Origin of the sequence: Pseudomonas sp. (genome assembly GCF_051660785.1) — a bacterium.
GTDB lineage: Bacteria > Pseudomonadota > Gammaproteobacteria > Pseudomonadales > Pseudomonadaceae > Aquipseudomonas.
On record NZ_JBOFQE010000059.1, the window covers coordinates 1 to 55,854 of the forward strand.

Annotated in this window: 55 protein-coding genes and 1 pseudogene (1 of these 56 only partly in view); 36 read left to right on the forward strand and 20 right to left on the reverse strand. The window is 59.8% G+C overall.

Annotated elements, in window-relative coordinates; genetic code table 11:
- Positions 1-104: 104 nt before the first annotated feature.
- The 3 genes from ACRC4F_RS15640 to ACRC4F_RS15650 all read left to right on the forward strand — a co-directional run bounded on the left by ACRC4F_RS15640 (position 105) and on the right by ACRC4F_RS15650 (position 2,986).
- Complete coding sequence (locus ACRC4F_RS15640) at positions 105-464, forward strand: DUF6124 family protein (protein ID WP_438660142.1); 360 nt, start codon at positions 105-107, stop codon at positions 462-464.
- A gap of 249 nt (positions 465-713) precedes the next feature.
- Entirely contained in the window at positions 714-1,043 is a 330-nt protein-coding gene (locus ACRC4F_RS15645) for a thioredoxin family protein (protein ID WP_438660143.1), read from the forward strand.
- A 1,022-nt stretch (positions 1,044-2,065) separates the two neighbouring features.
- Positions 2,066-2,986 (forward strand): LysR substrate-binding domain-containing protein, encoded by a 921-nt coding sequence (locus ACRC4F_RS15650; protein WP_438660144.1) that lies wholly within the window; start codon positions 2,066-2,068, stop codon positions 2,984-2,986.
- On the opposite strand, the gene ACRC4F_RS15655 is transcribed toward ACRC4F_RS15650, so the two are convergent.
- The 4 genes from ACRC4F_RS15655 to ACRC4F_RS15670 form a co-directional block, all read right to left on the reverse strand.
- Positions 2,907-3,500, reverse strand: coding sequence for a DinB family protein (locus ACRC4F_RS15655; protein ID WP_438660145.1), 594 nt, complete (start codon positions 3,498-3,500; stop codon positions 2,907-2,909). The genes ACRC4F_RS15650 and ACRC4F_RS15655 overlap by 80 nt on opposite strands.
- A gap of 264 nt (positions 3,501-3,764) precedes the next feature.
- Complete coding sequence (locus ACRC4F_RS15660; protein WP_438660146.1) at positions 3,765-4,880, reverse strand: NAD(P)/FAD-dependent oxidoreductase; 1,116 nt, start codon at positions 4,878-4,880, stop codon at positions 3,765-3,767.
- A gap of 16 nt (positions 4,881-4,896) precedes the next feature.
- Complete coding sequence (locus tag ACRC4F_RS15665; protein WP_438660147.1) at positions 4,897-6,210, reverse strand: MFS transporter; 1,314 nt, start codon at positions 6,208-6,210, stop codon at positions 4,897-4,899.
- 282 nt (positions 6,211-6,492) lie between these two features.
- Positions 6,493-7,281, reverse strand: a complete 789-nt coding sequence (locus ACRC4F_RS15670; RefSeq protein ID WP_438660148.1) for an SDR family oxidoreductase — start codon at positions 7,279-7,281, stop codon at positions 6,493-6,495.
- 381 nt (positions 7,282-7,662) lie between these two features.
- On the opposite strand from ACRC4F_RS15670, the gene ACRC4F_RS15675 reads away from it, so the two are divergent.
- From ACRC4F_RS15675 to ACRC4F_RS15685, 3 genes are all read left to right on the forward strand, one after another.
- Positions 7,663-8,829, forward strand: coding sequence for an iron-containing alcohol dehydrogenase (locus ACRC4F_RS15675; protein ID WP_438660149.1), 1,167 nt, complete (start codon positions 7,663-7,665; stop codon positions 8,827-8,829).
- A gap of 12 nt (positions 8,830-8,841) precedes the next feature.
- On the forward strand, positions 8,842-9,156 hold the full coding sequence (locus tag ACRC4F_RS15680) for an NIPSNAP family protein (protein ID WP_438660150.1): 315 nt from the start codon (positions 8,842-8,844) through the stop codon (positions 9,154-9,156).
- A gap of 204 nt (positions 9,157-9,360) precedes the next feature.
- Positions 9,361-10,344, forward strand: coding sequence for a cyclase family protein (locus ACRC4F_RS15685; RefSeq protein WP_438660151.1), 984 nt, complete (start codon positions 9,361-9,363; stop codon positions 10,342-10,344).
- Here ACRC4F_RS15685 and ACRC4F_RS15690 read toward each other — a convergent pair.
- Together ACRC4F_RS15690 and ACRC4F_RS15695 are read right to left on the reverse strand one after the other, a co-directional pair.
- A complete protein-coding gene (locus ACRC4F_RS15690) occupies positions 10,337-11,266 on the reverse strand; it encodes a LysR family transcriptional regulator (protein ID WP_438660152.1) in 930 nt (309 codons plus the stop codon). The genes ACRC4F_RS15685 and ACRC4F_RS15690 overlap by 8 nt on opposite strands.
- Positions 11,267-11,492: 226 nt before the next feature.
- Complete coding sequence (locus ACRC4F_RS15695) at positions 11,493-12,431, reverse strand: cyclase family protein (RefSeq protein ID WP_438660153.1); 939 nt, start codon at positions 12,429-12,431, stop codon at positions 11,493-11,495.
- A gap of 452 nt (positions 12,432-12,883) precedes the next feature.
- On the opposite strand from ACRC4F_RS15695, the gene ACRC4F_RS15700 reads away from it, so the two are divergent.
- Positions 12,884-13,888 (forward strand): GlxA family transcriptional regulator, encoded by a 1,005-nt coding sequence (locus ACRC4F_RS15700; protein ID WP_438660154.1) that lies wholly within the window; start codon positions 12,884-12,886, stop codon positions 13,886-13,888.
- A gap of 111 nt (positions 13,889-13,999) precedes the next feature.
- Here the strand turns inward: ACRC4F_RS15700 and ACRC4F_RS15705 are convergent, their stop codons facing one another.
- Entirely contained in the window at positions 14,000-14,923 is a 924-nt protein-coding gene (locus ACRC4F_RS15705) for a LysR family transcriptional regulator (protein WP_438660155.1), read from the reverse strand.
- A gap of 175 nt (positions 14,924-15,098) precedes the next feature.
- Between ACRC4F_RS15705 and ACRC4F_RS15710 the strand changes: the two genes are divergently transcribed.
- From ACRC4F_RS15710 to ACRC4F_RS15765, 12 genes are all read left to right on the forward strand, one after another.
- Entirely contained in the window at positions 15,099-16,238 is a 1,140-nt protein-coding gene (locus ACRC4F_RS15710; protein ID WP_438660156.1) for an iron-containing alcohol dehydrogenase, read from the forward strand.
- An 84-nt stretch (positions 16,239-16,322) separates the two neighbouring features.
- The gene (locus ACRC4F_RS15715) at positions 16,323-17,102 is read left to right on the forward strand and encodes an enoyl-CoA hydratase-related protein (protein ID WP_438660157.1); all 780 of its coding nucleotides are present in this window, start codon (positions 16,323-16,325) and stop codon (positions 17,100-17,102) included.
- A gap of 1 nt (position 17,103) precedes the next feature.
- Entirely contained in the window at positions 17,104-18,309 is a 1,206-nt protein-coding gene (locus ACRC4F_RS15720) for a CaiB/BaiF CoA transferase family protein (protein ID WP_438660158.1), read from the forward strand.
- Positions 18,310-18,478: 169 nt separating this feature from the next.
- Positions 18,479-19,522, forward strand: a complete 1,044-nt coding sequence (locus ACRC4F_RS15725) for a TRAP transporter substrate-binding protein (RefSeq protein ID WP_438660159.1) — start codon at positions 18,479-18,481, stop codon at positions 19,520-19,522.
- 15 nt (positions 19,523-19,537) lie between these two features.
- Positions 19,538-21,436, forward strand: coding sequence for a TRAP transporter large permease (locus ACRC4F_RS15730; protein WP_438660160.1), 1,899 nt, complete (start codon positions 19,538-19,540; stop codon positions 21,434-21,436).
- A 40-nt stretch (positions 21,437-21,476) separates the two neighbouring features.
- A complete protein-coding gene (locus ACRC4F_RS15735) occupies positions 21,477-21,935 on the forward strand; it encodes a thioesterase family protein (protein ID WP_438660161.1) in 459 nt (152 codons plus the stop codon).
- A gap of 15 nt (positions 21,936-21,950) precedes the next feature.
- Positions 21,951-22,910 (forward strand): amidohydrolase family protein, encoded by a 960-nt coding sequence (locus ACRC4F_RS15740; protein WP_438660162.1) that lies wholly within the window; start codon positions 21,951-21,953, stop codon positions 22,908-22,910.
- The gene (locus tag ACRC4F_RS15745) at positions 22,903-23,844 is read left to right on the forward strand and encodes an amidohydrolase family protein (RefSeq protein ID WP_438660163.1); all 942 of its coding nucleotides are present in this window, start codon (positions 22,903-22,905) and stop codon (positions 23,842-23,844) included. Before ACRC4F_RS15740 ends, ACRC4F_RS15745 begins: the two co-directional genes overlap by 8 nt.
- Positions 23,845-23,872: 28 nt before the next feature.
- Positions 23,873-25,450 (forward strand): aldehyde dehydrogenase (NADP(+)), encoded by a 1,578-nt coding sequence (locus ACRC4F_RS15750; RefSeq protein ID WP_438660164.1) that lies wholly within the window; start codon positions 23,873-23,875, stop codon positions 25,448-25,450.
- Positions 25,451-25,575: 125 nt separating this feature from the next.
- Positions 25,576-26,136 carry a PPC domain-containing DNA-binding protein gene (locus tag ACRC4F_RS15755; RefSeq protein WP_438660165.1) on the forward strand — a complete coding sequence of 187 codons (561 nt, stop codon included), beginning with the start codon at positions 25,576-25,578 and terminating at the stop codon, positions 26,134-26,136.
- A gap of 98 nt (positions 26,137-26,234) precedes the next feature.
- Complete coding sequence (locus ACRC4F_RS15760) at positions 26,235-27,542, forward strand: OprD family porin (RefSeq protein ID WP_438660166.1); 1,308 nt, start codon at positions 26,235-26,237, stop codon at positions 27,540-27,542.
- 286 nt (positions 27,543-27,828) lie between these two features.
- On the forward strand, positions 27,829-28,143 hold the full coding sequence (locus tag ACRC4F_RS15765) for a DUF2388 domain-containing protein (protein ID WP_438660167.1): 315 nt from the start codon (positions 27,829-27,831) through the stop codon (positions 28,141-28,143).
- A 60-nt stretch (positions 28,144-28,203) separates the two neighbouring features.
- Here ACRC4F_RS15765 and ACRC4F_RS15770 read toward each other — a convergent pair whose 3' ends face one another.
- The gene (locus ACRC4F_RS15770) at positions 28,204-29,124 is read right to left on the reverse strand and encodes a pyridoxal-phosphate dependent enzyme (protein WP_438660168.1); all 921 of its coding nucleotides are present in this window, start codon (positions 29,122-29,124) and stop codon (positions 28,204-28,206) included.
- A 101-nt stretch (positions 29,125-29,225) separates the two neighbouring features.
- Positions 29,226-30,017, reverse strand: a complete 792-nt coding sequence (locus tag ACRC4F_RS15775; RefSeq protein WP_438660169.1) for an SDR family NAD(P)-dependent oxidoreductase — start codon at positions 30,015-30,017, stop codon at positions 29,226-29,228.
- A 124-nt stretch (positions 30,018-30,141) separates the two neighbouring features.
- On the opposite strand from ACRC4F_RS15775, the gene ACRC4F_RS15780 reads away from it, so the two are divergent.
- Together ACRC4F_RS15780 and ACRC4F_RS15785 are read left to right on the forward strand one after the other, a co-directional pair.
- Entirely contained in the window at positions 30,142-31,089 is a 948-nt protein-coding gene (locus tag ACRC4F_RS15780; RefSeq protein WP_438660170.1) for a GlxA family transcriptional regulator, read from the forward strand.
- A 48-nt stretch (positions 31,090-31,137) separates the two neighbouring features.
- A pseudogene (locus ACRC4F_RS15785) lies at positions 31,138-31,326 on the forward strand (aspartate/glutamate racemase family protein); the annotation flags it as partial.
- Between the two features lie 171 nt (positions 31,327-31,497).
- Here the strand turns inward: ACRC4F_RS15785 and ACRC4F_RS15790 are convergent.
- Both ACRC4F_RS15790 and ACRC4F_RS15795 read right to left on the reverse strand, forming a co-directional pair.
- Positions 31,498-32,166, reverse strand: a complete 669-nt coding sequence (locus ACRC4F_RS15790; RefSeq protein ID WP_438660171.1) for an HAD-IA family hydrolase — start codon at positions 32,164-32,166, stop codon at positions 31,498-31,500.
- A 47-nt stretch (positions 32,167-32,213) separates the two neighbouring features.
- On the reverse strand, positions 32,214-32,621 hold the full coding sequence (locus ACRC4F_RS15795) for a response regulator (protein ID WP_438660172.1): 408 nt from the start codon (positions 32,619-32,621) through the stop codon (positions 32,214-32,216).
- Between the two features lie 198 nt (positions 32,622-32,819).
- Here ACRC4F_RS15795 and ACRC4F_RS15800 point away from each other — a divergent pair, with 198 nt between their 5' ends.
- Positions 32,820-33,761, forward strand: a complete 942-nt coding sequence (locus ACRC4F_RS15800) for a class I SAM-dependent methyltransferase (RefSeq protein WP_438660173.1) — start codon at positions 32,820-32,822, stop codon at positions 33,759-33,761.
- Positions 33,762-33,903: 142 nt separating this feature from the next.
- Here the strand turns inward: ACRC4F_RS15800 and ACRC4F_RS15805 are convergent, their stop codons facing one another.
- The gene (locus ACRC4F_RS15805) at positions 33,904-34,677 is read right to left on the reverse strand and encodes a helix-turn-helix transcriptional regulator (RefSeq protein WP_438660174.1); all 774 of its coding nucleotides are present in this window, start codon (positions 34,675-34,677) and stop codon (positions 33,904-33,906) included.
- A gap of 111 nt (positions 34,678-34,788) precedes the next feature.
- On the opposite strand from ACRC4F_RS15805, the gene ACRC4F_RS15810 reads away from it, so the two are divergent.
- The gene (locus ACRC4F_RS15810) at positions 34,789-35,892 is read left to right on the forward strand and encodes an extracellular solute-binding protein (RefSeq protein WP_438660175.1); all 1,104 of its coding nucleotides are present in this window, start codon (positions 34,789-34,791) and stop codon (positions 35,890-35,892) included.
- A gap of 193 nt (positions 35,893-36,085) precedes the next feature.
- Positions 36,086-37,213 (forward strand): DmpA family aminopeptidase, encoded by a 1,128-nt coding sequence (locus tag ACRC4F_RS15815; RefSeq protein ID WP_438660176.1) that lies wholly within the window; start codon positions 36,086-36,088, stop codon positions 37,211-37,213.
- Positions 37,214-37,263: 50 nt separating this feature from the next.
- Here the strand turns inward: ACRC4F_RS15815 and ACRC4F_RS15820 are convergent, their stop codons facing one another.
- Positions 37,264-37,716, reverse strand: a complete 453-nt coding sequence (locus ACRC4F_RS15820) for a cupin domain-containing protein (protein WP_438660177.1) — start codon at positions 37,714-37,716, stop codon at positions 37,264-37,266.
- Positions 37,717-37,861: 145 nt separating this feature from the next.
- The gene (locus ACRC4F_RS15825) at positions 37,862-38,311 is read right to left on the reverse strand and encodes a winged helix-turn-helix transcriptional regulator (RefSeq protein WP_438660178.1); all 450 of its coding nucleotides are present in this window, start codon (positions 38,309-38,311) and stop codon (positions 37,862-37,864) included.
- Positions 38,312-38,506: 195 nt separating this feature from the next.
- Here ACRC4F_RS15825 and ACRC4F_RS15830 point away from each other — a divergent pair, with 195 nt between their 5' ends.
- The 6 genes from ACRC4F_RS15830 (at position 38,507) to msrA (ending at position 42,562) form a co-directional block, all read left to right on the forward strand.
- Positions 38,507-39,289 (forward strand): SDR family oxidoreductase, encoded by a 783-nt coding sequence (locus ACRC4F_RS15830; protein WP_438660179.1) that lies wholly within the window; start codon positions 38,507-38,509, stop codon positions 39,287-39,289.
- 172 nt (positions 39,290-39,461) lie between these two features.
- On the forward strand, positions 39,462-39,881 hold the full coding sequence (locus tag ACRC4F_RS15835; protein ID WP_438660180.1) for an organic hydroperoxide resistance protein: 420 nt from the start codon (positions 39,462-39,464) through the stop codon (positions 39,879-39,881).
- Between the two features lie 547 nt (positions 39,882-40,428).
- A complete protein-coding gene (locus ACRC4F_RS15840; protein ID WP_438660181.1) occupies positions 40,429-40,881 on the forward strand; it encodes an Ohr family peroxiredoxin in 453 nt (150 codons plus the stop codon).
- 107 nt (positions 40,882-40,988) lie between these two features.
- Positions 40,989-41,441, forward strand: coding sequence for an Ohr family peroxiredoxin (locus ACRC4F_RS15845; protein ID WP_438660182.1), 453 nt, complete (start codon positions 40,989-40,991; stop codon positions 41,439-41,441).
- 144 nt (positions 41,442-41,585) lie between these two features.
- Positions 41,586-42,050: a MarR family winged helix-turn-helix transcriptional regulator gene (locus ACRC4F_RS15850; protein ID WP_438660183.1), complete on the forward strand. Its 465-nt coding sequence runs from the start codon at positions 41,586-41,588 to the stop codon at positions 42,048-42,050.
- Between the two features lie 5 nt (positions 42,051-42,055).
- Entirely contained in the window at positions 42,056-42,562 is a 507-nt protein-coding gene (gene msrA, locus ACRC4F_RS15855) for a peptide-methionine (S)-S-oxide reductase MsrA (RefSeq protein WP_438660184.1), read from the forward strand.
- A 46-nt stretch (positions 42,563-42,608) separates the two neighbouring features.
- On the opposite strand, the gene ACRC4F_RS15860 is transcribed toward msrA, so the two are convergent.
- Positions 42,609-43,697 carry a polyamine ABC transporter substrate-binding protein gene (locus ACRC4F_RS15860; RefSeq protein WP_438660185.1) on the reverse strand — a complete coding sequence of 363 codons (1,089 nt, stop codon included), beginning with the start codon at positions 43,695-43,697 and terminating at the stop codon, positions 42,609-42,611.
- 38 nt (positions 43,698-43,735) lie between these two features.
- Positions 43,736-45,037 (reverse strand): NAD(P)/FAD-dependent oxidoreductase, encoded by a 1,302-nt coding sequence (locus tag ACRC4F_RS15865; RefSeq protein WP_438660186.1) that lies wholly within the window; start codon positions 45,035-45,037, stop codon positions 43,736-43,738.
- A 148-nt stretch (positions 45,038-45,185) separates the two neighbouring features.
- Between ACRC4F_RS15865 and ACRC4F_RS15870 the strand changes: the two genes are divergently transcribed.
- Positions 45,186-46,082: a LysR family transcriptional regulator gene (locus ACRC4F_RS15870; protein WP_438660187.1), complete on the forward strand. Its 897-nt coding sequence runs from the start codon at positions 45,186-45,188 to the stop codon at positions 46,080-46,082.
- A gap of 193 nt (positions 46,083-46,275) precedes the next feature.
- Here the strand turns inward: ACRC4F_RS15870 and ptrR are convergent, their stop codons facing one another.
- On the reverse strand, positions 46,276-47,154 hold the full coding sequence (ptrR, locus tag ACRC4F_RS15875; protein WP_438660188.1) for a putrescine utilization regulator PtrR: 879 nt from the start codon (positions 47,152-47,154) through the stop codon (positions 46,276-46,278).
- 101 nt (positions 47,155-47,255) lie between these two features.
- On the opposite strand from ptrR, the gene ACRC4F_RS15880 reads away from it, so the two are divergent.
- A complete protein-coding gene (locus ACRC4F_RS15880) occupies positions 47,256-48,647 on the forward strand; it encodes an aldehyde dehydrogenase family protein (RefSeq protein ID WP_438660189.1) in 1,392 nt (463 codons plus the stop codon).
- Positions 48,648-48,771: 124 nt separating this feature from the next.
- On the opposite strand, the gene ACRC4F_RS15885 is transcribed toward ACRC4F_RS15880, so the two are convergent.
- On the reverse strand, positions 48,772-49,716 hold the full coding sequence (locus ACRC4F_RS15885; protein WP_438660190.1) for an aldo/keto reductase: 945 nt from the start codon (positions 49,714-49,716) through the stop codon (positions 48,772-48,774).
- Complete coding sequence (locus ACRC4F_RS15890; protein WP_438660191.1) at positions 49,703-50,989, reverse strand: NTP/NDP exchange transporter; 1,287 nt, start codon at positions 50,987-50,989, stop codon at positions 49,703-49,705. Before ACRC4F_RS15890 ends, ACRC4F_RS15885 begins: the two co-directional genes overlap by 14 nt.
- A gap of 99 nt (positions 50,990-51,088) precedes the next feature.
- Between ACRC4F_RS15890 and ACRC4F_RS15895 the strand changes: the two genes are divergently transcribed.
- Together ACRC4F_RS15895 and ACRC4F_RS15900 are read left to right on the forward strand one after the other, a co-directional pair.
- A complete protein-coding gene (locus tag ACRC4F_RS15895; protein WP_438660192.1) occupies positions 51,089-51,877 on the forward strand; it encodes an alpha/beta hydrolase in 789 nt (262 codons plus the stop codon).
- A 302-nt stretch (positions 51,878-52,179) separates the two neighbouring features.
- Entirely contained in the window at positions 52,180-53,079 is a 900-nt protein-coding gene (locus ACRC4F_RS15900) for a bestrophin family protein (RefSeq protein ID WP_438660193.1), read from the forward strand.
- 10 nt (positions 53,080-53,089) lie between these two features.
- Here ACRC4F_RS15900 and ACRC4F_RS15905 read toward each other — a convergent pair whose 3' ends face one another.
- A complete protein-coding gene (locus ACRC4F_RS15905) occupies positions 53,090-54,067 on the reverse strand; it encodes an NAD-dependent epimerase (protein ID WP_438660194.1) in 978 nt (325 codons plus the stop codon).
- Between the two features lie 611 nt (positions 54,068-54,678).
- Here ACRC4F_RS15905 and rfaH point away from each other — a divergent pair.
- Positions 54,679-55,215 (forward strand): transcription/translation regulatory transformer protein RfaH, encoded by a 537-nt coding sequence (rfaH, locus tag ACRC4F_RS15910; protein ID WP_438660195.1) that lies wholly within the window; start codon positions 54,679-54,681, stop codon positions 55,213-55,215.
- A gap of 36 nt (positions 55,216-55,251) precedes the next feature.
- Positions 55,252-55,854, forward strand: partial view of an outer membrane beta-barrel protein gene (locus ACRC4F_RS15915; RefSeq protein WP_438660196.1) — the 5' portion only. Its footprint extends 558 nt past the window's final position; the window shows 603 of its 1,161 coding nt (coding positions 1-603); the start codon lies at positions 55,252-55,254; the stop codon falls past the right edge of the window.

The following is a 55,854-nucleotide window of genomic DNA, read 5'->3' on the forward strand; positions in this document are numbered from 1 at the left end:
CGGATTCTTGCTTTTCCTTACCGGTCGACTAACTTGCGCACGGCTGCCACCCCCTCGTTTAGTCGCGAGATGGTTGCGGCCCCTATTACAAAAGGGAAGCATCTATGTTCAAAGTCACACCTAATCCACCAGACACCGATCCAGTCTCCCCATACGAACCCGATTCAAAAAAACTAAACGAAGCCGCCGAGCGGGCGCTCGACTTCCACTTCCCGTCGAACGCCGACATCAAGGCCACCCCTCGCACCCGCAGCACCCTGTTCTCCGTGGACCCCGAGGCCACAGCCGAAACCCTGGCGGTTTACCTGGTCGAGACGCTGGCCTCAGTCGATGTGATGGCCCATCAGTTGGTGGATCATCTGGAGGGTGAGTCGCGTTATGCGCTGCTGGGCATTTCCAACAGCATCATGATGGCGGAGATCACGGCGAACCGGGTGTTGGATAGAATTGATCTCAGCAAGTAGATGCGGATTGCAGGGACGAGGGGATAACTGAGGTAGGCCAGTGCAGCGGTGCCTTTTGGGGCCGCTGCGCGGCCAGTAGCAGCGAGTTCCACCAGCATATATATAAATCCCCCCTTTTTTCTACTGCCTCTTTTCTACTTAGAGTTATTCTGATTTACTCTAAAAACTGTTATTTATTACAGTAGTTGAATCCACATTTCCAGCCGACAATCTCATTTCAAATCTTCCACCATCTGTAGGATTTTAATGATGAGCAACCTGATACGCTCTTTTAACGATTACAATTTTGAGCATGAAGTCATGAGAACATCAGCAACGATTCTTGTACACTTCTCAGCCGAATGGGCCTCCCAAAGCAAAGCGTTAAACCATATTCTTGCTGACATTTCTACTATTTACTCCGGCCGGGCGATAATAGGCAACGTCGACACAAATGAACAACCAGACCTAGCTACAAGATTTCAAATCAGGAGCATTCCTTCAATACTACTATTTAAAGACGGAGCAATTGTGGAGCGAGTTGTCGGCACTTTAGAAAAAAATGCTATTGAAGAAATGTTGGACAAAGCAATACGGTGAATTGAGATGACATCCAACTGAACTATTGCTTTTTATCTCACCCTAGACAATCCTCTTGAACGAAAAACAACCATACCGTACACCCATCTACATTCAGCACCCATTGACATGGAATAAAAAATGGCTAATCGACCGGCACGTGTTGTTGGGATATTCGCGGTCAATCTCTTCGATCGTCAAAACTTTCCACATTTCCGACATCACGCCGGCCAACGCCCGTTCATTCGCCAAACGGCCATGACGTCATTGGAGGTAAATAAATGCGCCCCTTTTTTACTTCCATTCATCAATTCTGATAGGGCGGAGGAATTTCGACCCTTCCATCAGGAATTTGATCGTCTGGAACCACCCCTCTTACAATATACGTAAAGGGCTCTGACAAACTCTGTAAATCCCGTGTCCCATTACGTGCTAGTAAGCATGTAATAAAAGACCAAGCGCCCTTTTGCAAAGGCCCGACAGGAATTGTGAATCTTCCAGGCGAATTGGTAACAACTCTCCCGGCCTCGGCTCCACTGTTGGCATGCAGTGCTACCACAATCACACTATCAAGGTCTGAAGGTTTCGACTCACAGCCCCCGTTAATAAGCCCTATTTCGCCCGTATTATTGTAGGGCTCGATTGTATAAATCCTGGTCAAACTCACCATCACCATCTCCTTGAACTCAATCGAAGCAAACATTCTCAAAAGAGAAACCACCAACTAGAAGCGGTTGCTCCCAGTGCGCCACATGACAATAATACTCGTCGCTACGGGCCGGACAACTGTAAGAAACAACAGTTTCTTATAATTCTTCGTGATAACAACCCTTTAATGAACATTATTTGAGTGTTATTTAGGGGCAAGGAGGACGAATTAATTATTTGCTCGAACACGTTGGGCTCCTTGGCTGAGATCAATGCTGTCCATTCCTGAAATAGGTTTAACCCATTCAAGACTAGACGTCTGGCGCAAGCAAGTCCCCTCACCAAAGGTTTGATGCTTTACTAAAAAGACCCCAAAACCCTGCGAGCCCTCCAACATGAACCGCAACGACCTGCGCCGCGTGGACATGAACCTGCTGGTGATTTTCGAAACATTGATGTTCGAAAAAAACCTGACCCGGGCCGGGGAAAAACTGTTTCTCGGCCAACCCGCCGTCAGTGCCTCGCTGGCCAAGTTGCGCGATCTGTTCGACGACCCGTTGCTGGTGCGCAACGGTCGGGTGTTGGAGCCGACCCAACGGGCCTTGGTGATTCTCAAGGAATTGCAGCCGGCGATGGACACCATCTCCGGCGCGGTCAGCCGGGCCAAGGATTTCGACCCGGCCACCAGCCGTGATGTATTTCGCATCGGTCTGTCTGACGATGCCGAGTTCGGCCTGTTTCCGCCGCTACTCAAACAGATACGCGAAGAGGCGCAAAACGTCGTGGTGGTGGTGCGTCGGGTGAATTACTTGCTGATGTCGTCGATGCTCGGTTCCGGAGAGATTTCCGTCGGGATCAGCTACACCACGGAACTGCCGGCCAATGCCAAGCGCAAGAAGTTGCGGGATTTGAGTGTGAAGATCCTGCGCGGTGATGACCGTCCGGGCCCCCTGACCCTGGATGAATACTGCGCTCGCCCTCACGCGCTGGTGTCGTTTTCCGGGGATTTGACCGGGGCCATCGACAACGATCTGGCGCGCATCGGCCGCTCGCGGCGAGTGGTGCTGGCGGTGCCGCAGTTCTCCGGGCTGCGCGCCTTGCTGGCCGGCACCGATATGCTGGCGACGGTGCCGGATTACGCGGCGTGTGCGTTGATCGAGGGCAGCAGCCAGTTGCGTGCCGATGACCCGCCGTTTGACATTGTGCTGTCCGAACTGTCCATGGTCTGGAACGGGGTCAACGATAACGATCCGGCAGAACGTTGGTTGCGCTCGCGAATTGCCCAACACATGTCGGCTGAACTGCCGGTGCTCTGAGTCCGTTGAACTCCGGATCGGTCTCGCGCAGGAAGATCGGCATGTCGGTCATCGGTGGCATGGCCGGAATGTCGAAATACATCTGGATCACCCAGCCGCGGTGATAGCTGGCGTGATTGACCACGTGCAGCAGCATCGCGCCGGCGCTCATGGTGCCGCTTTCGCCCGAGACAAACGTGAACTCGACAGGTTTATCCAGCGACGTCTCGCTCTGCCGGGCGCTCCACCGGCAATACCAGTGATCGATCTCCTTTTGCGCCATGCGCAAATCAGCCAGGTCAGGATGCAGCAGATCGTGTGAGGTTTTGAAGCCGTGCCCTCGGCCTTCGAGGTGAGCCTGCCAGATGCAGTCCACGACGTAGATGTGGTTCAGGGTGCCGATCATGTTCTTGAACACCGATACCCGCTCTTTGTTGACCTCTCCCGGCGGCAATGCGGCCAGGCTGTCAAAGAGGCGCTGATCGGCCCATTGCTTGTAATCGGCAAGCATCCGGGCAGTGCGTACGTTGATCATCAGAGTTCTCCCATTACGATGGGCGCACTGGGAAGCATAGACCGCTCGGCGGGCGACAGCGCAACGGCTGATAACCGGCACTTCACCGCAACGCGGTTGGTGTAGCAGCTGAGTTGTGGCGAGGGGATTTATCCCCGTTCGGCTGCGAAGCAGTCGTAAAACCTGCGCACGCGGTTTATCTGATAGGCCTCAGTGCCTGAATTCACGACTGCTTCGCAGCCGAACGGGGATAAATCCCCTCGCCACAGGGCTGCTCGACAGCTGCTACAGGGGATGCGGGGTCAGATGGTTCAGCACTCGATCGGCGAGTGCCAGGCAGCTGGTGAGGCCTGGTGATTCGATGCCGAACAGGTTAACCAGCCCCGGCACGCCGTGCTCGGTCGGGCCGCTGATAATGAAGTCGGCGGCCAGTTCGGTCGGGCCGCTGATTTTCGGGCGGATGCCGCTGTAGGCGGGTTGCAGGCTGTCATCGGGCAATGCCGGCCAGTAGCGGCGGATCGCTTGATAGAACCCGTCGGCCCGGCGCGGGTCGACGCGGTAATCGATATGGTCGACCCATTCGACGTCCGGCCCGAACCGCGCCTGGCCGCCGAGATCGAGGGTCATGTGCACGCCCAGTCCGGCGTTCTCCGGCGCGGGATACACCAGATGCCGGAATGGCGCCCGGCCGCTGAAACTGAAATAGCTGCCCTTGCAAAAGCGTGCCTCGGGAACATGCTGCGACGGCAAGCCTGCGATCCGGCTCGCCACCTCAGGCGCGGACAATCCGGCGCAATTGATCAACTCGCGACAACTCAAGGTCATCGGCTGTGCGCCGCCCATGTGCAATTCGAAACCTTGCTCGGTGCAACGGGCGGACACCAACGGCGTATGGAAGGCAATCGAAGTCCCCGAGGCCTCAGCGTCTGCCTGCAGCGCCAGCATCAGCGCATGGGAATCGACGATCCCGGTGGACGGCGACCAGAGCGCGGCGACGCAGGACAGCGCCGGCTCAAGCGACTGCGCCTGCCCGGCGTCCAGCCATTGCAAGTCATCGACACCATTGCGCCGGCCCTGCTCCAGCAACGTCTGCAAGGCCGCGCACTGGCTTTCATCCGTGGCCACGATCAGTTTGCCCAGGCGCTGGTAATCAACGCTGCGCTCATCGCAAAAGGCGTACAGGCGTTGCTTGCCCTCCACGCACAATTGCGCCTTCAGGCTGCCGCTCGGGTAATAGATGCCGGCGTGGATCACCTCTGAATTGCGCGAACTGATGCCCACGCCAATGCCCTCGCCGGCTTCGATCAGGATCACTTCGCGCCCGGTTTGGGCCAGCGCCCTGGCCACCGCCAGACCGATCACGCCGGCACCGACCACCACGCATTCGATATCGACGTTCACCTGCCCTCCGCTCATTTCAAGCCAGCCCCCGCTCCCGATAATCGATCAGGCTGGAGAATATCGCCAGCAGCATGGCCATGACCACGAAGAAGATCAGCACCAGGAAATACGAGCCGGTGAACTGCACGATCAACCCGATCAGGATTGGCACGATCACCCCGGCCATGTTGCCGCAGAAGTTCATGGTGCCGGCCAGCACGCCGGTTTTCGAGGTGCCGCCGAGGATGGAGGGAATGCACCAGTACATGCCGCACCAGCGAATGAAAAACATCGCGACGCAGAGCAGGCCGATCGCTTTGCCGGCCTCATTGGTATACGCCACCGCCAGCATGCACAGGGCCGCGATCAGTGCCGAGCCGCTGAACATGCTGCGCATGACCAGGTTGGGCGAGGCGCCGCTGGTTTTCCATTTGTCTCCCAGGTAACCGCCCACCAGTTCGCCGACGAAACCGCACATGAAGATCAGGAAGGTCGCGCCGCCCATGCTCGAAATGTTCAGGCCATGGGTCTGGTGCAGGTAGCTCGGCATCCAGGTCAGTAAGCCGTAGAACACGCTGAGAATGCAGCAGTAACCGGCGAACATCGCCAGCACCGAACGGTCCTTCAACAGTTCTTTGAGGGGGATGCTGGTCACCGCACCGGGCTGGCTGACTTTGATATTGCCCTCGGTGATGTGCGCCAGTTCCGCCGCGTTGACACCGGGGTGTTCGCTGGGATGGTTGCGGATGTATTTCCAGGCCAGCACGCCGGCGAGCATGGTGCCGATGCCGGCGATCACGAAGGCGATGCGCCAGGAGTCGAACCAGCCGATCAGCCCGGCAATGATGATTGCGCCGAAGGCACTGCCCAAAGGTGCACCGCCATCGACCAGCACCGCGCCGCGTCCGCGCTCATTTGGGGTCAGCCAAGCGCCGTTGAGCTTGGCCCCGGCGGGCATGATCGGCGACTCGGCGATGCCCAGGCCCATGCGTGTGATCAGCAGCGTGATCCAGTTGTGAGCGCCAGCGGCCAAGGCCTGGAAAGCGCCCCAGGCGACGGTCGCGATAACGATGACGCGACGGGTTTGAAAACGGTCCAGCAGCATGCCGCCGGGAATCTGCATCAAGGCGTAGGACCAGAAAAACGCGCTGAGCATCAAGCCTTCCAGCGCCGGCGGGATCTGGAACTCACTGGAAATCAGCGGCAAGGCCACCGACAGCGAAGCGCGGTCGATGTAGTTGATGGCGGTCAGCAGCAACATGATGAGGAAGATCCGCCAGCGCACGCTGGTGGGACGCTCGGTGGCAGACGCGGCGGCGAGCCGCAGGGTTTCGGCACTCGGATTGTTCATGAGGGGCGCGCTCTTATTGTTGTGGATACGAGCCGCCTAATGCCTGTCAGTCAATGTTCTGAGTACCGCAATTCCCTGTGGGAGCCAGCCTGCTGGCGATGTCCGCAGACCATCCAACATTTATGTGACTGACCCACCGCTATCGCCAGCAGGCTGGCTCCCACAGTTTTTTGCGTTTTGACTGACCGGCATGAGGCAAGCGGCCCCACTCTAATCACCCTCCCGAGTGCTGAATAATGAGGGGATCTGATTGGGGGATCACCAACGGTCATCCCCCTTTGATCAGAACGTACCGGGGTAGCTGCCGCCGTCGAGCAACAGGTTCTGCCCGGTAAGAAAACCGGATTGGGCGCTGCAAATGAATGCGCAATAAGCGCCGAATTCATCGGGCTGGCCAAAGCGTTGGGCCGGTACATTTTTACGCCGTTGCTCGGCGATGCTCTCAACGCTGGTGCCGTTGGCTTCAGCGGCGGCGTTCAGGGTCTTGTGCAAACGCTCGGTCTCGAACGGGCCCGGCAGCAGGTTGTTGATCGTCACGTTGTTCCCGGCCAGCCGCGACTGGCGTGCAAGCCCGGCGATGAAACCGGTCAGGCCGCTGCGTGCGCCATTGGACAGGCCCAGCACATCGATCGGCGCCTTCACCGCACCAGACGTGATGTTGACGATGCGCCCGAAGCCCCGATCGGCCATGCCATCGACGCAGGCCTTGATCAGCTCAATGGGCGTGAGCATGTTGGCATCCAGCGCCTTCAACCAGTCTTCGCGCTGCCAGTCGCGGAAGTCGCCGGGTGGCGGGCCGCCGGCGTTGTTGATCAGGATGTCCACCTGCGGACACGCCGCCAGAACCTGCTCGCGCACCGCCGGCGTGCTGATGTCCCCGGCCACCGTGCGCACTTCGATACCCGGCGCCAGGCGGCGCAATTCTGTAGCGGCGGCCTGCAAGGTTTCATCGCCACGGGCGTTGATCACCAGGTTGACGCCCTCCTTCGCCAAGGCCCGCGCACACGCCAGCCCCAAGCCTTTGCTGGCGGCGCAGACGATGGCCCAGCGACCGGAAATAGCCAAATCCATGATGGTGCTCCTGTTGGTTGTGAGTTGAGGAAGACATGCGTTTTGGGTGAGGACGTGGTGTTTCTGGATTTTGTACCAGGCTTCAGAACCCGCCCTCACCCTAACCCTCTCCCGGAGGGAGAGGGGACTGACAAGGTGCTTGTTCAGGATGCGGCGACCTGAAAAACCGTGTCGTACACAGATTTTGAAAGCACTGAAGATCGGCTCCCTTTCCCCCTCTCCCCCGTGGGGAGAGGGCTGGGGTGAGGGGCTGGATCTTGGAGCCAACACATCCCCGCCGACAAGTGATGACAAACAGTGATCCCCAGATCAGACCTTTTCATTATCGGCCATCTCCCACGCTTATTACTGTCTGCGGACCAATAAGAACCGGAGAACCCCATGAACCCGTTTCAGTTTTATTTCCCCACCACGTTGAAAAGCGGCAACGGCCTGGTGCGCCAGGCCGGTGCATTGCTCAAGCCCCATGTTCGAAAAAAACTGCTGGTGGTCACCGATGCAGGGCTGATGGCGTCGGGCGTGATGGAAGGTTTTTTCGCCTCGCTGGCCGAGAGCGACATTGGCTATGAAGTGTTTTCCGGCGTTGAACCCAACCCCACCACCGACGTGCTGGAACGCGCCGTGGCGTTCCTGAAAAACCACGACTGCGACTCGGTGATCGGCGTCGGTGGCGGCAGCAGCATCGACACCGCCAAGGGTGTGGCGGCCATGGCCACCAATCCCGGCAACATCCTCGACTATGAGGGCTACGACAAACTGCTGCACCCGCCCCTGCCGATTTTCGCGATCCCGACCACCTCCGGCACCGGCAGTGAATGCACCGCCTCGACGGTGTTCACCAACACCAAGACCCTGTTTAAAACCGTGATTATCAGCCCGGCACTGTTTCCGAAACTGGCGATCCTCGACGCAGAGCTGACGCTCAAACTGCCGCCGTCTATCACCGCCGCGACGGGCATGGACGCCTTGACCCACGCCATCGAATCCTACGTGTCGAAGCAGGCCAACCCGGTCAGTCAGGCCCTGGCGCTGCAAGCGATCAAGATGATCTGCACGCACCTGCCCAAGGCGTTTTTCAGCGGCTCGGACCTGCACGCACGTGAACAGATGCTGCTCGGTTCGTTCCTCGCCGGCGTCGCGTTCGCCCAATCGAAACTCGGCAATGTGCATGCGATCTCCCACACTTTTGGCGGCGTCTTCAACATTCCCCATGGCATTGCCAACGCCACGCTGCTGCCCTACGTCATCGAGTACAACCTGGCGGCCTGCCCTGAGCTGTTTCGCGAGATCGCCATTGCCATGGGCGAAGACGTCGACGGCCTGAGCCCAGCCCGCGCCGGGCGCAAAGTCGTGGAGCACGTGGTGGCGCTGAACAAGGCCATCGGCATCCCCGACAACATCAAAGACCTCGGCGTGGACCTTGATTACATGCCGCAAATGGTCAGCGACTCGATGCGCAGCGGCAACGTGCTGGTCAACCCACGCCTGACCACCGCCGCCGACATCGAACGCATCATCAGCAACGCCTGGCACGGCACTCACTCCTGAGAGACGACTCCCATGTTTTACGAAATGCGCACCTACACGATTCAAATCGGAAAAATGCAGACCTACCTCAAGCACTTCGAAGAAGCCGGGCTGCCGGTGATCTCGCGCTACACCACGCTGGTGGGCTGGTGGTACACCGAAATCGGCGAGCTCAATCAAGTGATCCACATCTGGGCCTACGAGAGCCTCGATGACCGGATCAACAAACGCGCTGCGTTATATCAGGATCCGGACTGGCTTGAAGGCTTCGTGCCGAAGGCATTCCCGATGCTGGAGAAGATGGAATCGAAACTGCTGATGCCGGCGCAGTTTTCACCGATCAAGTAATCCCTGAGCTATCACAAAACCCTGTGGGAGCGAGCTGTGGCGAGGGGATTTATCCCCGTTGGGTGGCTCAGCCGCCCCAAAAAACTGGGCCTGCTTCGCAGTCCAACGGGGCGGTGCGACGGTTCGCTAAATCCCCTCGCCACAGTTCACTCCCACAGGGGACCGTGGTGGACCGTTGATTCTGTTAAAAACAAGGACAACCTCATGTGCGACCACAATACCGATAACACCGCCGCCGACCGTTCTCCCGACATCAAGGCCTTGCTCGAAGGCCTGCCCACCAACTGGGGAAAATGGGGCCCGGACGATGAAGTCGGCGCCCTGAATTATCTGCAAAGCGCTGAAATCCTGCGCGGGATCGCCTCGGTCCGCCAAGGCAAGACCTTCACCCTGCAAGTGCAGATCGGCCATCCCAAGGGCGAACCGCTGTGGCCCGGCAGGCGTCCGTCGATGCGGGTCAACGTGCTCGACAAGGGCCACTTCCTCGCTGGCAAGGCCCACTTCGACGGTCACGTGGAATACGCCGACGACGTGATCTTCATGCACCTGCAAGGCTCGACCCAATACGATGCGCTGGGCCATGTCTGGCACGACAACAAACTGTGGAACGGCTACGACGCCATGAGCACCATCGGCAGCATGGACAAGGCCAGCATCCTGCCGATTGCCGAGCGCGGGATTGTCGGTCGCGCGGTGCTGATCGACATGGCCCGCCATCCCGGCAAGTCGGTGCTGGACAAGGGCGAGACCTTCAATCACCTGGACTTGCTGGCGGCTGCGAAGGCGCAAGGCATCGAGATCCAGAAGCGCGACATCCTGATCATCCGCACCGGCTGGATCGGCTCGTTCTACGAGCGCGAACCAGAAGAGTTCTACAAGGACTTCGCCGAACCGGGCCTGACCTTCAGCCGTGAGTTGGTGGAGTGGTTTCACCAGATGGAAATCCCCAACCTGGTCACCGACACCATGGCCAACGAAGTGGCGGTCGACCCGACCACGGGTGTGCTGATCCCGTTGCACAACGCCTTGATGCGCAACCTGGGCGTGACGTTCACCGAAGTGGCCCTGCTCGACGACCTGGCCAGCGATTGTGCCGAAGACGGCCAGTGGCAGTTCCTCTATACCGCCGCGCCGCTGAAGATCGTGGGCGGGACCGGCGCTCCGGTGAATCCGATCGTGATCAAGTAATCAGGTCCTGCTTCAGTTCATTGATCAGCAGGGTCGCCGCCGGGGACAGGTCGGCGCCGGCCCGGCTGATCACGCCGTAAGGCTCGATCAGCGCGCGCATGGAGACCGGCAGTTTCACCAGCAAATCGTGTTGCTCGCAGAACCCGGCGACTTCCACCGGGATCACCGCCAGCAACGTCGGGTCTTGCTGCACCAACAAAATGGTGGCGAAGGTCGATGAGGTTTCCAGCGGATACCGGGGAATCTCCAGCCCCGCTTCGTTCAGTTCGCGCTCCAGCGCCTGGCGCATCGGCATGTCCTTGGGGTAGACAACCCAGCGGTAATCGCTCAACTGCGACAGCTGCAACGACTCGACACGGGCCAGCGGATGGTCCTTGCTGGCGACCACCGCCAAGGGCTCTTCGCTGAGTTCGATGCAGTCGTAGGCGTCCGAGCGCTGGCCGACGCTGGTGCGACAGATTGCCAGGTCCAGCCGCCCCTGATCCAGCAACCCAAGCAGCGTGGCGCTGGTGTTTTCCACCAGTTCCACGGACAGCCCCGGCTGCTTGAGCCGTAACTCGGTCAAGGCACGGGTCAGCAACGGCACCGCGCCCATGATCACCCCCACCGACAGCCGCCCGCCCTGGCCTTGCAGGATGCTGAGCATTTCCTCGCGCAAGTGCGAGACATCGCTGTAGATAAGCCTTGCGTAACGGATCATGCAGCGGCCCATTTCATTGGCGACCAGGCCTTTGGGTTGGCGTTCGAACAACGGCATGCCGAGCAACGACTCGACTTCGTGCAAGGCTTTGGTGGCGCCGGATTGGGAAATCGAAATGTGTTCGGCGGCTTTGTGCAATGAGCCGCGGTCATCCAGGGCGATCAGTAACCGCAGTTGTTTAAGGCGCAGGCGTGCAGCGATGCTGCAGAGCGAAGGGATCATATCCTTGTGTTCTCGCTTCAAAGGAAAATCGATGACTGATACAGCGCGCACTTGTAGCAGCTGGCGAAGCCTGCGTTCGGACGGAGCAGTCGTGAGACCTGTGCACGAGGTATTCCTGGAACACCGCATTGCCTGATTTCACGACTGCTCCGTCCGAACGCGGCCCGAGCCGAACGCAGGCTTCGCCAGCTGCTACAAAGTGTGCGTTACGGCTATGGGCGGTGGATCAGTGAATCGCCACCGGATTGATGTTGACCTGGGTCGAGCCTTTGTACAGCGGCTGGCCCAGCACGAACATGAACTCCCAGACCTTGTCCTTCACCAGTGCGCGGCTGTCGATCAGTTCAAGGTTGTAGATGCCGTTCTTGGCCAGCATGAACTGGTTGACCGGGAACTCCTGGGCGTCTTTCGCCGGGTAGATTTCCGAGGCCCAGGTGTCGCCACCGAACGCGACGATCTGCTTGTCTGCCAGCCATTTCGCCGCGTCCATGCCGATGCCCGGCTCAACGGCGAGGAATTTCTCATTGTCCTTGCCCAGCAGTTCCAGCCAGCCGGTGTTGAACAGCACCACGTCGCCCTTCTGAATGCTGATGCCTTGCAGGTCCAGTGCCTTCTGAATGTCGGCGACGCTGAACTCGGTTTTCTCCGGCACGATGGCGCTGCCGTAAATAGCGGTCATGTCCAGCACCACGCCACGGGTGACAATGGGCGGGACTTTTTCGATGCCGAGCTTCTTCACCCCTTCCACGGTCACAAAGTCGGCGGCACGGTTGCCGTTGTAGTAGACGTTGTCGATGCCGATGTGGCCGATGCCGTTGAGCTGGGTGCCGACGCCGGTCCAACCGACCACCAGTTCATCGTTGAAGGTAAATTTGTTTGGCCCCATGGTGGTACCGCCCGCCTCGCCCGGCTGGATATTGGTCAGGTGAAAGCTGCGGTGACGAAAGGCTGGCAGGGTTTTGTCGATGGGCACGGCCAACGGGTAGGTTTTGCCGGTCTTGATCAGTTTGGCGGCGTTGATTACCGACTCGGCATTCAGCAGATTCAGCGCGCCGATTTCATCATTGGCGCCGTATTTCGAGGGATACCATTTTTCGGCCTCCGCCGCGTGGGCGGCATTGAGGGTGAACAACAGGGCAAATGGCAGTACCAATCGATTGAGCATGAGGGGGTCCTTGTGAGGTTGCAGTGGACCCAAGGTACGCAGCCCGTCAGTGGGGAAACAGACAGGTACGGGCAATACATTTGTTCTGGATTGTCACGAGTGAGCCTGCTCGCGATGACGGCGGCACATTCAACCGATGCGCTGGCAGACAGACCGCTATCGCGAGCAGGCTCGCTCCCACATTGGATTGGGGGTCACTCCCGGCTTTTGCCAACGCCACTGAACCCTGTGGGAGCGAGCCTGCTCGCGATGACGGCGGCACATTCAACCGATGCGCTGGCTGACAGACCGCTGTCGCGAGCAAGCTCACTCCCGCAGGGAATGTGGTAAGCCGGAGGTGATTTAGGGGGCTGGCGGCCACTTCGTCGTTTGGCGGTTGATCTCTGCCGGCCGCAATGACATAAACCCCGGAAATCCGGCCGTTTGAATCGGCGTCGCTGACACCTAAGCCCATGAACGAAATAACCCGAACACCTCACCCCGATCAGCCGCGCTCTGTCGTGTTCGTCGCGTTCCCCGAGATGGGCCTGCTGGATCTCACCGGGGCGCAAACCGTGTTCTGGGCCGCGTCCAAAGCCTTGGCCGAGCGCGGTTTGCCGGGCTACCTGCGCCACACCGCGAGCCTGGCCGGCGGTTTGATTCATACCGCGGAAGGCCTGGCGGTCGAGACGGTACGTCTTAGCGACTTTGACGATCACTCGATCGATACCCTGATGGTCCCCGGCGCACCGGACATTCGTCAGGCGATGAATAATTCCCAGGCGTTGGTCGCCTGGCTGAAATTGGCGTCAGCCAACGTCAGACGCACTGCCTCCGTGTGCAGCGGTGCCTTCCTGCTGGCGCAAGCCGGTTTGCTCGATGGTCGACGCGCAGCCACACACTGGGCGATGTGCGACATGCTCAAGCGGGGATTTCCGGCGATTGAAGTCGACAGCGATGCGATCTTCATCCAGCAGGGTTCGGTGTGGACGTCTGCGGGTGTCAGCGCCGGTATTGACCTGGCGCTGGCCCTGGTGGAAGACGACTGTGGCCGTGATGTGGCGCTGGAAGTGGCGCGGGAGCTGGTGGTGTTTCTCAAGCGCCCCGGTGGCCAGGCCCAATACAGTCAATTGCTGCAAGCGCAAACCGGGGACAGTGCGACCTTCGACGACCTGCATGTGTGGATCGCGCAAAACCTCAGCCACGAAAACCTCACCGTTGAAGTGCTGGCCCAACAGGTGCAAATGAGCCCGCGAAATTTTGCCCGGGTCTACAAGCTCAAAACCGGCCGGACACCGGCCAAAGCCGTGGAAGTGCTTCGGCTGGAGGCTGCCCGGCGCCTGCTGGAAGACTCCGAGCGCAACATCGATCAAATCGCCCGGCACTGCGGATTTGGTGAGGAAGAGCGCATGCGCTTCACCTTCCAGCGCAACCTGGGGATTTCACCGCGGGACTATCGCAAACGGTTCTCACGCTAAGCGGTGTTGCCCCGCGTCGCCTGTCGCAAATCAATTTTGCTTGAAATGCACGAATGCCCGCCGTCGAAGCCGGGCAATATCCCACTCGCGCGTTTTATCTGTGTCCCGGATTCAGGTGGGGTTCAACAAGGCCTCGCGCAACAACCTGGCCGCTGGCGAGTCCGGCACACCTTTGCGTGAAACCAGCTCATACGGTTCGCTGCGCGAAGTAATGGGCAGCGGCAGCGTGGTGGTGAAACCGTAACCGGAGCAGAACTTCGCGACGTCGGTCGACACCAGCGCAACGAGGGTCGGGTTCTCCTGGAGCAGCGACAAGGTGGCAAACGCCGACGTGGTTTCCAGCAAGTGCACCGGGAATCGCAGGTCGGCCTCATGAAACTCCCGCTCAAGCAGCAAACGCATCGGCATGTTGGCGCGATAGACGACCCAGCGGTAATCCACCAGATCCTTGAGGGTCAATTGCCTGGCATAGGCGAATGGATGCTGGGTGCTGGCGATCACAGCCAGGGTTTCTTCAACGAAGGTCGAGCTCTCATACAGATAGGGGGTGTTGCTGATGGTGGTACGGCAGATCGCAAGATCCAGGCGACCGGCGTCGAGCTGGCTGAGCAGTGCGGCGCTGGTGTCCTCGACGATCTCGATCGACAGCTTCGGGTTGTCACCGATCACCCGGCTGATTGCCGTGGTCAACAGCGGCACCGCACCCATGATGGTGCCGACCGACACGCGTCCACCCTCTCCGCTCATGATGCCGATGATCTCTTCGCGCAGGTGCGCGAGGTCGGTCTGGATCAAGCGAGCGTAACGAATGACCGAGCGCCCGGCGTCGTTCGGTTCAAGCCCGCGGTTAGTGCGAGTGAACAACGCGGTGCCAAACGTGGTTTCAATTTCCTGCAGCGCCTTGCTCGCGCCCGGTTGTGTCAGGGCGACCTGTTTGGCCGCCCCCAGCAACGAGCCGTGTTCATCGAGGGCGATCAACAAGCGAAGCTGCTTGATGTGCAGGCGAGACATGATCGAGTTCAGTGATGGCGTCATCTGGGTTAACTAAAAGTTATAGAGGTATCGAAAGTTGTCAGTATCGAGGGTCGCCTCGACGGCCCTATAGTCCACCCCACAACCAGGCAATGCAATGGGTTTGACCCGAGATCGAAAGCTCTCCTGCCCCCGACCGATTGCAACAATAACAATCCTGTATAACTTGTGGTGAATCATGTCCCTCATCAATTACGTCACCAAAATCCAGTTCGGCTACGACAGCCTGGCGCATCTGGCCGCCGAAGCCGAGCGCGCCGGTATTACCCGGCCTTTGATCGTGACTGACATCGGCGTGCGCAACGCCGGCATCGTCGACAAGGTCGTCGCTGCCCTCGGTGCCGCGCGGACACCGACGATTTTCGATGCCACCCCGCCCAACCCCAACGAACACGCCGTGCGTGAAGCCGTCGCGCAATACCACCTCGGCGAGTGCAACGGCATCATCGCGGTCGGCGGTGGTTCCTCCATCGATCTGGCCAAAGGCGTCGCGGTCTGCGCCACTCACGACGGTCCCCTGCACAGCTTTGCGGTGATCGAAGGCGGACTGGACCGCATCACCTCGGCCACCGCGCCGCTGATCGCCATTCCCACCACGGCAGGCACCGGCAGTGAGGTCGGCCGGGGCGCCATTCTGATCCTCGACGATGGTCGCAAGGTGGGCGTAATCTCCCCTTATGTCGTGCCTCGCGTGGCCATCTGCGACCCGGAACTGACCCTGGGCCTGCCGCCGATGCTGACTGCCGCCACTGGCATGGACGCCATCGCCCATTGCATCGAGACGTTCATGGCGCCGGCCTTCAACCCCGCCGCCGACGGCATTGCCCTCGACGGTCTGTGGCGTGCCTGGGAACACATCGAGCGCGCCACCACCGAACCCGGTGATCGCGAAGCCCGGATGAACATGATGAGCGCGTCGATGCAAGGCGCGCTGGCCTTCCAGAAAGGACTGGGCTGTGTGCACAGCTTGTCCCACGCTCTGGGCGGCATCAATCCGAAGCTGCACCACGGGACTTTGAACGCGATTTTCCTGCCAGCGGTCGTGGACTTCAACGCCAACGCACCCACCGTACGCGATGAACGCAAGCTCGAACGCTTGCGCCATGCCATGGGCCTTGAAGCGGGTGCCAATATCGGCACCGCCATCGAAGACATGACCCGACGCCTGGGCCTGCCCACCCGCCTGAGCGAGATCGGCGTCGATGAAAGCCTGTTTGCCGGCATCGTCGAAGGCGCCTTGCACGATCACAGCCACAAGACCAACCCCCGCGAAGCCTCGCCCGCGGATTATCTGTCGATGCTCGAACAATCGCTGTAAGCAGCCGCTATCCAACAACAATAAATCAGGAGGCAACCGCAGCGCCGAACTCGCCCCACGAGCCTCGACGCCAGCGGAACAATCATGAAGCCCACCGTCCTTATCGAACGGCAAGACGCCATTGCCATCGTCACCCTCAGCCACCCGGGCAAAATGAACGCCCTGACCCTGTCCATGTGGCAGGACCTGGGTGATGTCATGACCGAACTGTCAGCCGATACCAGCGTTCGTTGCGTGGTGTTGCGCGGCGCCGGCGAGCAGGCCTTTGCCGCCGGCGCCGATGTCGGCGAGTTCCCCAGCGTACGCGCCAACCAGGCGCAAGCGCGGGTCTATGCCGAAGTCACCTCGAAGGCGATGCGCGCGGTTGCTGATTGCCCACACCCGGTGATCGCGATGATCCACGGCGTGTGCGTCGGCGGCGGCCTGGAAATCGCCGCCCTGTGCGACCTGCGTATTTGCGGTAGCTCCAGCCGCTTCGGTGCGCCGGTCGGCAAGCTCGGGCTGGTCATGTCCTATGACGAAATGGCCGGCCTGATCGCATTGGCTGGACGCTCGACCACCCTGGAAATCCTTCTCGAAGGCCGCATCCTCGATGCCAACGACGCCTACGTGAAAAACCTCGTGGCCCGCGTCGTGCCCGATGCCGAGGTCGAATCGGAAACCCTCGCCACCGCCAGGCGCATCGCCAATGGTGCGCCCCTCGTCGCGCGCTGGCATCGCCAGGCCGCACGTCAGCTTGAAGCGGGCGTTGCCCCCACTGCCGAGCAGATCGACAGCAGTTATTCCTGCTATGACACCGACGATTTTCAGACTGGCCTGAACGCGTTCATCGCCAAATCCAAACCACAATTCGAGGGCAAATAACATGGGACCGCTGACAGGAATGCGCGTGGTAGAACTGGCTCACATCATGTCCGGCCCGGTGTGCGGAATGATGCTGGCCGACATGGGTGCCGACGTGGTCAAGGTCGAGAAAGTCCCGGACGGTGACGATTCACGGCGCTTCTCGCCGATCATGGCCAGTGGCGAGTCCGCCTCGTTCATGGTGGTCAACCGCAACAAGCGCGGCATCGGCTTGAACCTGAAGACCGAGGGCGGGCGTGACGTGTTGCGCCGCCTGTTGATGGAGGCCGATGTGGTCACGGAAAACTACCGCGCCGGCACCATGGAGAAATTCGGCCTGGGCTATGAAACCCTGAAAACCCTTAATCCCGGGCTGATCTACTGCGCGATTTCCGGCTACGGCCGCAGCGGGCCGTTCGGTGAAAAAGGTGGTTTCGACCTGATTGCCCAAGGCATGAGCGGCATGATGAGCATGACCGGTGAAGCCGGGCGTGAGCCGGTCAAGGCCGGTTCGCCGGTGGCCGACATCAACTCCGGCATCCTCGCGGCGCTGGGCATTTGCGCGGCCTACGCGGCGAAGAAAACCACCGGCCTCGGGCAGATGGTCGACACCTCGCTGTTCGAAGCCGGCCTGCAACAGATGTACTGGCCGGCGGCGGCTTACTTCGCCGACGGCACCATCCTGCCGAAGATGGGTTCGGCCAACTCCACCAGCGCGCCGTATCAGGTGTTCCGCACCGCCGACGGCTGGATCAACATCGGTGCCGCCAACCAGGCCAACTACGAACGGCTGGTCGAAGCGCTCGCTGTGCCACAACTGAAAGCCGACCCACGCTTCGCCAGCAATGCCTTGCGCATGGAGCACCGCCTGGCCCTGGTGGAAATCCTCAACGAAGTGCTGGTCGCACGCACCACGGATGAATGGATGGTGTTGTTCGACAGCCTCGGCCTGCCTGCCGGGCCTGTGCTGGACATCGCGGCGGCCCTGGCTCACCCGCAAACCAAGGCACGCGGCATGGTCGTCGAGACCGAACACCCCACCGAAGGCCGGGTGCGCGGCATGGGCCTGCCGATTCACTTTTCCGACATGGACAATGCCGCGCCAACCACCAGCCGCCCCGCGCCGCTGTTGGGCGAACACACCCGTGAAGTGCTGAAGGAAAGCGGCTTTACGGAAAACGAAATCGACGAACTGATTCGATCCCAAGCCGTGGTGGCACTGGCCTGACGCAATCCCTGTGGGCGCGAGCCTGCTCGCGATTGCGGTGCGTCAGTCAACAAAGATATCGAGTCTGACACCCCCATCGCGAGCAGGCTCGCTCCCACAAAGAGCAGCGTTCGCTTAACCGAATCGCTGTTTTAAGAACAACTACAACAAAAACAAGAAGGTGAACATCATGAGCCGTATCTTGACCGAGGCTGTCAGCCGCCGATCATTTCTAGTGTCTGCCGGCGTCACCGTGGGTGGCGCCTTCGCCGCCAACCTGCTGCCTTCCGGCGTCTTCGCCGCGACCAAACCCATTGTGTTGCGCTACACCAGCAGCCTGCCCGACACCCATCCGTTGAACAAACAGATGAAGGCTGCTTCCGAAGCCATCAAAGCCGAAACCAACGGGGCCGTGGACCTGCAGGTGTACGCCAACGGCGCCATGGGCGGCGACACCGACATGCTGTCCCAGGTGCGCGCAGGTGCCATCGATTTCATTCCGTTGCCTGGCGCGATTCTCTCGACGCTGGTGCCGGCCATGTCCATTGAGAGCATGCCGTTTGCGTTCAAGGACTACGACACTGTCTGGGCCGCGCTGGACGGCAAACTCGGCGAGCACGTACGGGCCAAGACCGCCAAGGTCGGCCTGATCCCGATGGAGAAAGTCTGGAACAACGGCTTCCGCCAGATCACCAGTTCGACGCGGCCGATCAACACCCCGCAAGACCTCGCCGGCTTCAAATTGCGTGTGCTGGTCAGCCCGCTATGGACCTCCATGTTCAGCGCCTTGGGCGCCTCCCCCACCGGCATCAGCATCAACGAGACCTACTCGGCGTTGCAGACCAAAGTCGTCGACGGCCAGGAAAACCCGTTGGTGGTGGTCGAGTCCGCACGCTTCTACGAAGTGCAGAAATACTGCTCCATGACCGACCACATCTGGGGTGGCTTCTGGATCGTCGCCTCGGGCAAAACCTTTCCGAAATTGCCGGCGGACATACAGGAAATCGTCTCCCGGCAAATCAACGCTGCCGCGCTGATACAGCGCCAGCAGGTCATCGACCTCAATGCCAGTCTGGAGCCGTCCCTGACCGCCCATGGCATCACCTTCAACAAAGTCGACCGTTCATTATTCAGGACTGATCTGCAATCCAAAGGCTTCTACAGCCAGTGGAAGGAAAAGTACGGCCCGGAAGCCTGGAGCTTGCTCGAGCAGTACGCAGGTCAACTGTCCTAAGCCGGAGACAAGGTCATGAAAAGCGAACTACCAATGACGGATGTTTCTCCTGCTGAAGGACTCAGCCCACACCAGGCCACGTTTCGTCTCGGACGCGCACTCGACACCGGGTTGCGCTGGCTGACCGAAGGCAGCGCGGCGTTGCTGGTGATCATCGAAGTCACGCTGCTGTTTTGCAATGTGTTCTCCCGTTACGTGCTCAATCAACCCATCGTCTGGGGTGATGAACTGGCCTCGCTGCTGTTTCTCTGGCTGGCGATGCTCGGCTCAGTGGTGGCGATGCGGCGCGGCGAGCACATGCGCCTGACCTCGTTCATCGGGCGGTTACCGCTGGAAAAACGCGCCTTTGTCGACACCTTGGGCGCGGTGATTGTCATCACGTTTATCGGGTTGCTGTTCACACCGGCCTGGGAATACGTCAGCGACGAATGGATCATCACCACGGCCGCCCTGGAAATCCCCAACGCCTTTCGCGTATCGGCCATTGCAGTCGGCCTGAGCCTGATGCTGATGACCTGTGTCGCGCGGCTGCTGACCAGCGCGCGGTTGATCGACTTCTCGGTGTCGGTGGCGATGCTGGCCTCACTGGCCGCGCTGTTGTGGGTGGCTGAGGGCTGGATGCTGCTGATGGGCAACTGGAACCTGGTGGTCTTTTTCATGATTGGTGTGATGGCGATGATCGTCATTGGCGTGCCGATCATGGTCGCGTTCGGCCTGGCGACGGTGGCTTACCTGTCGACCATGACCAGCACGCCGCTGACCCTGGTCATCGGACGCATGGACGAAGGCATGGCGAGCCTGATCCTGCTGGCGATTCCGTTGTTCGTGTTTTTGGGCGCATTGATCGAAGCCATGGGCATGGCCCGCGCGATGATCCGCTTTCTGTGCTCGCTGATCGGCCATGTGCGTGGCGGTCTGTCTTATGTGCTGATCGGCGCCATCTACCTGATCTCCGGTATTTCCGGGTCCAAGGCAGCCGACATGGCGGCCATCGCGCCGGCACTGTTCCCGGAAATGAAGAAACGCGGTGAGGATGAAAACGAACTGGTGGCGATGCTCAATGCCTCCGGGGCGATGTCGGAAACCATTCCGCCAAGCCTGGTCCTGATCACCATTGGCTCGGTGACCGGCGTGTCGATTTCCGCCCTGTTCACCGGCGGTTTCATGCCGGCGGTGGTGGGTGCGATTGCGATGGCCGCCGTGATCTGGTGGAAGAACCGCAAAGGCGAAGCCTCCACTGGAAAACGCGCTTCCGGCAAGGAAATCGGACGTTCACTGCTGCTCGCAGTCCCTGCTCTGGCGCTGCCCTTTGTGATCCGCACCGCGGTGGTCGAAGGGGTTGCCACCGCCACTGAAGTCGCCGCGATTGGCGTGGCCTACACCTTTATCGTCGGCTTGCTGTGCTACCGCTGCTTTGACTGGCGCCGGCTTTATCCGATCCTGGTCAGCACCGCGTCGCTGTCCGGCGCGATCCTGATCATCATCGGCAGCGCAACCGCCATGGCCTGGGCGCTGACCCAGTCGGGTTTCTCCCACCAGTTGGCGCAAGTGATGTCGACAGTGCCGGGTGGCGCGATGGGTTTCCTGATCATCTCCGCCGTGGCGTTCATCCTGCTCGGCAGCTTCCTCGAAGGCATCCCGGCCATCGTGCTGTTCGGGCCGCTGCTGTTTCCGATTGCCAAGGCCATGGGCATCAACGACGTGCATTACGCCATGGTCGCGATCTTCGCCATGGGCCTGGGCTTGTTCGCCCCGCCGTTTGGCGTGGGCTTCTACGCCGCTTGCGCCATCGCCAAGGTCGACCCGAGCGGTGCCATGCGCCGAGTCTGGCCGTATCTCGGCGCGCTCGTCGTGGCCCTCGGGGTGCTGATTGCCGTGCCATGGATCTCCATTGGTTTCCTGCCCAACGCCTGAATCACTTTTTGACTGTCAGCACTCAAACACGAGGTTTCTCATGAATTTCTCCGCACTCGAAGCCGGCACCGCCACCGAACGCAAACTGATCGTGGACAGGGAACGCACCATCTCGTTTCTGGGCGAGGACTTGCGCATCTACGCCACGCCCCGCCTGGTGGATGACATTGAACAGACGTGCCTGGACTACCTGCTGACCTTCCTCGACGAAGGCGAAAACACCGTCGGTGCCGCGGTGGATATCCGCCACGTCGGCGCCACGTTGCTCGGCATGTCGGTCAGCATTGTCGCCACGGTCACCCGGGTCGAGGGTCGCAGCGTCACCTTCAACGTCGAAGTGCGCGATGACGTCGAGCTGGTGGCCACGGCGGCACATACCCGGGTGGTGGTGAACGTCGCCAAACTGCGCAGCCGGGTGCAGGCCAAGGCCGAGGCCGCTGTCGCGGGCGAAGTCGATGACGGCGTGCTCAGCCCCTCCCAATTCGCCGCGTCGCGCTGAGCAAGGGACGACGTCATGATCACGCTGCACGAACGCAACGGTTTGCCCAACCTGGCTGCCGAGGATGCGCTGCCGATCGTCGATGCCCATCACCACTTGTGGGACTTGGGCAACGGTCGATATCCGTGGCTGCAGGACGACTATCACGAGGATTTTTTCCTCGGCGACTACCGCAGCCTCTGCCAGGATTTCTTGCCGGGAAAGTTTCTCGCCCTGACCGAAAGACAACGGTTGGTCGGGACAGTGCATGTCGAAGCTGAACGTGCTCGTGATGAGCAGGTCGCCGAGACACGCTGGCTGGAACAAGTGAATTCCCGTTACGGCTTCCCGAATGCCATCGTTGCCCACGCCTGGTTCGACCGTGAGGACAGCGCCGAAATTCTCGCTGCCCAGGCCGCGAGACCACTGGTGAAAGGCATTCGCTCCAAACCGGTGACTTCGGCATCCCCAGATGTATCGATTGCCGGCGCACGGGGCACAATGCAGGACCCAAAATGGCTGGAAGGCTTTTCGCGTCTGGCTGAACACGATCTGTCGTGGGATCTGCGCGTGCCGCCATGGCACCTGGTGGAGGCTGCGGAAGTGGCAGCGATGTTTCCGCAAATCCAGGTCGCGCTCAATCACACCGGCTTCGCCTGGGATCGCAGCCCGCAGGGCATGGCCCGCTGGCGCAAAGGCCTTGAAGCCCTGGCCATGCAGCCCAACGTGCACATCAAGCTCTCGGAGTTCGGGCTGAAGGATTCGCCCTGGAATTACGACGACAACCGTGTCGTGGTGCTGACGGCGCTTGAGATCTTCGGGCCTGAGCGATGCATGTTCGCCAGTAATTTCCCGGTCGCCGGATTGCGTGCGTCCTACGACACGATTGCCGATGGCGTCGCCGCGATGCTCGCTCCCATGGGCCGTGCCGTGCAGGAAGCGGTGTTCGCCGGCAATGCACGACGCTTTTATCGTCTGGAGGAACAGCATGGATGACCGTGCGCGCTTTCTGGCCAGCGGCGAGGATGCTGACCTGCCCATCGTCGACGCTCACCAGCATTACTTCGATATCGAACAGCATTACTACCCATGGCTGAATGATCGACCGTTGCGGCCCTTTCGCTACGGCGATTACTCGTCGATCTGCCGCAACTTTCTACCCCGGGATTATCGCCGGCTCACGGGCAACCATCGCATCGTGCAAACCGTCGTCATCGAAGGTGAATGGGACCCGGCCACGCCCGCCGACGAGGTGAGGTTTGTCGAGTCGCTGGCACAAGACGAACCCACCCTGGCGGCGATGGTCGCGCAGGTCTGGCTTGATCGGGAGGCCGCCTCGGAGCTCTTGCGCCAGTACGGCGACCACCCGTTGGTGCGCGGCGTGCGCCACAAACCGTCGGTCACCAGCCGTGAGGCATGGCGCGAAGATTTCGTGGCGCCCGGCTCCATGCGTGATCCGCGCTGGCGCGAAGGCTACGCACAACTGGCAGAAAACGGCCTGCACTTCGAGTTGCAGGCGCCCTGGTGGCATCTGCCGGAAGCGGCCGAACTGGCCAGGGACTTTCCGGACGTGACCATCGTGGTTAATCACACGGCGCTGCCGGCGGATCGTTCGCCAGAAGGGTTAGCCGGCTGGCGTAAAAACCTCGCGTTACTGGCACTGGAGCCGAACGTCGCGCTGAAGATTTCCGGCATCTGCATGCCCGGCAAGGCGTGGCCCGTGGAGATGAACCGGATCGTCGTGAACGACGCGATTTCGATAGTCGACGTCAGCCGTTGCATGTTCGCGAGCAATTACCCGGTCGACGGCGTAGTGAACGGCATGAGCGAGATCTTCGACGGTTTCAAAACCATCACCGGCGACCGTCCCCTGACTGATCGGCTCGCCCTGTTTCATGACAACGCCCGGCGCATTTACCGGCTCACTTGACCCTCATTGAACAGCCCTTGGAGTTCCCATGTTTGAAGTTTCAGGCCACAACTACATTGCCGGCGCTCGTTCCGCACAAGGTTCGACCACCCTGCATAGCCACGACGCCAACACCGGCGAAGCACTGCCGTATCGCTTCCACCAGGCAACCGTGGAGGAAGTGAATGCGGCCGCCGAAGCGGCGGCCACGGCTTACCCGACATTTCGTCATCTGTCAGCCGCCCGACGTGCTCAGTTCCTCGAGGCGATTGCCACTGAGCTTGAGGCGCTGGACGACACGTTCATTGCCCTGGTGTGCCAGGAAACCGCCCTGCCCGCGGGTCGTATTCAAGGTGAACGAGCCCGCACCAGCGGCCAGATGCGCCTGTTCGCCACGATGCTGCGTCGCGGCGATTTCTTCGGTGCCCGCATCGACCGCGCCCTGCCGGATCGCCAACCTTTGCCCCGCCCCGACCTGCGCCAGTACCGCACCGGGCTCGGCCCGGTCGCAGTGTTCGGCGCCAGTAACTTCCCGCTGGCGTTCTCGACCGCGGGTGGTGACACCGCCTCGGCGCTCGCGGCGGGTTGCCCGGTAGTGTTCAAGGCCCACAGCGGGCATATGGCAACCGCCGATTACGTCGCCGATGCGATTACCCGTGCCGCGAAAAAAACCGGGATGCCCGATGGCGTGTTCAGCCTGCTCTACGGCAGCGTCGGTGAGGCCCTGGTCAAGCACCCCGCCATCCAGGCGGTCGGTTTTACAGGCTCGTTGCGTGGCGGTCGGGCCTTGTGTGATATGGCAGCGGCACGCCCTCAACCGATCCCGGTGTTCGCCGAAATGAGCAGCATCAACCCGGTCGTGTTGATGCCCGACGCACTCAAGGCGCGCGGTGACAAGATTGCGGCGGAACTGAGTACCTCCGTGGTGCTGGGTGCGGGTCAGTTCTGCACCAATCCCGGATTGGTGCTGGGCATTCGCTCGCCGGAATTCACGGCGTTCCTCGAACGTTTTACCGGTCTGATGGGTGAACAACCGGCGCAAACCATGCTCAACGCCGGCGCCCTGAAGAGCTATTGCCATGGTTTGGACAATCTGCGCGCACACCCCGGCATTACGCATCTGGCCGGTAACGGGCAACAGGGCAACCAGGCACAGCCGCAGGTATTCAAGGCCGACGTCAGCCTGTTGATCAACGGCGATGAGTTGCTTCAGGAAGAAGTCTTCGGCCCGACCACCCTGGTCGTTGAAGTGGCCAATCACGCGGAACTGCTGCAGGCCCTGCACGGCTTGCGCGGCCAATTGACCGCAACGCTGATCGTCGAAGACTCGGACACCGCCACCCTGGGCGACATTCTGCCGTTGCTGGAACAGAAAGTCGGGCGCGTGCTGTTCAACGGCTATCCGACTGGCGTGGAAGTCTGCGATGCGATGGTGCACGGCGGCCCCTACCCGGCCACATCGGATTCGCGCGGCACGTCGGTCGGGACGCTGGCGATCGATCGCTTCCTGCGCCCGGTCTGTTATCAGAACTGCCCTGACAGCTTGTTGCCGGACGCATTGAAGAATGCCAACCCGCTGGGCATCGCCCGACTGGTTGACGGCGTCAGCAGTCGCGATGCGCTGTAAGTCACCCGGCTTCAACTAACACCCACCGTTAGCGACAACTTCCGCGCCTGTTGAACAACAGGCGCCGGATTCGCTCGTCCCGAAAACCGCTGCACCCACACAACAACAAAAACAGAGGAAGCCTCATGCACGTTCAACTTCACCCGAAACACTGCCTGTCCACATTGATGTTGGCGGTGACCACCGCCTTGATGTTCAACACAGCGGCCATCGCCGAAACCCAGCCAACCGCGACGACAACACCCATGCAATGTGCCACTGAAGCCACACCGCGCTACACCAAGACCCCCACCGGTTACCTGATGGTGCTGCGCATGGGCGACAACGCCTTCAAGGAACTGACCAAGCTGGCCATCGCCGAAAAAATCCCCAGCGCCTCCATCAGCGGCATCGGTTTCGGCAATGTGAAATTCGGATTCTGGAACAAGGACAAAAAAGACTTCGACGCCAAGACCCTGAACAGCGTCGAGATGGCGAGCATCACCGGCTCCGTGGCGTGGAAGAACGATCAGCCTTCGATCCATATGCACGGCGTCGCCGGTGACGCCACCTTTCAAGCGTACGGCGGCCACATCCTCGACTTCGAGGTCACCACCGGCTCGATGGAAATTACCGTGATCGTCCATCAGCGTCGTCTGGAACGTGGCATCGACCCATGCATCGGCGCCAACGTGCTGGGTATTTAACTCAAGCGTCACGCTCCCGCAGACCGCCTGCCATGCCGGCAGCCGCGCCTGCGGGAGTGACTCTCCCCTATTCAAACTACAAAAAAAGGGCGATTTCGATGAGCAACACAACAACGGCGGTAACGATCGCACTGGGCGCCATTGCACTGAGCACCCAGGCGCACGCCGACTTCCTGAGTGACAGCAAGGCCACGTTGGGGATGAGAAATTTCTACTTCAACAACGACAACCGCGACGGCACGGCCACGCCTTCGAAAACCGAAGAGTGGGCGCAAGGTTTCATGCTCGATTACAAGTCGGGCTACACCGACGGCAGGGTCGGCTTTGGCGTCGATGCTTTGGGGCTGATGGGGATCACGCTGGACAGTGGCAAAGGACGGCATGTCGGCAGTTCCATGATCCCTTCGGATACGGATAACAGCGCTGTCGACGAGTGGAGCCGACTGGGGTTGACCGGCAAGGTCAAGGTGTCGAAAACCGAACTGCGCCTGGGCACGCTGATGCCGAAGCTGCCGATCCTGGTGTCCAACGACGGTCGTCTGCTGCCGCAAACCTTTGAAGGTGGCCAGATCACCTCGGGCGAGTTCAAGGATTTGACCTTTACTGGAGGGCGAATCGAACACGCGACCGGTCGCGGTTCAAGCGATCAGACCGGATTGGCCGCCACCGGTGGCACTCGTGAAAGCAACGCCTTCGACTTCGCCGGCGGTGACTGGAAAATCACCAAGGACCTGACCGCCCAGTATTACTACGCCAATCTGGACGACTACTACACCCAGCAGTTTTTCGGCCTGATCCACACACTGGCAATCGCGGAAGGTCAGTCGCTGAAAACCGACTTGCGCTACTTCAAGACTGATTCATCCGGTGAAAACAGCTCGGGCACTACCGGCTACAAAATCAGTGGCTACACCCAGGACAATGATGGCGAGATCGACAATAAAACCTGGAGTGCCGCACTGATTTACACCGTGGGTGGCCATGGCATCACCGCGGGCTATCAAAGCGTGTCGAGTGGCAGCAACTTCACGCAACTGAGTCAGGGCAATCTGGTCAAAAAGGGTGCCGGCGGCGCCAGTCTTTACCTGTATACCGACCGCCTGATTCAAACGTTCACCCGTGCGGGCGAACGCACGACCTTCGGTCAATACGCCTACGACTTCGCGGCCATGGGAGTACCCGGTTTGAAAGCCTCCGTCATGTACCTCAGCGGGGACAATATAAAGACGACATCCGGCGGCACGCAGAAGGAGTGGGAACGGGACATTGCCCTGGACTATGTGATTCAGTCCGGCGCTCTGAAAAACGTCGGATTTGGATGGCGTAATGGCAAGTCCAACAGCGAGGCGTCGCGAAACCAGGACCAGAACCGCTTGATTGTGAGCTACAGCATTCCGTTGCTGTAGCAGTCAGCGCAGGGAGCCGTGTAGCCCGCTGTCGAGTGAATCGAGGCTGCGATTCTTTTGATTTAGATTTTCAAGGGTGAGATCAAAAGAATCGCAGCCTCGTTTCACTCGACAGCGGCTACAGGGTTATGTGGTTCTTTGTGAGTTGCTCGGCATCCCAGCGCCTGTGCGATTTTGAGCGTCATCGCACACGGATAACGCATCAACAGGGAACTCCTGAGGGGCGCCAGGCATCCTAAATGATGAGGTACTTCCTTTTTTGCTTCACGCTTCAGAGGACACCGCTATGCGCCGCCTGATTATCATCTCCTTATTCATGTTGTGTTTGCCCTTCGGTTCGGCCTTCGCCGACGTGGACGCAGGCGATGTCGCCACCTCTGCCGGGGTTTCAGCATCGCTGTACTCGACGTTCAAGGACCACAAACTGGCGATTCCTGCCCGTGATGATGCCTCCAGCTTCGTAGCCAGTGGCGGTACGATCCGCGGTGTGTACCTGGAGTCGGTATTGAACCAGATTCGTCAGCAAAATCCTGGACTCAAAGCCAGCGACGAAGAGCTTGCCAGAGCCATCCTGATCCAGGAAAGCACCGCTGGCCAATGAAGGTTGCAAAGTTAACGGAAGAGCTCGCGACAGCCGGAGAGCGTGCAGCCCTGCCTTGCTTCACCCAGAGGACAAACGCGCCCATCCGGCCACTAGCTGGGCGCTGATGCTGACCCCGCCACACACCACAATCACCACGTCATGGGCCTCGGCGATCGCCGGATGGTCCAAGTACGCGATTGCCAATGAAACACCGCACGCCGGCTCGACCAACTGGCGCAGGTCGTTGGCGTAACGCACCACCCCCATGATCGCCTCGTCATCACTGAGCACCACACATTCGTGAGGAAAATCCGGGAGGTGCTGCACCGGCCACGCAGCGACTTTGGCAGCGCCCAGGGATGTTGCGACGGTGTCGATGCGCGCCAACCTGACGGGATGCCCGGCCTCGATGGCGGCAGCGAAGGACGCCGCGCCTTGGGTTTCACACGTAACGATCCGGCAATCCATGCGCTGGTGCCGGATCAATCCGGTCAGGATGCCCGCCAGCAAACCACCGCCGCCGACCGACGTCACCAGCGCATCGACCTGGGGACAATCCTCAAGGACTTCATCAATCAGACTGCTGTGCCCTTCCCACAATACGGGGTGATCGAACGCTGGCACGTATTCGGTATCCGCATCCTGTGAAAGCTCTTTTGCCCGTTGATTGGCCTCATCCCAGACTTTGCCGTGCACGATCACCTCGGCGCCGGTTTTCCTGATCCTGGCGCGGGTGGTTTCGGGGGTGGTGTGCGGCACGATAATGCAGGCTTTGAGCCCGAGCGCAACGGCGGCCATGGCGGTGGCAAAACCGGCGTTACCGCCGGAAGGACAGACGACTTTGCGTTTGCCTTGCGCCTTTGCCTGACTGCACAAAAGGCCCATGCCACGCATTTTGAACGAGCCACTGGGTTGCAGGTTTTCCAGTTTGAGCCAGATGCGCCGGGTCGGCGTGGACAGCCCTGGGTGGAGGATCAAAGGCGTTCTGATGTGAAGCATTGTGTGCTCCGTTTGGCAGCACCGGCGGGTCGGGTTTTCGACGAGCCGGTGGTGAACAGTCCTTATCCAAGCTTAGTTCACCCTGGCCCGCCGCTACCGTCTCAGCGATAACGCGGTGCCGGCGATGAGTGGCCAAACGACCCGGACAGCACCTGGCGCTGGGCTTCGTAGGCGTCCCATTTGTCGCCTTCGTGCAGGCCAGGGATGGTCACCACTTCTCCTTTTGCCAATCCTGCGAGCGCCGCATCGACCATGTCCTCGGCAGACATCACAATCTCTTGCGGCAGGTTTTCCACCGGATTGCCGGCCTCGCTCCAGAAGTCGGTGGCGGTTGCGCCGGGCAACACCGCCTGGACACGAATGCCCTTGTCGGCCAGTTCGTGATGCATCGACTGGCTCAGGCCCAACACAAAAGCCTTGCTCCCGCCGTAAACACCGTTGAGGATTTCCGGAGCGATGGCGACGATAGATGAAATGTTGATGACGGTGCCGCCGCCGCGTGCAACGAAGCCCGGTACCACGGCATAGGACAAACGCATCAGCGCAGTGACGTTGAGGGTGATCATGTCTTCCATGTCATCCACCGGGCTGCCGAGCAACGGCATCACGCCGCCAACGCCGGCGTTGTTGACCAGCAGTGTGATACTCGCATCGTTGCACAGAATGCTCTCGACCCGCAGCAAGTCAGCCTTGTCTTTGAGGTCGGCGACAACCACTTCCACGGCGCGGCCGGTTTCGTTGCTCAGGTGATTGGCCAGGGCGTTGAGTTTGCCTTGGCTGCGGGCGACCAGAATCAAGTCGTAGCCCTGCCGGGCGAGTCGGTCGGCGTAAACTGCGCCGATGCCCGAAGAAGCGCCAGTGATCAGTGCAGTGCCTTTGGATGAAAGAGCCATGTTCAATTTCCTTCACAGTGAGGCGATAAGGTCGCCGGGTGTGGACAGTTATAAATTGACTCACGCTCGTCTCAAATGACGTTTAAAGTACGTTTTTCGGACACAGGCTTTCGAGGGCTTGATCATGACTTCCGTGGCGTTTGTGGTTTTCGAGGGCTTCCAGTCCATGGCGCTGGCGGCGATGCCGGTGTTCGAGTACGCCAACTTCAGCGCCGGCGAAGCGCTTTATGAGGTCAGCGTCATCTCTGAGGATGGCCGTTCCCTGCAGGCTTCCGGTGGCCTGAGTGTGGGCACCCGAGCCTTTGATGAGCAGGTGTTCGACACCGTGATTGTGGTCGGTGGCGATTCGATCCTCGAGCAGGCGCCCGAGGGTGTGCTGGCGTATCTGCGCGACCGCGTGAAAACCGCACGGCGTACGGCGTCGATCTGTTCAGGGGCGTTCGTGCTGGCTCAGGCTGGTCTGCTCGACGGGCGGCGGGCCACCACTCACTGGGCCTATGCGCGGGAACTGCAAGCGCGGTTTCCCTCGATCAAGGTAGAAGAAGACCGCATTTACGTGGTCGACGGTTCCATCTGGACCTCCGCCGGCATGACCGCTGGCATCGACCTGGCGCTGGCCATGGTCGAAAAGGACCATGGCGCCGAACTGGCCCGGTCCGTTGCGCAGAAACTGGTGATGTATCAACGCCGGGCCGGAGGCCAGTCGCAGCATTCGGCACTGCTGGAACTGGAGCCCAAATCCGACCGGATTCAAACCGTCCTCGGCTACGCCCGGGAACATCTGACGTCGGCGTTGTCGGTGGAGCAACTGGCAGAAGTCGCACGCCTCAGCCCACGGCAATTCAGCCGCACCTTCCGCGCCGAGACCGGGCAATCCCCGGCCAAGGCCATCGAAAACCTGCGTCTGGAAGCGGCGCGGCAGCTGCTCGAACGCGGTCGCCTGACCCTCGATCAGATTGCCGCCGAGGCTGGCTTCACCGACCGTCGTCGGATGCGCGAAGCCTTCCTCAGGGCGTTCGGCCAGCCGCCACAGGTGATTCGGCGTAATGCCCGGTCGCAGATGACGGCTTGAGTATTACCGCGCGGGAAGCGCTGCCTTCAGATGGATCCTGGCCCTGACGGTGGCATGGCCGGGCTGGATGAACAGATTCGCCAGCGCACCGGTGTTCCGGTGGTGGATGGGGTGACAGCGGCGGTGACCATTGCCGAGTCGCTGGTGCGGTTGGGCTTGTCGACTTCCAAGGTGCGGACTTATGCGACGCCGCGGCCCAAGAACATCATTGGCTGGCCGGGGCGGTTTGGCAGGTAGACCGAGTCGTCCCCATCGCGGGCAAGCCCGCTCCCACAGGTTTTGCGTTGTTCACATCACCGTGGGACGACACAAAACCTGTGGGAGCGAGCCTGCTCGCGATAGCGATGGCACATTCAGCATAGATGTGACTGAGAAACCGCTATCGCGAGCAGGCTCGCTCCCACACTTTTAGATTTTCGTCAGGCGGATAAGGTTTTCGGGAGCCGGTTGCACTGAAACCAGCTCGTAACTGGCCAGGGTGGCATGCTGTGTCTGAATCGGATGGTCATGGGTCGAGGTGATGATCATGAGGCCTGCCCCAGCCGCTTCTGCCGCAAGAATCCCCACGGCGGCATCTTCAAAGATCAGGCAATCAGTCACTGCAAAACCTAACCGTTGAGCCGCCAGTCGGTAGCCCGCAGGGTCCGGTTTGCCGGCGCTGACATCTTCGGCGGTGACCATGACACCCGGCTCGGGAATCCCCGCCGCCGCCATCCGGCGCAACGCCAAAGCCCTTGGCGCAGAGGTGACGATCGCCCACTGATTCGCCGGCAAGGACCTGAGGAAATCTGCCGCGCCGGACACCTCGACAATCCCCTCCACATCCTCGATCTCCGCCTCGGTTATCCACTTCGCCTCGGCCTCTGCATTCACCCCGGGCAACGCCAGGCGATTGATGGTGTCGATGGCACGGGCGCCGTGAATGGTCGGAAGAAAGGACTCGACATCCACCCCGTGGCGCAGGGCCCAGGTGGTCCAGATCCGCTCGGCGGCGGCGATGGAGTTGAGGACGGTGCCGTCCATGTCGAACAGGAACGCGCGATACGGCGTATTAAAAACGGATTCGTGGGCAGACAAGGATGAATTTCCTTTGTGTGTCAGGCAGGTTCGTCAATGTACACGACCTACACAGGCCGCCGCGACTTGAAGGCCCCCTCGACACAATCAAGCAGTTGCCCCAATGCCCAGGGCTTTTTGATAAAGGACACTGGATGCTTAACACCAGAGGTCTCGGGGGTTTCGTAACCGGACATGATCATGATCGGCTTGTCCGGCCAGCGATCGCCAAATTTATTGGCCAGGTCCGCGCCGTTGAGTTTGCCGGGCATGGTGATGTCCGTGAGCAACAGACCAACCTTGTCGGCGTGCTTTTCGAGATATTCCGATGCGGCATCCGCGCTGACTTGCGGTTCAACCTTGAAACCTTCCTCCTGAAGAATTTCGCAGAGGAATTCCAGAATCAAAGGGTCATCTTCAACCACCAGAATCAACCCGCCAGGAAGCTGCTCGCCCGCCATCGTTGTTGGACACATAACCTTGCCACTCCCTGATTGCCTAATGATTTCGCGGGCTCAAATCCGCTGCCTACAGGTATGAGCAGCGGACTCGGCGGAAATTCATTTTTGATACATGCGACTTGAAAGTTGTGAGTACCTCCCGACCATCGCAGCCGTTCGCAAACCCACAATTGTGTAAAATGCCGCCCCCCTCAAACTGCTGGCCCCTGCCCGATGAACGCTGACGCCCTCTCCATCCTTCACGACCATTTGCTGACAGCCCTGGCCGATGCACCTGCCGAAACCCGTCGGTTGTTCCATGGCCGGGGCCGTTGCTGGCCGGGGCTGGAGCAGTTGACCGTCGACTGGCTGCAGGGCGTGGTGCTGGTGTCGCTGTTCAAGGAGCCTGAAGCGGCGCAGCTGGAAGATCTGAAGCAGTTGCTGATGGCGATCACTGAATCGGCGCAGTGGCAAAAATCAGGCGCACAGACTCTGTTGCTGCAACACCGCTACCTGCTGCAAAGCACCACCGAATGGTTGCTGGGGGATGCGATCGAGGAATTGATCATCACCGAGGGCGGCTTGCGGTATCGCGTGGACCTGGGCCGCAAGCAGAACACCGGGTTGTTCCTCGATATGCGCTATGGCCGTGATTGGGTGCGGGCGAATGCCGACGGCAAACGTGTGTTGAATCTGTTCGCCTACACCTGTGGCTTTTCGGTCGCCGCCATCGAAGGTGGCGCCGAGCATGTGGTCAATCTGGACATGTCCAGCCCGGCCCTGAACCGGGGTCGCGACAATCACCGGCTTAACGGCCACGACATGAGCAAGGTGAGTTTTCTCGGCCATGACTTGTTCAAGTCCTGGGGCAAGGTGATTGGCAAAGGGCCTTACGACCTGGTGATCATCGATCCGCCGTCGTTTCAGAAAGGCAGTTTTCTGCTGACCAAGGATTATCAGCGCGTGTTGCGTCGGCTGCCGGAGTTGCTCAGTCCTGAAGGTACGGTGCTGGCTTGCATGAACGATCCAGCGTTCGGGGCGGACTTCCTTATCGATGGTGTGATGCGTGAAGCGCCGGGTTTGCGGTTTGAGCAACGGCTGGAGAATCCGCCGGAGTTTCCGGATGCGGATGTTGAATGCGGGTTGAAGGCGTTGGTGTTCAAACTCGGGAGCTAAGTGCTGTTCACTGTGGGAGCGGGCTTGCCCGCGATGAGGCCGTCCGTTCCAACATTGATTTCGTCAATTACACGGCCATCGCGGGCAAGCCCGCTCCCACAGGGATCTATAGCGGACCCAAGATAGGTAGGCGGCCTCGGATTCAACGCGGTTGCAAGACCAGCGCGAACAGCTCGCCGTGACCGTTCACGTTGAGCTTGTGATAGAGATTGCGTCGATGCACTTTCACCGTCTCCGGTGAGATGCCCATTTGCTGGGCGATCGCCTTGCTGGAGAAGCCCTGGAGAATCAGTCGCGCCGTTTCGACTTCACGCACGGACAAGCGCGCGTCGAAACGATCCAGCAGGGTTGCCAGATCGCCGGCCACAGGTTCCGCAACCGGACCTTCCGGCGGCATCAACTGCAGATGCCGGCGCATTGCCGACAGCACCCAATCGCGCACACACAGCAGACGACCCTGCTCTTCAAGGGTGAACCGCGTCGAACGCCCCAACGATAAACCGAGCACGGCGCCGTCGACGTTGACCATGAACTGCAACTCGTCACCGCCCACCACCGAGCGAAAGTAGCTCAGGTAATACTCGCTCCGCTGAAACTGGTCCGGGGCTAGCGAATCAAGGCTGTGCAAGCCATCGGCAATGCCGGCGCAGGCCGCCTGGTAAAACGGATCGAGCAGGTACATGCCGGCGCTGTAGTCCGCCAGTTCTTCGTGCTCGGCGGCACCCCCTTTCGAGTCGAAGTCGATCAGCAAGCGCGGCACTCGCCCGGTCCGCATCACCGCGACCAACGCGTTATCCAGCGGCACCAGCAGCCGCAGCGTGTCGACCAGCGCGCGCCAGAAACCGTCCTGGCCCAGTGCGCCAAATACCCGCGCCAGCCCGTGGTGCAGCGGCAACTCTTTCAACAACGCGTCCACGCACTACCCCTTTCGAGTAACCCATGATGGGAATGGGTGTGTAACCCGCCTGCCGATACGCTGCAAGCACCTGTTCATCACCGGCCTGCAGCAGGCCAGGAGTGCCGCATCATGAGTCGTCCCCGTCACCAGATCAATCTTGGACTGAGCGTCTGTTTGTGCGTTTCGCTGTCGGCGGTTGCGGCCGAGGGTCCCACGGTTCATGTCTACAACTGGTATGACTATATCGGCCCCAACACCCTGCACGACTTCAAGCGCGACACCGGTATCGAGCCGGTTTACGACACCTTCGACAGCGCCGAAGTGCTGGAAGGCAAGCTGCTGACCAGCCGCAGCGGGTACGACGTGGTGGTGGCAAGCAACTTCAGCCTGCCGACCCTGATCAAGGCCGGCGCCCTGGCACCACTGCCCCGCGCGCAGATGCCGGACTTCAAGAACATGGACACCGACCTGTTGGCGAAACTGGCCAACAACGATCCGGGTAACCAGTACGCCGTGCCGTACCTGTGGGGCACCAACGGTATCGGCTACAACATCGACAAGGTTCGCGCCGCTTTGGGTGACAAGGCGCCGGTGGATTCCTGGGCGCTGGTGTTCAACGAAGAGAACCTGGCGAAGCTCGGCCAGTGCGGCGTGGCGATGCTCGACTCGCCAGCGGAAATGCTGCCGGTCGCCCTGCACTATCTGGGTTTGCCACCGAACAGCACCAACCCTGACGACTATAAAAAGGCCGAAGCGCTGCTGCTCAAACTGCGTCCGCACATTGCCTACTTCAACTCGTCGAAGTTCATCAGCGACCTGGCCAACGGCAACATCTGCGTGGCGGTGGGTTGGTCCGGCGCGATGCTCGAAGCCAAGACCAATGCCGAGCAGGCCAACAACGGCGTGAAGATCGCCTACAGCCTGCCGAAGGAAGGTGCGCCGGTCTGGTTCGATACGCTGGTGTTGCTCAAGGACGCACCGCACCCGGAGCAAGGCCTGGCCTTCATCGACTACCTGATGCGGCCTGAAGTCATCGCCCCGGTCAGCGATCACCTGTCCTACCCCAACGGCAACCGCAGCGCGACACCGCTGGTGGCCGAAGCGACCCGCAACAACCCGGCGGTTTACCCGTCGGCCGAAGCGCTGGCCACGTTGTTCACTCTCCAGCCCTTGCCGCCGGCCACCGAACGGGTGCGCACGCGGATCTGGAGCAAGGTGAAGAACGGGCAGTAATCCCACGAGACCTGTAGCAGCTGGCGAAACCCTGTGGGAGCGAGCCTGCTCGCGACAGCGGTGTATCAGGCAACACAAATGTCGACTGACACTACGTCATCGCGAGCAGGCTCGCTCCCACAGGGCTTCGCCAGCTGCTACAGGGACCGCGTCTGCCACGCATTTTTTGAATAAATAGAAGATGAGAGAAACGATGAAACCACGTGCCCGCGATTTGAATATCCAGTTCGGCCAATTGCAACCCGGCCCTCTCAACGCCATCACCGATGTGCCCGGTGTGCGCGTCGGCCACAGCGATGTGCGCGGCCGCACCGACAGCGGCCGCGACATCCACACCGGCGTGACCCTGATCGAACCGCGTGCCGGTTCCACCAATCAGCAACCGTGTTTTGCCGGTGTCCATGTGCTTAACGGCAACGGCGACGCCACCGGTCTCGAGTGGATTCGTGAAGCAGGACTGCTGACCAGCCCGATTGCCTTCACCAACACCCACAGCCTGGGTGTAGTGCGTGATGCGCTGATTGCTTTGGATCGTCAGGCCCAGCCCGATGACGGACGGCTTTACTGGAACATGCCGGTGGTGCTGGAGACCTTCGACGGCCTGCTCAGCGACATCAACGGCTTTCATGTGAAGCCCGAACATGTGGCCGAAGCGCAACGCAATGCCGTCGGCGGACCGGTGACGGAAGGCGCGGTGGGCGGCGGCAGCGGGATGATCTGTCACGAATTCAAGGGGGGCATCGGCACCTCTTCGCGCCAATTGAGCAAGGCTCAGGGCGGCTGGACCGTCGGCGCCATCGTCCAGGCCAACCACGGCATTCGCAATGAGCTGCGGGTCGATGGTTACCCGGTCGGGCGCTATATGGAACAGGCTGATTCACCGTTCCTCAGGGCATCGCTGCCGTATCCGGGAATGGGCTCGATCGTCGTGTGCCTGGCCACCGATGCGCCGCTGCTGCCGCATCAATGCACGCGTCTCGCGCAGCGCGCCAGTCTTGGACTTGCGCGCACCGGCGGCGGCAACGAAGACCACAGCGGCGACATTTTCATCGCCTTCGCCACCGGCAACCAACACGTGCCACCGGCGGCTTATGAAGGCAAAGGTGCGCCCACCTGCGACAACCTGAGCATGGTCAACAACGACCACATCAGCGAGTTGTTTCTGGCCGCGACTGAAGCGGTGGAGGAAGCGATCATCAACGCTCTGCTGGCCGCTGATACCACCGAAGGCAATGGACACACCGTGCCGGGACTGGACGCAAAAACACTGCTCAATGCGCTGCGCCAGGCCGGTTGGCCTGGCGAAACTGTCGCGATCTGAGGACGCTGTTTAACGATGACGCCCGATGAATTGCATCGGGCGGCTATCGCTTACTTTTCCAGGATCAACAGCGGCGTGTCTTTTTTCACCAGGTAAGTTGCCAGCTCCGAGGCCTTGCCGTCACCGACGTTCTTTGCGACATGCGCGGTGCCCGCCGGGATGTACAAGGAGTCACCGGCTTTGAGCGTGATCGGCGCCCGACCTTCGAGCTGATACTCAAACGTGCCCGAGATCACGTAAGCGACTTCCACACCCGGATGGGAATGCTTGGGGGATGTGACGCCCGGATCGAAATCGACACGAACCTGAATCACTTCACCCTTGGAAATGTCGAGGTCCTGGCGTACCAGGTCCGTGCGGTGCAGTCCTGTCTGCCAGCTTTTTGCCGGAGTGGCTTGTGCGGGCGCCTTCACTTCTTCAGCGGCAAAGGCGTTGAATGATACGGCGGCAGCCAGGGCGATGCCGAGCAGGCCTGCGGTGTGACGGGATTTGATACGGGACATCGCAATTCTCCAATGAATGCCGCGGTTGCGGTGGCTTCATTAGGAGGTTGCCGTGTATCGCGCAGGTGTCGAGAAGAGCACGGTTTTGTATGCCCAGGTAACTACCGGTGCCGGGGATACGTTCGGATACAACCGCAGGTACGCGTCAGTGCGGCACGCCCAGTCTGGTCACGATGTCTTCTGGTTTGAGCGGTCGTCCGTCCGTTGAAACCAACTGCAGTTTTTGGATCGGCTGGCGATCCTTTGCATCGACCATGACGGATCCCGCTTCCCCGGGCTCATACAAAAACTCGTTGCCCCACTGTGACAGGGCAATGAGGACGGTCTGCAACGCCCTGCCCTTTTCGGTCAGCACATACTCTTTGTAAATACTTCCGTCAGCCGCCGGCTCCATGCGCATCACGCCTTCCGTCACCAGACCTTTGAGACGGGTGCTCAAAATGTTCTTCGCGACATTCAGGCTTTTCTGAAAATCACTGAAGCGCTTCTTGCCAGAAAGCGCATCACGAATGATCAGCAAGGACCACCAATCACCAATCAGATCCAGGGATCGAGCGACCGGACAGGGATTGCCCTGCAAGCTTTTGCGCTTCACGTAGATGAACCTCCATAAAAAGTGTGCCGACGCTGATGCACATTTTTCACCCGGCATGTGGTTGCATAATACAACCAATGCGGGTAAAAATCACAGCACTTGGTTTCATAACAAAACCAGTAACCCGTTCTCTGTGCCATACGCACAGTCATTTTGTCATCAATGGTTGCATGATAAAACCGTAGGAGATTCCCAATGAAACTGGCTGGAAAAACTGCATTCATCACCGGTGGCAACAGCGGCCTCGGCCTGGCCACCGCCAAACTGTTCATCGCTGAAGGCGCAAAGGTAGCGATCACCGGTCGCAGCCAAAAAACCCTGGATGTAGCCCGGGAGGCCTTGGGTCCAAACTTGCTGGCGATCAAGGCGGACCTGACCGACGTGAAAGAAATCGAGCGCGCCGTAGCAGAAGCCGTCGCGGTGTTCGGTAAACTGGATATCGTCTTCGCCAACGCGGGCATTGCGGGTTTGACCCCGGTCGGCGGCACCACGCTGGAAACGTTCCAGAACATCATCAACACCAACCTCACCGGCACGTTCTTTACCGTGCAAGCGGCCGAACCGCACCTCAACCCGGGTGCTTCGATCATTTTGAACGGCTCGGTACACGCCGAAATGGGTTGGCCTGCCTACAGCGCCTACGCCGCCACCAAAGGCGCCGTGCGCTCGATGACCCGAGTGATGGCCGCAGAGTTCGCCCCGCGTGGTATTCGCGTCAACCAGATTACGCCCGGGGCTGCGCGCACGCCGGTCTGGAACCCTCACGCCGCCAAGGTCGGGATGGACGCGCTGGAGGAAAAACTGAAGACCACTATTCCGCTGGGTCGCATCGGTGAAGCCCATGAAGTGGCGACCGTCGCCTTATTCCTCGCCTCCAGCGACTCTTCAAACGTCGTAGGCGCAGAGATTGTCGTGGATGGCGGTGCAACCAGCTCGCCCTTGGGCGCACCGGCTCACAGAATAAACTGGCAGGCATGACGGATTTGTATCGTCGTGTAATTTCGCTGGCGATCTTACACGGCGTTACACAACCAGTGGATCAGGACACATGGGCACTACATAAAAGTGGAAAAGTGGGGCCTTCACCCGTTCGACCATACACCCGGCGACCTCACGGGTGACGCCCCCAACCCTGAGCAGGAACCCCGTCATGATCAATGAAATCGACACTGTGCTTTATACCGGCAAGACCCACACTATCGGCGGCCGCGACGGCGAATCGAAGAGTTCGGATGGACGTCTGGACGTCAAGCTTTCCCCGCCTGGCTCATCAGGGCCCGGAACCAATCCGGAACAGCTGCTGGCAGCCGGCTGGTCAGCCTGCTTCATTGGTGCGATCGGCAAAGCGGCGGCCGCGTTGAAGGTGACATTGCCGGGCAACGTCGCCGTTGATGCGGAAGTGGATCTGGGCAAGACCGATAACGCCTTTTTCCTCCAGGCGCGCCTCAATGTCAGCCTTCCGGGCCTGGATCCTGTTGTTGCCCGGACGTTGATCGATGCCGCGCACCAAACCTGCCCGTACTCCAAAGCGACCCGTGGCAACATCGACGTCACCCTCAATCTGGTCTGATTCCGGCACCGGGTTCGCCTGCCTTCCCCGACAGGCTGAACCCGGTTTTTTTCCGATAGCAGTTTTCCATCCTGCCGCGTTTTCCCAAGGACGAAATCGGTCTAAAAAGCCCGGTTTACGTTTCGCAGCCTTTGCTATTCTAAAACCTGTAGGTGAAGACGCAGACTGATGCGCAAGAGGATAGCGAGGAAGCGTGGGGCGCGCTCCTAAGGGTACACGGTTAGAAAGATCTCCGAGGTGAGGTCCAGCCCTTATGCCGTGTGAAGCAGGACAGCACAAAACTGTTCTGTCAGAAGCCTGATAAATCTCGTAAGCCAGAGACCAGCACTGGCCACCTACTCGATTTCGAAGCCCGCCCTGTGCGGGCTTTTTCATTGCGCGGAATCGGGAGTCGGTGTCACCTCCCCATCACTCGACCATTCGTCGCCAAGTCCTCCTTCCCCCTCTTGACTTGGATTGGCGGCTGCGAGAGTATTATTTCAATCGCATACGATACAAACGTATACGATACACAACAAACCCAATTGTACCTTCGAGGATTCACCCCATGAGCAAGATCGAAAAAGTCCTGGCCTCCGGCAAGACCCACACCACCATGAGCCGCACTGGCACCACTTCGCGCGGCCACAACGGCAGCCTCGACATCGTGCTTTCGTCGCCCGGCAATACCAAGCCGGTGCATGAATTCGAAGGCACCCAACCGCACCCGAAAGCCGAGCAATTGTTCGCCGGTGCCTGGTCGGCCTGCTACATCGCCGCCGTCGGTCTTGCCGCCAAACAGCGTAACGTTGAGCTTCCAGCCGATTTGTCCGTCGACATCGAAGTCGACCTGGGCCAGACCGGCGACGCTTACTTCCTTCAGGCACGCCTGACCCTGCGCGCTCCAGGCCTGGATCACGGTGTGGCCACAGAAATCGCCCATGCCGCCGACCAGATCTGCCCGTACTCGAAAGCAACGCGCGGCAACATCGACGTGGCCCTGAACGTTCTCACGGCCTGAAATACCGAAGCTGCAACACTCTTTGATATATAGAAGCACCATATATGTCGCATGCGATGTAAGCGCATACGAATAACAACCCTAGATAAACATTCAGGTAATCAACCATGAGCAAGATTGAAAAAGTACTGGCCACCGGCAAAACACGCACCACCGCCAGCAGCACCGGCAACACCTCGCGCGGCCATAACGGCAGCCTCGACATTGCACTTTCGTCGCCCGGCAACGCCCAGCCTGCGCATGTCATCGCCGGCACCCAGCCGCACCCGGCCGCCGAGCAATTGTTTGCCGGCGCCTGGTCGGCCTGCTATACCGCCGCCGTCGGACTGGTGGCCAACGACCTGAACGTGGTGCTGCCAGCGGATATGTCCGTCGAGATCGAAGTCGATGTCGGCCAGACCGGTGAGGATTACTTCCTTCAAGCTCGTTTGACCCTGCGCGTGCCCGGGCTGGCAGATGACATCGCGAAGACACTGGCGCACACCGCCGACCAGATCTGCCCGTACTCGAAGGCAACCCGAGGCAATATCGACGTGGACTTGAACGTCCTCACGGCGTGATGCGTGCACGGCGGGTTCGACACCCTTGCGTCGAATCCGCCCCTGCCGTTGATCACATCAGGACTTACAGCACTTACGACACCATCGCACACGAGGTATATTTCGCGCAGGCGACAAAGCCGTCTTTGACGAATGAGGCGACACATGAAATCCACTACCGACAAAGCGGTACCCGAAGACCTGAAGCTCTCCGACTTCCTGTGTTTTGCGGTCTACTCAACCAACCTCGCGTTCGGCAAGGCGTACAAGCCGATCCTCGAACACCTGGGCCTGACCTATACGCAATACATCACCATCGTTGCGCTGTGGGAGCAGGATAATCAGACCGTCGGCAGCCTCGGCGAGAAGCTGTTTCTTGAATCGAACACGCTCACGCCGATCCTGAAAAAACTCGAGGCGATGGGCTACCTGCAACGCCAGCGCGATCCTGAAGACGAGCGCCAGGTGCGTATCAACTTGACGAAACAGGGCAAGGCGCTGCGCGAAGACCAACCGGAAAACGGCCTCGCCGGCGCCACGGGCCTGACGCAAGACGAGTTCACGCTGTTGCAGAAGGCAATCGTGACCTTGCGCAACAACCTGATCAAATCAATGAACACTGAGGAGTAAGCGCTATGACCACGCACACTGAAACCGCAATCCTGGCCGGTGGCTGCTTCTGGGGCATGCAGGATCTGATAAGGAAACAAAAAGGCGTGCTGTCGACGCGCGTCGGCTATACCGGCGGCGATGTGCCCAATGCGACGTACCGCAACCATGGCACCCATGCCGAAGCGATCGAGATCGCGTTTGACCCGGCGATCACCAGCTACCGTCAGATCCTAGAGTTTTTCTTCCAGATCCACGACCCGTCGACCGCCAATCGTCAGGGCAATGACATCGGCCTTAGCTACCGCTCGGCGATTTTCTATCTAAACGAAGAGCAGCAAGCAGTGGCCGAGGACACCGCGGCCGATGTGGATGCCTCAAAACTCTGGCCCGGCCGGGTCGTGACCGAAATCGTACCCGCCGGCCCGTTCTGGGAGGCAGAACCGGAGCATCAGGACTATCTCGAAAGACTGCCGACCGGTTACACCTGTCACTTCATTCGGCCGAACTGGAAACTGCCGAAGCGCGCATGACGCGGTCAAGCCTGGGTTCCAGCCACGGAGCCCAGGCATCGTTGCGTCAGGTATTGGTTTTCAACTTGGTCCACAGACGTGTGCTCAACCGTGCAATCGCCGCAGGCAGATCCTCGACGGTGAACAGTTTGTCCATCACGCTTTTCGGCGGGTAAATCGCCAGGTCCTGCTTCACCGCCGGATTGACCAGCGTGTCCGCCGCCAGGTTCGGGTTGGCGTAGTGGATGCTGTTGCTGATGTTGGCGATGACGTCAGGCTTGAGCAGGTAGTTCATGTACGCGTAACCATCCTTCTCGTGGGGCGCGCTCTTGGGCATGACCACCATGTCCAGCCACAGGGTCGAGCCTTCGTCCGGGATCGAATAGGCGATCTCGATACCGTTCCTGGCCTCCTTGGCACTGGCCGCCGCTTGCACCACATCACCGTTGAAGCCGATCACCGCGCAAATATTGCCGTTGGCCAGGTCGCTGACGTACTTGGATGCGTGGAAATACTGGACGTAAGGCCGGATCTTGAGCAGCGCCTGCTCGGCTTTCTTGTAATCCGCCGGCTCATGGCTATGGGGCGGCAGGCCCAGGTAATTGAGGGTGATCGGCAGGATTTGCGTCGGGTTGTCGATAATCGCCACGCCGCATTCACTCAACTTCTTGATGTTGTTCTCATCAAAGATCAGGTTCCAGGAATGGGTGACGTCGGTGGTGCCGAAGATCGCTTTGATTTTCTCGACGTTGTAGCCAATACCCGCCGTGCCCCACATGTACGGGTAGCCGTACTGGTTGCCCGGGTCATTGACCTCGAGCTTTTTCAGCAACGCTGGATCGAGGTTTTTCCAGTTGGGCAGCTGGCTTTTGTCCAGCTTCTGAATGGCGCCGGCCTTGATCAATCGCGACAGAAAATGGTTCGAAGGGCTGACCACGTCATATCCGGTGTTGCCGGTCATCAGTTTTGATTCCAGCACTTCGTTGCTGTCGTGAATGTCGTACGTCGCCTTGATCCCGGTTTCCTTGGTGAAGTTGACCAAGGTGTCGTCGGCGATGTAGCCGTTCCAGTTGGAAATGTTGACCTCTTCGGCCGCGTGAGTGGCCGCCGAAAACGCCGTGAGCGCAACCATCAGGGAAATAGTATTGACCTGCATGTTCAATCACCTTTTTGTTCTTTTGTGATAACCGGAAACTAGATTTCTGTCCTGGCCCGGACGGCTTCGACGCGCATCCGAAACATCGCGCCGATGTCGAGCAGAGGTCGCGGCGGGAGCCAGCCGGGCTGCGCTCGATCCATCACGGAGTCGAGCAAGGGCGAGCCGACACCTGACGCCAGCTCGGCGAGCAATCGTCCCCAAAGGGTGCCGCGCGCCACGCCCGAACCATTGCAGCCGGCCACCGCAAACACGCCCTCTTCCACCCTGGAAAAAAACGGCTGCCCGGAGCGCGAGGCGCTCAGGTGTCCGGTCCAGGTGTGCTGGATATCGCGCTCGGTCAGCCACGGGAAACGCCGCTGCAAACCCACTGCATGGTGCTGGCGACGGACCGCCAGTTCATGATCGGACAAATCCCGCGAGCGGTATTCCGCGGTGTTGCGGATCATCACCCGGCGATCGGGCGTCAGCCGCACCGTGGCGCCAAGCGGACGGGTGGACAGCACGCCCCAGGGCTCGACACTGCCGATGTTGCGAAATTCTTCGGCACTTAGTGGCCGCGTGAGGCTGGCGCTGAGCTCCATGGCAAAGGTGCCGCTGTCCTGGATGCCGGCACGCGGCACGAAGGCATTGAGGCAGATCAGCACCTGCTTTGCCTCGACGCTGCCATCGAGGCCGTTGGCCCGCAGACGCCCTTTACCCAAACGTTCGAGGCCGGTGATGTCGGTGTTTTCGTAGACGGTGACCGTTTCCGGCAGCGCCGCCAGCAAGCCTTTTACGTACTTCGCCGGTTGTAGCAATGCGTTGCCCTTGCCGCACCAGATGGCGGCGCGGTAATGCCGGGTGCCGAGTTTTTGATTCAGTTGCTCACCTTCAAAAAACTCCGCAGACGCACCGAGCGCCCGCAAGGTGCGCAGCTTCTCGTCAATGTGGGTCAGCTTGCCGGGATCGCTGACGGCAAAGAAATAGCCCGAATCCCGGAAGTCGCACTCGATAGCGTGCCGGGCAATCACCTTGCGCACTTCCGCACTGGCGGCACGTGAAATCGTTGTATCCACTTCAAACCCGGTGAACCCGCGATTGCCGATCAATTCATCATGGGCGGGGTGTTCATGAGCCACCACAAACCCGGAATTACGTGCTGAAGCGCCCTGCGCCGCGCGCTGCCGGTCGACCACCACGATACGCGCCTGAGGGTGCAACTGCGCCAGCGCATGGGCGGCACTCAGGCCGGTAATGCCGGCACCGATGATCAGCCAATCGGCTTTTTGCACGCCAATCAGACGCTCGCGCAACGGCGCACTTCCTGCTTGTACGATCCAGCCACATTCATCATTCATGCGTCACCTGCCCAGACTGTCGTTCTGCTAACCGTCACATGCAGTAATTGCATGGGCAATCTGCGATGGCGGCAGCCAGGGCTAGAATCTATTAGGTCTTCGGTGATACAACCAACGTTATAAATTCATTGAGCCATTCACAGAACGCATGGATAAAATTCGTCACGTCCCTTCTCTTCAAGCCATGCAGGCGCTGGTGGAAGTTGCTGATTCGGGCAGCTTCACCCAAGCGGCGAGTAAGCTCTGCCTGACCCAAAGTGCCGTCAGCCGGCAGATACAGCAGCTGGAAAGTCATTTCGGCGTGGCGATGTTCATCAGGAGCAGCCGCAGCATTCGCCTGACCCCGGAAGGCGAACAGGTGTTGGCCAGCGCGCGTTCTATCCTGGAACAACTGAAAACCCTTGAGGATCGACTGTCTCCACAAAAACGCCCGTTCCGAATACGGATGCATGTGTCGCTGGCGGTGCGCTGGTTGCTGCCGAAACTGAGCGATTTCTATCGCTGCCACCCGGACATATCCTTGGCTATCGAAACCGTGGCGACGGAGATCGTCGAGCCGGCCAGTGACAGCGACGCCTACATCCTCTACCTGCCCGAACCGTCCGCCGATCCTGCCTGCCTGACCCTATTCTCGGAAGCGCTGGTCCCGGTGTGCGCGCCGGGCCTTGCCACTGCGACCGCGCCATTGGCATCGGTGGAAGATCTGCTGCGTTTCCCGCTGCTGCATCGTTCGGCCGACCAGCAAGCCTGGATTGAGTGGCTGGCGGCCAATGACGGCCAACCGCTGGAAGACTATCGGCACATTCCCTTCAACCTCGACGAACTGGCGCTCGATGCTGCGGCCCGCGGACTTGGGGTGGCGGTGACCGACCTGACCCTGGCGCAGGAATCGATTGATCGCGGGGTGCTCGTCGTCCCGTTCGGGCGTCCGTTGAAGACGCAGGGTGTTTATTCGCTGTGCGTGCAAGCTTCGGCGGCGTCTCATCCGGCGTGTGCGCTGGTTATGCAATGGTTTGCCGGGCAGGCTGAACAGCAAGCCGAATGAAGTCGATACCAATACCCATTGCTGGAGCGAGCTCTGGTGGCGAGGGGATTTATCCCCGTTCGGCTGCGAAGCAGTCGTGAAACCATTGTTTGCGGTGTATCTGATACACCGATGTTTTCTATTTCGGGGCCGCTTCGCAGCCCAACGGGGATAAATCCCCTCGCCACAAGGCTCGCTCCCACAGGTATTTGCGTCAGGCTTCTTGCTGCACCACGCCCCGCTCCTCCAGCAACCGCACAAACATGGTCAAACTCTGCGACACCGTGCCTCTGCGCCACACCAGCCAGGTGCGCAAATACCGGAAGGATTGCGACAACGGCCAGACGCTGACGGTGGTGCAGCCCGGCATGCTTTCGAGCATGCTGCGCGGCATCAGCGCCAGGCCGGCACCGGCGCTGACGCAGGCCAGCATGCCGTGATAGGACTCCATTTCGAATATTTTGCCGGGCACCGCCGCGTCCTTGGCGAACCAGCTTTCGAAGTGGTGGCGGTAGGAGCAATTGGAGCGGAACGCATAGATGTTTTCGCCGTTGACCTCACGCGCACGATGGATCGGCGAATGGTTGAGCGGCGCGATCAGCACCATTTCCTCCTCGAATGCCGGCACGCCTTCCAGTGCCGGGTGCAGCACCGGGCCGTCGACGAATGCAGCGGCCAGTCGGCCCGACAACACACCGTCGATCATGGTCCCGGAAGGTCCGGTGGACAGGTCGAGCTCGACCTTGGCGTGTTTCTGGTTATAGGCGGCCAGCAGCTCGGGGATGCGCACCGCCGCCGTGCTCTCCAGCGACCCCAGCGCGAAGGCACCCTGGGGTTCTTCACCGGCCACCGTCGCCCGGGCTTCGTGCACCAGGTCGAGAATGCGCCGGGCGTAATCGAGAAAACTCCAGCCGGCCGGCGACAGGCGCAGGCGACTTTTCTCGCGGATAAACAGGTCCACGCCCAGGTCCTGTTCCAGCTGCTTGATCCGCGTCGTCAGATTCGACGGCACCCGATGGATGTGCTGGGCGGCCACGCTGATGCTGCCGTGCTCGGCCACTGCCTTGAAAATTTCCAGCTGAACCAGATCCACAGTCATTCTCCAAACGTGAACGATATGCTCAGCATTATTCAGTTTCCAGAAAACAAACGCCACCGTAACCTGAGCGCATTCCCACCTAGCAGGACGGTGCCATGACCCACGTTTCCAGTCTCACCCACGCCATTTCGATCAACCCCGCCACGGGCGAGCAGATCGGCCACTACCCTTTCGAATCCGTTTCGGCGCTGCAAGCTGCGCTGTCCCGTGCTGCTGCCGGGTTTCGCGTCTGGCGCAGCACCGCGGTTGCGCAACGCTCGCAACTGTTGATCACTCTGGCTCAGGCATTGCGTGACAACGCCGCAGCGATGGCCAGGATGATTACGCTGGAGATGGGCAAGCCGATCACTCAGGCGCGCGGTGAAATCGAAAAATGTGCGCAGCTCTGCGAGTGGTACGCCGAACACGGTCCCGCCATGCTGACCGCCGAGCCGACTCTGGTGGAAGGTGGCAAAGCTCGCATTGAATATCGCCCGCTCGGCCCGATTCTGGCGGTGATGCCGTGGAATTTCCCGATCTGGCAGGTGCTGCGTGGCGCCGTCCCCGCGCTGATTGCCGGCAACACCTACGTGCTCAAACATGCGCCGAGCGTGATGGGCAGCGCTTATATGCTGCTGGAAGCCTTCAAAAAAGCCGACTTCCCTGAAGGCGTGTTCGAGGTCATCAACGTCACGCCGGAGGGTGTTTCCACAGCCATCGCTGACCCGCGCATTGCCGCGGTCACCCTCACCGGTAGCGTGCGCGCCGGCATGGCCATCGGCGCACAGGCCGGTGCGGCGTTGAAGAAATGCGTGCTGGAACTGGGCGGTTCGGACCCTTTCATCGTACTCAATGACGCCGACCTCGACGAAGCGGTCAAAGCCGCCGTGATCGGCCGTTATCAAAACACCGGGCAAGTCTGTGCAGCCGCCAAACGCTTGATTGTCGAGCAAGGCATTGTCGAAGAATTCACGCGCAAGTTCGTCGAAGCCACACGCAAACTGGTGGTCGGCGATCCACGGGCCGCCGACACCTACATTGGCCCGATGGCGCGTTTTGATCTGCGTGATGAACTGGATCAACAAGTGCGCGACACCCTGGAAGAAGGCGCGACGTTGCTGCTGGGTGGCAAGAAAGCTGAAGGTCCGGGCAACTTCTACGAGCTGACCGTGTTCGGTGATGTCACCGACCAGATGACCTCGTTCAAGCAGGAACTGTTTGGCCCGGTAGCCTCGATTATCACTGCCCGCGATGCAGCCCATGCGCTGGAACTGGCCAATGACAGCGAATTCGGCCTCGCCGCGACCATTTACACCGCCAACGTGGAGCGTGCCCAGCAGATGGCCGGCGAACTGGAAACCGGTGGCGTGTTCATCAATGGCTACTGCGCCAGCGACCCGCGTGTCACCTTTGGCGGCGTGAAGAAAAGCGGTTTCGGACGCGAGCTGTCGCACTTCGGCGTGCGCGAGTTCTGCAATGCGCAGACGGTGTGGCTGGATCGTCGCTGATTGCCTGCGGTGGCCTCCAACTGACTCATCCCACCTGAAAAGTCTAGCACCGGGCCCCGGACATTCTCGGGCGGCGGCTATGTGGGTGAAGGCAACTTGTCATGAGGCGATATCGCGAGTGCGCTCAGCCGACGATATCGATCAACTGCTCACGCTGCGCACCGGTCAGCATCGGCCCGAAACCCGCGCCGGCATTGTCCGCCATGTAGCGCGGGTTGCCGGTGCCGGGAATCACGCAGGTCACCGCGGAATGCGACAGCAGGAACTTCAGCGCCATTTGCGCCCAGCTGCTGACCCTCACATCCGCCGCCCAGCGTGGCAGGGGTTTGTCCTTCAAGCGGGTCAGCAAGTCACCGCCGCCAAACGGGCGATTGCAGATCACCGCCACGCCGCGCTCGCGACACAGCGGCAGGATGCGTTTCTCGACGCTGCGATCATCGAGGGCATAGTTGATCTGCAAGAAATCCAATGGCTCAGCCCTGAGCACCGCCTCCACTTCTTCATACGCCGAGGCCGTGTAATGGGTGATGCCGATGTAGCGGATGCGCCCTTCTTCCTTCCACTTGCGCAGCGTCGGCAGATGGGTTTGCCAATCCAGCAGGTTGTGAATCTGCATCAGATCGATGCGATCGGTTTGCAGCAACTTGAAGGACTGCTCCATCTGCGCGATGCCTTCTTCGCGACCCCGGGTCCAGACCTTGGTGGCCAGGAACGCCGGCGAACGAGGCTCATGAATCGACAGCAATTCGCCGGTCGTCTCTTCGGCGCGGCCATACATCGGTGAGCTGTCGATCACCGTCCCGCCCTTCTCGAATAACGCGCGCAGCACGGCGGGAAGCTGTTTGTAGGCGGCGCTTGAAGGCTCGACATCAAAACCGCGATAGGTGCCCAACCCGACGATGGGCAATGGCTCGGAGCTGGAAGGAATGGCGCGGGTCAGCATGTTCTTGCCTCCTGTTTCCTTCGACGGCGTGGTTTCAGCAAAGGCCGGGGCGAAGGTGAAAACCGCCGAAGCACCGGCAGCCAGCGTGAGTATTTGGCGACGCGTGTACCCATCAGTGTGGCTCATGGAATGACCCTTCCACATTTTTGCTCTGCGCCCGTTGTTCCTGGTGCCCGGCCAGCCACAGGCATAACCAGCCCCACAGCCCGGCGAACGGCACGATCAGCAGCGCCACCAGACCAAACCCCGCGCCCAATGCGGTCAACCCGACCGACAACCAGCCACTGGCGGCATCTCCGCCGCGATACACCAGGGTTTCGATCACATTCTTGGCCTTGTACTTCTCCTCGCGGCTGACCACGGTCCACAACACCTCGCGCGCCGGACGCACAATGGCGAACTCGACCGCACGACGCAGCCCCTGCGCCAGTGCGACGGTGGCTGGCACGGGCGCCAGGGCCATGGCGGTAAAGGCCACGATGGTTGCCAGTGGCAACGCCGCCAAAGCCCCGCCGACACCGATCAAACGAATCAACGGCGCTGTCAGCAGCAGTTGAAAGATCAAGGTCAGCGCCGACACGATCAGATCGACAACCGCGAAAAATTGCGTGCGGCTGGCCACATCAGCATAGCTACCCGCCACAATCCGTCCCTGCTCGAAATACAACAAGGTCGCGGCGCTGGTGTGCAGCAGCATGAACAGCACCAGCCCCAGCAGATAAGGCGAACGAACAATCAACGTGATCCCGGCCAGCATGCTGCCGCCCATGCGCCGGTCATCCAGCAACCGGCGGCCGGACTGCGATTGCGTCCGGGACAGTAACGCCCGATAGCAGCGCACCGCGACTTCGAGCAGCAGCGCCGCCGCGACGGTCAGGGCCACCGGGCCCAGACGTGTGGCCATGGTCGCCGCCAGCAACGGCCCGATGAACGTGCCCAAGGTGCCGCCCGCCGCGATAAACCCGAACAGACGGCGTCCTTGTTCACTGGAAAACCGGTCGACCAGCACGCTCCAGAAAATGCTGACGATGAACAGGTTGTAGATGCTGATCCAGACGAAAAACACTCGTCCGACGTTCACCGGCGCAACGCGGTTGGCAATCAACACCCCAAACACCAGCATCGACCCGGCGATCACGCGATAGATCAACGGCACAAAACGCGTGGCCGGCAGCCGCGACGCCAATGCACCGAACACCGGGACCATCAACAGCATCACCACGAAAGTCGCGGTGAACAGCCATTGCAGTTTGTCGGCACCGCCCTCAAGACCCAAGGCATCGCGCAGCGGTCGTACCAGGTAATAGCTGGCGAGCACCCAGAAATGAAACGCAAATCCCAACATCAGGGCCGTTTTTTCGCCGGGCTGGACGTTGAGCCACTTTGCAGCGATGGGCATGGTCGCCCTCCTCTGTAGCCTGGTTCGGTGTGCCCGGCTACCGATGAACTAAACTCTGGCTCCGGTCCAGTGGATTGGGTACCTCACCCAGAGCAGTCGATGTCGCCCCCTAAAGTTAGCCGAATGCCACGAACCCTGGTGTTAATCGTCGTCATCCTTGCAGCGTTGTACCTGGCGCTGTGCGCGGCGTTGTTCGTGTTTCAGCGCGCGCTCATCTACTTCCCGCAACCCAGCGCCATCGAGACGCCCGATACGCTGCTCACGCTGACAGTCGACGATGCGCAGGTCGGGGTGTCGGTCAGGCCCCACGACGGACCGAAGGCGTTGATCTATTTCGGCGGCAATGCCGAGGACGTTTCTCGCAACCTCCCCGGGTTCGCCCAGGCCTTCCCGGACCATGCGATCTACTTGTTGCACTACCGAGGCTTCGGGGCAAGTTCGGGGTCGCCTTCCGAAGAGGCCATTCAGCGTGATGCCATGAGCTTGTTTGACAAGGTCTACGACACTCATCCGCAGATTGCCGTGGTCGGGCGCAGCCTCGGTTCGGGGGTCGCCATTCGCCTCGCCAGCCAGCGCCCGGCTTCCAGCCTGGTCCTGATCACGCCCTATAACAGCGTGGAAGACCTCGCCGTGCGGCAGTTCCCCTGGTTTCCGGTGAAGTGGCTGCTACGGGAGCGGTTCGAATCATGGAAGTACGCGGCGCACATCACGATACCGACACTGCTGATCGCCGCGGAGCACGACGAAGTCATACCGCGCTCAAGCACGGAGCAGCTCTACACCCATTTCGCCAAAGGCGTGGCCACGCTGCGCGTCATACCGGGTGTGGGTCACAATTCGATCTCCGACAGTCCCGAGTACCTGAAATGGCTGGGCGATGCGTTGTGAGCAAAACTCGACGACACACCGTGTCCTGTAACAGCTGTCGAGCAGCGCGAGGCTGCGTTCGGCTGCGAAGCAGTCGTCAAACCAGAGTTCGCGGTGCATCAGTCAGACCACGGAAACCGGGTTTACGACTGCTGCGCAGCCGAACGCAGCCTCGCGGGCTCGGCAGCTGCTACAACATAAAGGTGTGAGCAGCCATAGAGCGCATCGATCATTCGGTCATTAGCAGTGATTGGACGCATGGCCCACAGGCTCTTAGCCTGCGCCCGATCTGAATCACCCGTTTTCACCGTAGGCGGAACACCATGATCGTCAGACCGAAACCTAACTTCCTCAACATCATGAGTGCGATAAAAGGCTCAATCGCCAAACGGATTGCCCTGCGTTGCTTGATGGTGACGCTGCTTGCCTCGGTCATCGTGCTCGTCGAGACATGGCACCCGAGTTACTTTTCCAAGGTCAGCGCGACGCCCTTTACCCTGCTGGGTTTGTCGCTCTCGATCTTCATGAGTTTTCGCAACAACGCCTGTTATGACCGCTGGTATGAAGGCCGCAAAGCCTGGGGCGACGTGATGGTTGCGGTGCGCTCGATGATTCGCGAAAGCCGGGTCATCAAGGACGAAAATGAACGCCGGAAAATGCTTCATCATTTGTGCGGGTTTGCCCATGCGCTGAACGCCAGGCTGCGCCTGGAAAATCAGCGGTCGGCCAGCAGCCGCTGGCTTGACCCGATGCCGGAGGACAACACACCTGATCTCAGCGGGCAAATTGTGCAGCAAGTCGGCCAGCAGTGTTCAACGCTCAGCGAGTCAGGGGTGATCAACGAATGGCGCTACACGATCATGACCAATCATCTGACGCACCTGACCCAGGCCCAGGCGGTCTGTGAGCGCATCAAACACACGCCGCTGCCCTTTGCCTACACCCTGTTGCTGCACCGCACCAGTTACCTCTTCTGTTTCTTGCTGCCCTTCGCAATGGCCGAACCACTGGGCTGGCTGACCCCGATTTTCACCGCGATTGTCAGCTATACCTTTTTCGGTCTGGATGCGATCGGCGATGAGCTGGAGGACCCGTTCGGTCGCGACGAAAACGACCTGCCCATTGATGCCATCGTGCGCACTATCGAGCGGGACGTCCTGGCAGCACTGGGGGAAACACCACTTCCCCCGGCACTGGAGCCGGTGGATTTCGTCCTGGGGTGAGGCCTGAGGCTCAGACCTGATAGAAGTCGCGATACCACTGCACAAACTGCCTCACGCCGGCCTCAACCTCCACGTGGGGCGAGAAGCCGACCCAGTCTGCCAGCGCCGACACATCGGCCCACGTCTGGACGACATCGCCCGGTTGCATCGGCAAAAAGTTGCGCTGGGCTTTTATGCCCAACGCCGATTCCAGGCATTCGACAAAATCCAGCAACGCGACCGGCTTGCCCCGCCCAATATTGAAAATCCGGTTGACGCCATTGGCACCCTTTTCCGGGACAGGTGGCTTTGGACACAACCGGACAATGCCTTCGACAATGTCATCCACATAGGTGAAATCGCGCGCCATCTGGCCATGGTTGTAAATATCAATCGGCCGGCCCTTGAGCATCGCCTCGGTAAACGTGAACAGCGCCATATCGGGACGTCCCCAAGGCCCGTACACGGTGAAAAAACGCAAGCCGCTGGCTCGAAGGCCATAGAGGTGACAGTAGCTGTGGGCGAGCAATTCATTGGCGCGCTTGCTGGCAGCGTACAGCGAAACCGGTTGGTCGACTGCGTCATCGACGCTGAACGGGAGCTTGCTGTTGGCGCCATACACCGAACTGCTCGACGCGTAGATCAGATGCGCAGGCCGATAGTGTCGACAGGCTTCCAGCACATTCAGAAAACCCACCAGGTTCGATTGTGCATAGACATCCGGGTTATCCAGCGAATAGCGAACGCCCGCTTGCGCCGCCAGATGCACGACCTCGGTGAAGCCCTGGTCCTCGAATAATCCCAACAAGGCTGGTTTGTCGACAATATCCATGGTCTGAAAACGGAAACCGGGTAACTCGCTCAATTGCTTGAGCCGCGCATGTTTCAGTTCCACGCTGTAATAATCATTAAGATTGTCGATACCAACAACTTCCAGACCTTCCTGACACAATCGTTTGACCGTGTGATACCCGATGAAGCCTGCCGCGCCCGTCACAAGAATGGTCATAATGCCTGCCCCCTTGTTCGACTCCAGGGAGTTAGTTATAGCGTTGCAATTGCCGAGGGTCCAGATTCGATTACAAGCGCCACGATTGCGACATCAGTGTTTCGATTGTCTTGATGGTGCACGACTATAAAGCGGCCGAAAAGTTTTAACCGTTCGACGGAAATAAAATCATGCGCAAAAACAAATAGTTACCTGCTAGTGAATGCACTATTGGATCAAAGGCATGTTTTTTGACAAGGAACGTTTGACAGGCCGCCGAGACTGGTCAATAACTACACGGGTCTGTTGGAACAGAATACGAGTGCAGTTTGTCGGTTTAACCGCTGTTCCTGAGGCAACTTCTGAAGCCCCTGTTTTTTACGGTCAACTGGTACGGACCGTGCGGTAGCTTTGTCTTCGACAAATGCCTGGGGCTTTATACCGAACAGCCTGTCACATATAACGCAAACTCATTATTCCATTGTTTCATCAGTGCAACACAGGGTGATTCATTATTGATACATCGTTACCTCCCTAACATAAAAATAATAACTCTGTCTGGCTTAATACTTCTCGGGCCTCTATAGAGCCACTGCCTGCCTAAACTTTCGATATTCACGGAGTTTACCAGCATGCCAGCAATCAGCTCCGAACGTTCCAATTGGTACCTGTTGCAATGCAAGCCTCACCAAGACGAACGCGCCCACATCAATCTGCTTCAACAAAACTATGTCGTATTCCACCCTCAACTGTTGAGTGCGCGCGTGATTCGCGGCAAACAACAGCACGTGCGTGAATCCCTCTTCCCCGGATATCTGTTTATCCATCTAGGCGGTAACGACAATTGGACGCCCATACGATCGACTCGTGGCGTCAGTCGTTTTGTCGAATTCAATCATGGGCCTGCGACGGTGACCGAGCACGTCATCGAGCATTTGCGTGCGCGCTGTTTCGAATCGACGTATTCACCCGACGACCCGCCCCTGACGCCCGGCGATCACCTGCAGGTAATCCGCGGCCCGCTGTCTACACTCGAAGGGGTTTTCATCGCTTCGCACGGTTCTGAACGCGTGATGATCCTGTTGCAGTTTCTTAATCGGGAACAGGCTATCTGTATGCCTTTAAGTGACCTCGAACGTCAGCAAACCACGGTCCACACAACTCTCTGACACTCTGACTTTCATGCTTTTTCCAGGAGCCTAGATATGGCCTTGAAGTCACGCTGCCCTTTTGCACTGATCATGGCCTCTCTCTACCCTGGAATGGCCTGGAGTATCGATCCGGCGCCTATTGATGTTTACGGATTCGATTTCACTCCAACCTTTTTGTTTTCAGAAAGCTATGACGATAACTTTCGAGAACTGGAAGACGATAAACAGTCGTCGATGATCACCAAACTGGCGCCCTCCTTCGAACTCAAGGCCGAAGATCGCAACAGCGCCACCCGACTCTACTGGCAGCCCATCCGCTACATCTATCACGACGAGTCGGATGCCTCGTACACCTCACAACGGGTACGGGCGGACAGCATCATGGAATTCACCGACCGGCACCGTCTGAAACTCGAAGCCGAATACCGCAAATTCGAGCGCACGGAATCCACGGCCGTCGAAGGCGTCAATGACAAGCTCAACAACAAACGGGTGGCTGGCCTTTATACCTTCGGGGCCAAAAGTGCTGACAATCAGATCGATTTCGGCGCCAGCTACGCGGAACTTCGCTACGACAATGCCGACGGTATCAACGACGACAAAGAGCGCAATACCGCCGGCCTGACCACCACCTGGTATCACCGCATCGGCAGCAAT

Coding starts and splice junctions, on each gene's coding strand:
- ACRC4F_RS15640 (WP_438660142.1), top strand. CDS start 105: ATGTTCAAAGTCACACCTAATCCACCAGACACCGATCCAGTCTCCCCA.
- ACRC4F_RS15645 (WP_438660143.1), top strand. CDS start 714: ATGAGCAACCTGATACGCTCTTTTAACGATTACAATTTTGAGCATGAA.
- ACRC4F_RS15650 (WP_438660144.1), top strand. CDS start 2,066: ATGAACCGCAACGACCTGCGCCGCGTGGACATGAACCTGCTGGTGATT.
- ACRC4F_RS15655 (WP_438660145.1), bottom strand. CDS start 3,500: ATGATCAACGTACGCACTGCCCGGATGCTTGCCGATTACAAGCAATGG.
- ACRC4F_RS15665 (WP_438660147.1), bottom strand. CDS start 6,210: ATGAACAATCCGAGTGCCGAAACCCTGCGGCTCGCCGCCGCGTCTGCC.
- ACRC4F_RS15670 (WP_438660148.1), bottom strand. CDS start 7,281: ATGGATTTGGCTATTTCCGGTCGCTGGGCCATCGTCTGCGCCGCCAGC.
- ACRC4F_RS15675 (WP_438660149.1), top strand. CDS start 7,663: ATGAACCCGTTTCAGTTTTATTTCCCCACCACGTTGAAAAGCGGCAAC.
- ACRC4F_RS15680 (WP_438660150.1), top strand. CDS start 8,842: ATGTTTTACGAAATGCGCACCTACACGATTCAAATCGGAAAAATGCAG.
- ACRC4F_RS15685 (WP_438660151.1), top strand. CDS start 9,361: ATGTGCGACCACAATACCGATAACACCGCCGCCGACCGTTCTCCCGAC.
- ACRC4F_RS15690 (WP_438660152.1), bottom strand. CDS start 11,266: ATGATCCCTTCGCTCTGCAGCATCGCTGCACGCCTGCGCCTTAAACAA.
- ACRC4F_RS15695 (WP_438660153.1), bottom strand. CDS start 12,431: ATGCTCAATCGATTGGTACTGCCATTTGCCCTGTTGTTCACCCTCAAT.
- ACRC4F_RS15700 (WP_438660154.1), top strand. CDS start 12,884: ATGAACGAAATAACCCGAACACCTCACCCCGATCAGCCGCGCTCTGTC.
- ACRC4F_RS15705 (WP_438660155.1), bottom strand. CDS start 14,923: ATGACGCCATCACTGAACTCGATCATGTCTCGCCTGCACATCAAGCAG.
- ACRC4F_RS15710 (WP_438660156.1), top strand. CDS start 15,099: ATGTCCCTCATCAATTACGTCACCAAAATCCAGTTCGGCTACGACAGC.
- ACRC4F_RS15715 (WP_438660157.1), top strand. CDS start 16,323: ATGAAGCCCACCGTCCTTATCGAACGGCAAGACGCCATTGCCATCGTC.
- ACRC4F_RS15720 (WP_438660158.1), top strand. CDS start 17,104: ATGGGACCGCTGACAGGAATGCGCGTGGTAGAACTGGCTCACATCATG.
- ACRC4F_RS15725 (WP_438660159.1), top strand. CDS start 18,479: ATGAGCCGTATCTTGACCGAGGCTGTCAGCCGCCGATCATTTCTAGTG.
- ACRC4F_RS15730 (WP_438660160.1), top strand. CDS start 19,538: ATGAAAAGCGAACTACCAATGACGGATGTTTCTCCTGCTGAAGGACTC.
- ACRC4F_RS15735 (WP_438660161.1), top strand. CDS start 21,477: ATGAATTTCTCCGCACTCGAAGCCGGCACCGCCACCGAACGCAAACTG.
- ACRC4F_RS15740 (WP_438660162.1), top strand. CDS start 21,951: ATGATCACGCTGCACGAACGCAACGGTTTGCCCAACCTGGCTGCCGAG.
- ACRC4F_RS15745 (WP_438660163.1), top strand. CDS start 22,903: ATGGATGACCGTGCGCGCTTTCTGGCCAGCGGCGAGGATGCTGACCTG.
- ACRC4F_RS15750 (WP_438660164.1), top strand. CDS start 23,873: ATGTTTGAAGTTTCAGGCCACAACTACATTGCCGGCGCTCGTTCCGCA.
- ACRC4F_RS15755 (WP_438660165.1), top strand. CDS start 25,576: ATGCACGTTCAACTTCACCCGAAACACTGCCTGTCCACATTGATGTTG.
- ACRC4F_RS15760 (WP_438660166.1), top strand. CDS start 26,235: ATGAGCAACACAACAACGGCGGTAACGATCGCACTGGGCGCCATTGCA.
- ACRC4F_RS15765 (WP_438660167.1), top strand. CDS start 27,829: ATGCGCCGCCTGATTATCATCTCCTTATTCATGTTGTGTTTGCCCTTC.
- ACRC4F_RS15770 (WP_438660168.1), bottom strand. CDS start 29,124: ATGCTTCACATCAGAACGCCTTTGATCCTCCACCCAGGGCTGTCCACG.
- ACRC4F_RS15775 (WP_438660169.1), bottom strand. CDS start 30,017: ATGGCTCTTTCATCCAAAGGCACTGCACTGATCACTGGCGCTTCTTCG.
- ACRC4F_RS15780 (WP_438660170.1), top strand. CDS start 30,142: ATGACTTCCGTGGCGTTTGTGGTTTTCGAGGGCTTCCAGTCCATGGCG.
- ACRC4F_RS15795 (WP_438660172.1), bottom strand. CDS start 32,621: ATGTGTCCAACAACGATGGCGGGCGAGCAGCTTCCTGGCGGGTTGATT.
- ACRC4F_RS15800 (WP_438660173.1), top strand. CDS start 32,820: ATGAACGCTGACGCCCTCTCCATCCTTCACGACCATTTGCTGACAGCC.
- ACRC4F_RS15810 (WP_438660175.1), top strand. CDS start 34,789: ATGAGTCGTCCCCGTCACCAGATCAATCTTGGACTGAGCGTCTGTTTG.
- ACRC4F_RS15815 (WP_438660176.1), top strand. CDS start 36,086: ATGAAACCACGTGCCCGCGATTTGAATATCCAGTTCGGCCAATTGCAA.
- ACRC4F_RS15820 (WP_438660177.1), bottom strand. CDS start 37,716: ATGTCCCGTATCAAATCCCGTCACACCGCAGGCCTGCTCGGCATCGCC.
- ACRC4F_RS15830 (WP_438660179.1), top strand. CDS start 38,507: ATGAAACTGGCTGGAAAAACTGCATTCATCACCGGTGGCAACAGCGGC.
- ACRC4F_RS15835 (WP_438660180.1), top strand. CDS start 39,462: ATGATCAATGAAATCGACACTGTGCTTTATACCGGCAAGACCCACACT.
- ACRC4F_RS15840 (WP_438660181.1), top strand. CDS start 40,429: ATGAGCAAGATCGAAAAAGTCCTGGCCTCCGGCAAGACCCACACCACC.
- ACRC4F_RS15845 (WP_438660182.1), top strand. CDS start 40,989: ATGAGCAAGATTGAAAAAGTACTGGCCACCGGCAAAACACGCACCACC.
- ACRC4F_RS15850 (WP_438660183.1), top strand. CDS start 41,586: ATGAAATCCACTACCGACAAAGCGGTACCCGAAGACCTGAAGCTCTCC.
- msrA (WP_438660184.1), top strand. CDS start 42,056: ATGACCACGCACACTGAAACCGCAATCCTGGCCGGTGGCTGCTTCTGG.
- ACRC4F_RS15860 (WP_438660185.1), bottom strand. CDS start 43,697: ATGCAGGTCAATACTATTTCCCTGATGGTTGCGCTCACGGCGTTTTCG.
- ACRC4F_RS15865 (WP_438660186.1), bottom strand. CDS start 45,037: ATGAATGATGAATGTGGCTGGATCGTACAAGCAGGAAGTGCGCCGTTG.
- ACRC4F_RS15870 (WP_438660187.1), top strand. CDS start 45,186: ATGGATAAAATTCGTCACGTCCCTTCTCTTCAAGCCATGCAGGCGCTG.
- ACRC4F_RS15880 (WP_438660189.1), top strand. CDS start 47,256: ATGACCCACGTTTCCAGTCTCACCCACGCCATTTCGATCAACCCCGCC.
- ACRC4F_RS15885 (WP_438660190.1), bottom strand. CDS start 49,716: ATGAGCCACACTGATGGGTACACGCGTCGCCAAATACTCACGCTGGCT.
- ACRC4F_RS15890 (WP_438660191.1), bottom strand. CDS start 50,989: ATGCCCATCGCTGCAAAGTGGCTCAACGTCCAGCCCGGCGAAAAAACG.
- ACRC4F_RS15895 (WP_438660192.1), top strand. CDS start 51,089: ATGTCGCCCCCTAAAGTTAGCCGAATGCCACGAACCCTGGTGTTAATC.
- ACRC4F_RS15900 (WP_438660193.1), top strand. CDS start 52,180: ATGATCGTCAGACCGAAACCTAACTTCCTCAACATCATGAGTGCGATA.
- ACRC4F_RS15905 (WP_438660194.1), bottom strand. CDS start 54,067: ATGACCATTCTTGTGACGGGCGCGGCAGGCTTCATCGGGTATCACACG.
- rfaH (WP_438660195.1), top strand. CDS start 54,679: ATGCCAGCAATCAGCTCCGAACGTTCCAATTGGTACCTGTTGCAATGC.